The sequence below is a fragment of the Methylovorus sp. MM2 genome (assembly GCF_001648895.1).
Lineage (GTDB): Bacteria > Pseudomonadota > Gammaproteobacteria > Burkholderiales > Methylophilaceae > MM1.
Window position 1 is genome coordinate 1 of record NZ_LXUF01000011.1, and the last position, 57,671, is coordinate 57,671.

General features: G+C 46.3%; 58 protein-coding genes and 1 tRNA gene (1 of these 59 running past the window's edge). 30 read left to right on the plus strand and 29 right to left on the minus strand.

What is annotated here, in order from left to right; genetic code table 11:
• Window positions 1–153 precede the first annotated feature (153 nt).
• The 11 genes from A7981_RS07625 to A7981_RS12275 all read right to left on the minus strand — a co-directional run bounded on the left by A7981_RS07625 (window position 154) and on the right by A7981_RS12275 (window position 10,514).
• Window positions 154–230, minus strand: a tRNA-Met gene (locus A7981_RS07625).
• A 198-nt stretch (window positions 231–428) separates the two neighbouring features.
• On the minus strand, window positions 429–1,193 hold the full coding sequence (gene kdsB / locus A7981_RS07630) for a 3-deoxy-manno-octulosonate cytidylyltransferase (RefSeq protein WP_067266724.1): 765 nt from the start codon (window positions 1,191–1,193) through the stop codon (window positions 429–431).
• 3 nt (window positions 1,194–1,196) lie between these two features.
• Window positions 1,197–1,376, minus strand: coding sequence for a Trm112 family protein (locus A7981_RS07635; RefSeq protein ID WP_067266727.1), 180 nt, complete (start codon window positions 1,374–1,376; stop codon window positions 1,197–1,199).
• A complete protein-coding gene (gene lpxK / locus A7981_RS07640) occupies window positions 1,369–2,364 on the minus strand; it encodes a tetraacyldisaccharide 4'-kinase (RefSeq protein WP_067266730.1) in 996 nt (331 codons plus the stop codon). The genes A7981_RS07635 and lpxK overlap by 8 nt, the downstream gene beginning before the upstream one ends.
• A gap of 10 nt (window positions 2,365–2,374) precedes the next feature.
• On the minus strand, window positions 2,375–4,126 hold the full coding sequence (gene msbA / locus A7981_RS07645) for a lipid A export permease/ATP-binding protein MsbA (protein ID WP_067266733.1): 1,752 nt from the start codon (window positions 4,124–4,126) through the stop codon (window positions 2,375–2,377).
• A 112-nt stretch (window positions 4,127–4,238) separates the two neighbouring features.
• Entirely contained in the window at window positions 4,239–4,661 is a 423-nt protein-coding gene (locus tag A7981_RS07650) for a biopolymer transporter ExbD (protein ID WP_067266735.1), read from the minus strand.
• Window positions 4,662–4,676: 15 nt separating this feature from the next.
• Window positions 4,677–5,282 (minus strand): MotA/TolQ/ExbB proton channel family protein, encoded by a 606-nt coding sequence (locus A7981_RS07655; protein ID WP_067266737.1) that lies wholly within the window; start codon window positions 5,280–5,282, stop codon window positions 4,677–4,679.
• A gap of 81 nt (window positions 5,283–5,363) precedes the next feature.
• Window positions 5,364–7,733: a DNA internalization-related competence protein ComEC/Rec2 gene (locus A7981_RS07660; RefSeq protein ID WP_174545156.1), complete on the minus strand. Its 2,370-nt coding sequence runs from the start codon at window positions 7,731–7,733 to the stop codon at window positions 5,364–5,366.
• Between the two features lie 43 nt (window positions 7,734–7,776).
• Complete coding sequence (lolD, locus tag A7981_RS07665; protein WP_067266741.1) at window positions 7,777–8,460, minus strand: lipoprotein-releasing ABC transporter ATP-binding protein LolD; 684 nt, start codon at window positions 8,458–8,460, stop codon at window positions 7,777–7,779.
• Entirely contained in the window at window positions 8,453–9,706 is a 1,254-nt protein-coding gene (locus A7981_RS07670) for a lipoprotein-releasing ABC transporter permease subunit (protein ID WP_067266743.1), read from the minus strand. The genes lolD and A7981_RS07670 overlap by 8 nt, the downstream gene beginning before the upstream one ends.
• A gap of 103 nt (window positions 9,707–9,809) precedes the next feature.
• A complete protein-coding gene (locus A7981_RS12275; protein WP_067266746.1) occupies window positions 9,810–10,514 on the minus strand; it encodes a PEP-CTERM sorting domain-containing protein in 705 nt (234 codons plus the stop codon).
• A gap of 239 nt (window positions 10,515–10,753) precedes the next feature.
• On the opposite strand from A7981_RS12275, the gene A7981_RS07680 reads away from it, so the two are divergent.
• Genes A7981_RS07680 through A7981_RS07715 form a run of 8 tightly spaced genes read left to right on the plus strand, consistent with a single transcriptional unit; the run spans window position 10,754 to window position 16,666 of the window.
• Entirely contained in the window at window positions 10,754–11,359 is a 606-nt protein-coding gene (locus tag A7981_RS07680) for a riboflavin synthase (RefSeq protein ID WP_067266748.1), read from the plus strand.
• Window positions 11,359–12,453 (plus strand): bifunctional 3,4-dihydroxy-2-butanone-4-phosphate synthase/GTP cyclohydrolase II, encoded by a 1,095-nt coding sequence (gene ribBA / locus A7981_RS07685; protein WP_067266750.1) that lies wholly within the window; start codon window positions 11,359–11,361, stop codon window positions 12,451–12,453. The genes A7981_RS07680 and ribBA overlap by 1 nt, the downstream gene beginning before the upstream one ends.
• A gap of 54 nt (window positions 12,454–12,507) precedes the next feature.
• On the plus strand, window positions 12,508–13,068 hold the full coding sequence (locus A7981_RS07690) for a YqgE/AlgH family protein (RefSeq protein WP_067266752.1): 561 nt from the start codon (window positions 12,508–12,510) through the stop codon (window positions 13,066–13,068).
• Complete coding sequence (gene ruvX / locus A7981_RS07695) at window positions 13,061–13,603, plus strand: Holliday junction resolvase RuvX (protein WP_254258538.1); 543 nt, start codon at window positions 13,061–13,063, stop codon at window positions 13,601–13,603. The genes A7981_RS07690 and ruvX overlap by 8 nt, the downstream gene beginning before the upstream one ends.
• The gene (pyrR, locus tag A7981_RS07700; RefSeq protein ID WP_067266754.1) at window positions 13,600–14,103 is read left to right on the plus strand and encodes a bifunctional pyr operon transcriptional regulator/uracil phosphoribosyltransferase PyrR; all 504 of its coding nucleotides are present in this window, start codon (window positions 13,600–13,602) and stop codon (window positions 14,101–14,103) included. The genes ruvX and pyrR overlap by 4 nt, the downstream gene beginning before the upstream one ends.
• Entirely contained in the window at window positions 14,103–15,053 is a 951-nt protein-coding gene (locus A7981_RS07705; protein WP_067266756.1) for an aspartate carbamoyltransferase catalytic subunit, read from the plus strand. Before pyrR ends, A7981_RS07705 begins: the two co-directional genes overlap by 1 nt.
• Window positions 15,053–16,330, plus strand: coding sequence for a dihydroorotase (locus tag A7981_RS07710; RefSeq protein ID WP_067266758.1), 1,278 nt, complete (start codon window positions 15,053–15,055; stop codon window positions 16,328–16,330). The genes A7981_RS07705 and A7981_RS07710 overlap by 1 nt, the downstream gene beginning before the upstream one ends.
• Window positions 16,331–16,333: 3 nt before the next feature.
• Window positions 16,334–16,666 carry a YnfA family protein gene (locus A7981_RS07715; RefSeq protein ID WP_067266760.1) on the plus strand — a complete coding sequence of 111 codons (333 nt, stop codon included), beginning with the start codon at window positions 16,334–16,336 and terminating at the stop codon, window positions 16,664–16,666.
• Between the two features lie 3 nt (window positions 16,667–16,669).
• Here A7981_RS07715 and A7981_RS07720 read toward each other — a convergent pair whose 3' ends face one another.
• Both A7981_RS07720 and A7981_RS07725 read right to left on the minus strand, forming a co-directional pair.
• Complete coding sequence (locus A7981_RS07720; protein ID WP_067266762.1) at window positions 16,670–17,806, minus strand: PilT/PilU family type 4a pilus ATPase; 1,137 nt, start codon at window positions 17,804–17,806, stop codon at window positions 16,670–16,672.
• Between the two features lie 55 nt (window positions 17,807–17,861).
• Window positions 17,862–18,905, minus strand: a complete 1,044-nt coding sequence (locus A7981_RS07725; RefSeq protein ID WP_067266764.1) for a type IV pilus twitching motility protein PilT — start codon at window positions 18,903–18,905, stop codon at window positions 17,862–17,864.
• 56 nt (window positions 18,906–18,961) lie between these two features.
• Between A7981_RS07725 and A7981_RS07730 the strand changes: the two genes are divergently transcribed.
• The 3 genes from A7981_RS07730 to A7981_RS07740 are packed head-to-tail and all read left to right on the plus strand — an operon-like array spanning window position 18,962 to window position 21,121.
• Window positions 18,962–19,672: a YggS family pyridoxal phosphate-dependent enzyme gene (locus A7981_RS07730; RefSeq protein ID WP_067266766.1), complete on the plus strand. Its 711-nt coding sequence runs from the start codon at window positions 18,962–18,964 to the stop codon at window positions 19,670–19,672.
• A 39-nt stretch (window positions 19,673–19,711) separates the two neighbouring features.
• Entirely contained in the window at window positions 19,712–20,521 is an 810-nt protein-coding gene (proC, locus tag A7981_RS07735) for a pyrroline-5-carboxylate reductase (protein WP_067266768.1), read from the plus strand.
• Window positions 20,522–20,545: 24 nt separating this feature from the next.
• Window positions 20,546–21,121 (plus strand): YggT family protein, encoded by a 576-nt coding sequence (locus A7981_RS07740; RefSeq protein ID WP_067266770.1) that lies wholly within the window; start codon window positions 20,546–20,548, stop codon window positions 21,119–21,121.
• 12 nt (window positions 21,122–21,133) lie between these two features.
• Here the strand turns inward: A7981_RS07740 and rng are convergent, their stop codons facing one another.
• Together rng and A7981_RS07750 are read right to left on the minus strand one after the other, a co-directional pair.
• Entirely contained in the window at window positions 21,134–22,594 is a 1,461-nt protein-coding gene (gene rng, locus A7981_RS07745; RefSeq protein ID WP_067267816.1) for a ribonuclease G, read from the minus strand.
• Between the two features lie 68 nt (window positions 22,595–22,662).
• Window positions 22,663–23,250, minus strand: coding sequence for a nucleoside triphosphate pyrophosphatase (locus A7981_RS07750; protein WP_067266772.1), 588 nt, complete (start codon window positions 23,248–23,250; stop codon window positions 22,663–22,665).
• A gap of 421 nt (window positions 23,251–23,671) precedes the next feature.
• Between A7981_RS07750 and A7981_RS07755 the strand changes: the two genes are divergently transcribed.
• Window positions 23,672–24,115 carry an NUDIX hydrolase gene (locus tag A7981_RS07755; RefSeq protein ID WP_067266774.1) on the plus strand — a complete coding sequence of 148 codons (444 nt, stop codon included), beginning with the start codon at window positions 23,672–23,674 and terminating at the stop codon, window positions 24,113–24,115.
• Window positions 24,112–25,197, plus strand: coding sequence for a tRNA 2-thiouridine(34) synthase MnmA (gene mnmA / locus A7981_RS07760; protein WP_067266777.1), 1,086 nt, complete (start codon window positions 24,112–24,114; stop codon window positions 25,195–25,197). Before A7981_RS07755 ends, mnmA begins: the two co-directional genes overlap by 4 nt.
• Window positions 25,198–25,202: 5 nt before the next feature.
• Here mnmA and A7981_RS07765 read toward each other — a convergent pair whose 3' ends face one another.
• Window positions 25,203–25,814 carry a glutathione S-transferase N-terminal domain-containing protein gene (locus A7981_RS07765; RefSeq protein ID WP_067266781.1) on the minus strand — a complete coding sequence of 204 codons (612 nt, stop codon included), beginning with the start codon at window positions 25,812–25,814 and terminating at the stop codon, window positions 25,203–25,205.
• Window positions 25,815–25,875: 61 nt separating this feature from the next.
• On the opposite strand from A7981_RS07765, the gene nadC reads away from it, so the two are divergent.
• From nadC to ilvC, 5 genes are all read left to right on the plus strand, one after another.
• Window positions 25,876–26,781, plus strand: coding sequence for a carboxylating nicotinate-nucleotide diphosphorylase (gene nadC, locus A7981_RS07770; protein WP_067266783.1), 906 nt, complete (start codon window positions 25,876–25,878; stop codon window positions 26,779–26,781).
• 59 nt (window positions 26,782–26,840) lie between these two features.
• Window positions 26,841–28,625 carry a GspE/PulE family protein gene (locus tag A7981_RS07775; protein WP_067266785.1) on the plus strand — a complete coding sequence of 595 codons (1,785 nt, stop codon included), beginning with the start codon at window positions 26,841–26,843 and terminating at the stop codon, window positions 28,623–28,625.
• 125 nt (window positions 28,626–28,750) lie between these two features.
• Complete coding sequence (locus A7981_RS07780) at window positions 28,751–30,493, plus strand: acetolactate synthase 3 catalytic subunit (protein WP_067266788.1); 1,743 nt, start codon at window positions 28,751–28,753, stop codon at window positions 30,491–30,493.
• 33 nt (window positions 30,494–30,526) lie between these two features.
• Complete coding sequence (gene ilvN, locus A7981_RS07785; RefSeq protein ID WP_067266790.1) at window positions 30,527–31,018, plus strand: acetolactate synthase small subunit; 492 nt, start codon at window positions 30,527–30,529, stop codon at window positions 31,016–31,018.
• Window positions 31,019–31,050: 32 nt separating this feature from the next.
• Entirely contained in the window at window positions 31,051–32,067 is a 1,017-nt protein-coding gene (ilvC, locus tag A7981_RS07790) for a ketol-acid reductoisomerase (protein WP_067266793.1), read from the plus strand.
• 85 nt (window positions 32,068–32,152) lie between these two features.
• Here ilvC and A7981_RS07795 read toward each other — a convergent pair whose 3' ends face one another.
• On the minus strand, window positions 32,153–32,677 hold the full coding sequence (locus tag A7981_RS07795; RefSeq protein WP_067266796.1) for an RNA pyrophosphohydrolase: 525 nt from the start codon (window positions 32,675–32,677) through the stop codon (window positions 32,153–32,155).
• Window positions 32,678–32,925: 248 nt separating this feature from the next.
• On the opposite strand from A7981_RS07795, the gene A7981_RS07800 reads away from it, so the two are divergent.
• The 4 genes from A7981_RS07800 to A7981_RS07815 all read left to right on the plus strand — a co-directional run bounded on the left by A7981_RS07800 (window position 32,926) and on the right by A7981_RS07815 (window position 36,785).
• Complete coding sequence (locus A7981_RS07800; protein ID WP_088178055.1) at window positions 32,926–33,903, plus strand: beta-propeller fold lactonase family protein; 978 nt, start codon at window positions 32,926–32,928, stop codon at window positions 33,901–33,903.
• Window positions 33,904–33,963: 60 nt separating this feature from the next.
• Window positions 33,964–34,500 carry an SRPBCC family protein gene (locus A7981_RS07805; RefSeq protein WP_067266800.1) on the plus strand — a complete coding sequence of 179 codons (537 nt, stop codon included), beginning with the start codon at window positions 33,964–33,966 and terminating at the stop codon, window positions 34,498–34,500.
• Between the two features lie 165 nt (window positions 34,501–34,665).
• Entirely contained in the window at window positions 34,666–35,106 is a 441-nt protein-coding gene (locus A7981_RS12380) for a prepilin-type N-terminal cleavage/methylation domain-containing protein (protein ID WP_067266802.1), read from the plus strand.
• Window positions 35,107–35,180: 74 nt separating this feature from the next.
• On the plus strand, window positions 35,181–36,785 hold the full coding sequence (locus tag A7981_RS07815) for a tetratricopeptide repeat protein (protein ID WP_067266805.1): 1,605 nt from the start codon (window positions 35,181–35,183) through the stop codon (window positions 36,783–36,785).
• 2 nt (window positions 36,786–36,787) lie between these two features.
• On the opposite strand, the gene A7981_RS07820 is transcribed toward A7981_RS07815, so the two are convergent.
• From A7981_RS07820 to A7981_RS07830, 3 genes are read right to left on the minus strand one after another with little or no spacing between them, the layout of a single operon-like run.
• Entirely contained in the window at window positions 36,788–37,858 is a 1,071-nt protein-coding gene (locus A7981_RS07820; protein ID WP_067266807.1) for a cyclic nucleotide-binding domain-containing protein, read from the minus strand.
• A 48-nt stretch (window positions 37,859–37,906) separates the two neighbouring features.
• Window positions 37,907–38,671 (minus strand): 3',5'-cyclic-nucleotide phosphodiesterase, encoded by a 765-nt coding sequence (locus A7981_RS07825; protein ID WP_067266809.1) that lies wholly within the window; start codon window positions 38,669–38,671, stop codon window positions 37,907–37,909.
• Window positions 38,672–38,684: 13 nt separating this feature from the next.
• Entirely contained in the window at window positions 38,685–40,922 is a 2,238-nt protein-coding gene (locus A7981_RS07830) for a CHASE2 domain-containing protein (RefSeq protein WP_067266811.1), read from the minus strand.
• 140 nt (window positions 40,923–41,062) lie between these two features.
• Between A7981_RS07830 and A7981_RS07835 the strand changes: the two genes are divergently transcribed.
• The 5 genes from A7981_RS07835 (at window position 41,063) to folE2 (ending at window position 45,690) form a co-directional block, all read left to right on the plus strand.
• Window positions 41,063–41,746 carry an alpha/beta hydrolase gene (locus A7981_RS07835; protein WP_067266813.1) on the plus strand — a complete coding sequence of 228 codons (684 nt, stop codon included), beginning with the start codon at window positions 41,063–41,065 and terminating at the stop codon, window positions 41,744–41,746.
• A gap of 119 nt (window positions 41,747–41,865) precedes the next feature.
• Window positions 41,866–42,102: an exodeoxyribonuclease VII small subunit gene (locus A7981_RS07840; protein WP_067266814.1), complete on the plus strand. Its 237-nt coding sequence runs from the start codon at window positions 41,866–41,868 to the stop codon at window positions 42,100–42,102.
• Window positions 42,059–42,985: a polyprenyl synthetase family protein gene (locus A7981_RS07845; protein ID WP_371440349.1), complete on the plus strand. Its 927-nt coding sequence runs from the start codon at window positions 42,059–42,061 to the stop codon at window positions 42,983–42,985. Before A7981_RS07840 ends, A7981_RS07845 begins: the two co-directional genes overlap by 44 nt.
• 6 nt (window positions 42,986–42,991) lie before the next feature.
• Complete coding sequence (dxs, locus tag A7981_RS07850) at window positions 42,992–44,833, plus strand: 1-deoxy-D-xylulose-5-phosphate synthase (protein WP_067266816.1); 1,842 nt, start codon at window positions 42,992–42,994, stop codon at window positions 44,831–44,833.
• 50 nt (window positions 44,834–44,883) lie between these two features.
• Window positions 44,884–45,690, plus strand: a complete 807-nt coding sequence (gene folE2, locus A7981_RS07855) for a GTP cyclohydrolase FolE2 (RefSeq protein ID WP_067266817.1) — start codon at window positions 44,884–44,886, stop codon at window positions 45,688–45,690.
• 55 nt (window positions 45,691–45,745) lie between these two features.
• Here folE2 and A7981_RS07860 read toward each other — a convergent pair whose 3' ends face one another.
• The 5 genes from A7981_RS07860 to A7981_RS07880 all read right to left on the minus strand — a co-directional run bounded on the left by A7981_RS07860 (window position 45,746) and on the right by A7981_RS07880 (window position 50,038).
• Window positions 45,746–46,399 carry a TIGR02281 family clan AA aspartic protease gene (locus tag A7981_RS07860; RefSeq protein WP_067266818.1) on the minus strand — a complete coding sequence of 218 codons (654 nt, stop codon included), beginning with the start codon at window positions 46,397–46,399 and terminating at the stop codon, window positions 45,746–45,748.
• Between the two features lie 35 nt (window positions 46,400–46,434).
• Window positions 46,435–47,577 (minus strand): MFS transporter, encoded by a 1,143-nt coding sequence (locus tag A7981_RS07865; RefSeq protein WP_067266819.1) that lies wholly within the window; start codon window positions 47,575–47,577, stop codon window positions 46,435–46,437.
• A 31-nt stretch (window positions 47,578–47,608) separates the two neighbouring features.
• On the minus strand, window positions 47,609–48,694 hold the full coding sequence (gene aroC, locus A7981_RS07870) for a chorismate synthase (protein WP_067266821.1): 1,086 nt from the start codon (window positions 48,692–48,694) through the stop codon (window positions 47,609–47,611).
• 64 nt (window positions 48,695–48,758) lie between these two features.
• Window positions 48,759–49,466: a type 1 glutamine amidotransferase gene (locus tag A7981_RS07875; protein WP_067266824.1), complete on the minus strand. Its 708-nt coding sequence runs from the start codon at window positions 49,464–49,466 to the stop codon at window positions 48,759–48,761.
• Between the two features lie 41 nt (window positions 49,467–49,507).
• The gene (locus A7981_RS07880; RefSeq protein ID WP_067266826.1) at window positions 49,508–50,038 is read right to left on the minus strand and encodes a pseudouridine synthase; all 531 of its coding nucleotides are present in this window, start codon (window positions 50,036–50,038) and stop codon (window positions 49,508–49,510) included.
• Between the two features lie 41 nt (window positions 50,039–50,079).
• On the opposite strand from A7981_RS07880, the gene icd reads away from it, so the two are divergent.
• Entirely contained in the window at window positions 50,080–51,318 is a 1,239-nt protein-coding gene (gene icd, locus A7981_RS07885; protein WP_088178056.1) for an NADP-dependent isocitrate dehydrogenase, read from the plus strand.
• Between the two features lie 68 nt (window positions 51,319–51,386).
• Here the strand turns inward: icd and A7981_RS07890 are convergent, their stop codons facing one another.
• Window positions 51,387–51,590: a cold-shock protein gene (locus A7981_RS07890; protein WP_011480361.1), complete on the minus strand. Its 204-nt coding sequence runs from the start codon at window positions 51,588–51,590 to the stop codon at window positions 51,387–51,389.
• A 339-nt stretch (window positions 51,591–51,929) separates the two neighbouring features.
• Between A7981_RS07890 and pilB the strand changes: the two genes are divergently transcribed.
• Together pilB and A7981_RS07900 are read left to right on the plus strand one after the other, a co-directional pair.
• The gene (pilB, locus tag A7981_RS07895) at window positions 51,930–53,651 is read left to right on the plus strand and encodes a type IV-A pilus assembly ATPase PilB (protein ID WP_067266831.1); all 1,722 of its coding nucleotides are present in this window, start codon (window positions 51,930–51,932) and stop codon (window positions 53,649–53,651) included.
• Between the two features lie 15 nt (window positions 53,652–53,666).
• On the plus strand, window positions 53,667–54,881 hold the full coding sequence (locus A7981_RS07900) for a type II secretion system F family protein (RefSeq protein ID WP_067266834.1): 1,215 nt from the start codon (window positions 53,667–53,669) through the stop codon (window positions 54,879–54,881).
• Between the two features lie 12 nt (window positions 54,882–54,893).
• Here A7981_RS07900 and A7981_RS07905 read toward each other — a convergent pair whose 3' ends face one another.
• The 3 genes in view from A7981_RS07905 to A7981_RS07915 are tightly spaced (at most 46 nt apart) and all read right to left on the minus strand, a layout consistent with a single transcriptional unit that may run on beyond the window.
• Window positions 54,894–55,619, minus strand: coding sequence for a DsbC family protein (locus A7981_RS07905; RefSeq protein WP_067266836.1), 726 nt, complete (start codon window positions 55,617–55,619; stop codon window positions 54,894–54,896).
• Window positions 55,620–55,665: 46 nt separating this feature from the next.
• Entirely contained in the window at window positions 55,666–56,835 is a 1,170-nt protein-coding gene (locus A7981_RS07910) for an FAD-dependent oxidoreductase (protein WP_067266839.1), read from the minus strand.
• Window positions 56,832–57,671: the 3' portion of an FAD-dependent monooxygenase gene (locus A7981_RS07915; RefSeq protein WP_067266841.1), read on the minus strand. 333 nt of this gene lie beyond the right edge of the window; only the last 840 of its 1,173 coding nucleotides appear in the window; its start codon lies beyond the right edge, outside the window — the gene reads right to left on this strand; the stop codon is at window positions 56,832–56,834. The genes A7981_RS07910 and A7981_RS07915 overlap by 4 nt, the downstream gene beginning before the upstream one ends.

Consider the following 57,671-nt stretch of genomic DNA (forward strand, 5'->3'; position numbering starts at 1 on the left):
TTGAGTATCAACTTAAATCAAAGATTTCGCACATCCCAACCAAAGTCAGGCAGCTCGTCCATCTAAGCCAATTTCACCCAATCCATAAGCACTCACACCTATCGATTGTCCAGTTTGTTAAAGAGCGATTTCGTTACAACGTATTTCAGCAGTTGGTTGCGGGGACAGGATTTGAACCTGTGACCTTCGGGTTATGAGCCCGACGAGCTGCCAGACTGCTCCACCCCGCGTCCGCTTCGACCAGTGTGTTACATACGTTGCGCCGAGAAGTGAGACTATAGCAAGGTTTGAAGATTACTGTCAATCAGGATTTGAGGATATTTACAGAGGCTGGTCGCTTTTTGGAGCGAAAATATGGCGTGATTTTAGCAATCTCGCAAGTAAATCAAAGGGGTTACAGAAGCTGCGATTTATAAAAAATATTTGAATTAAATCTGAGCTTCAGCAAAATATTTTCTAACTTGCGCAAGATCATGCTCTGTATCCACCCCTCTTGCCGGTGCATGCTCAGTGATTGCGACACTGATATGGTAGCCATGCCATAACACCCTTAACTGTTCGAGCGATTCAACTTTTTCAATCATCGCGGGCTTGAGTTGAGAATAAGTGGCAAGAAAACCAACGCGGTAGGCGTAGATGCCAATGTGTCGATAAACATCAACATCTTCAGGGATATCTTGGTCAGCAGCAAAAGCATCGCGGGGGTATGGAATGGGTGCCCGACTGAAGTAGAGGGCATGCCCCTCAGCATTGATCACGACTTTCACAACATTCGGATTCAGGATGGAAGCCTTGTCATGAATAGGATGACATGCCGTGGCCATCGAGGCGCCTGCATGTTGGGCAAGATTAAGGGCGACCTCTTGGATGAGTATCGGATCAATCAGCGGCTCATCACCTTGAACATTGACGACGATAGCGCCGTCATCCCATCCCATCAGCTTTGCGACTTCGGCAATTCTATCTGTACCGGAAGGATGGTCTGCACGTGTCATGACGGCATTAAATCCATGCTGCTGAACAACCTCTAATATTTCAGCGTTATCGGTGGCAACAACGACAATATCAGCGCCACTTGCCATTGCCTGCTCCGCCACGCGAACCACCATGGGTTTGCCTGCTATATCTAACAGCGGTTTTGCTGGCAAACGACTGCTAGCATAACGTGCAGGAATGACGACCTTAAAACTCATGAATCAAATCTCTTCATCATCAGCAAGTTTACGGGCCTCTTCTTCAAGCATCACCGGGATACCATCGCGAATTGGGTAGGCAAGGCGTGCAGATTTGCTCACTAGCTCTTGTTCTGCTTTTTTATAGATGAGAGGCCCTTTTGTGACAGGGCATACAAGTATTTTAAGTAACTTATTATCCATTTTTATTTCCTAATTTATCTACGACCAAACGGATCAGCGATTCATCAACAACGGCTTCTACTGGCAGGTACCACCAGTTATCCTTGGCAAAGGCACGACATTTCACCGCATCTTTTTCGGTCATTAGTATTACGTCAGCCTGCTCAATTTGCAAATCTTCAGGCTGAAATGCATGGTGGTCAGGAAAAACATGGGATTCAAATTGAAGGCCCATCATTGACAATGTATTGAAGAATCTTGACGGGTTGCCGATGCCGGCAATCGCATGGATACGTTTTTGTGCAAAATCTTGAGATTTAGCAATGCTTGTATCAAGCAGATGATGAAAATCGGCAGTATGTAGATGCATATTAATTGCATTACTGGCTTCACTGCCGCCATTATAAACAATCGCATCAATCGATTTTAGTCTAGCCTCAGACTCACGCAGGGGGCCCGCAGGCAACAATAGCCCATTACCGAACCCCCTTGCGGCATCGACCACCACGATTTCGATATCACGCTGCAAAGCATAATGCTGCAATCCATCGTCACTAATGATGACATCGCAATCTGGGTGCACTTGCAGTAATTTACGAGCGACTGCCGCACGATCACGACCGACCCAAACCGGACAATCCAGATGACGGGCCATCAATACTGGCTCATCCCCCACGATAGCCGCAACGCTATCTTCATAGACGGGCGATATGACATTGGCAGATACTCCATACCCACGGCTAACGACTGCAGGATGGTATCCAGCGCGTATCAATTGTTTCGCCATCCATATCACCAATGGCGTTTTTCCAGTGCCGCCAACCGTAATATTGCCGACAACGATAACAGGCACGGGCAATCTGGAAGATTTGAATATATGCGTGTGATATAAAAAACGACGACAAGCAGATAAAAGCCTAAATAGCCATGAAACAGGCAGAAGAAAGAGGTGCCAGAACGTGCGGCGATACCACTGTTTTTGTAAGCAATCTGCGAACCATGTGTTCACGCTGTATGCCTCAATGAAACTGCTTGTGATACAGCTTAGCGTAATGCCCGCTTGAAGCAAGAAGCTGTGCATGGCTACCGCTTTCAACAATAGTACCTTGCTCCATCACTAAAATACGATCGGCATTCTCAATGGTGGAGAGCCGATGCGCAATAACGATGGTCGTACGATTCTTCATCAATTCATCAAGCGCGGCTTGAACATGCAATTCAGATTCCGTATCCAGCGCTGAAGTCGCTTCATCGAGCAATAAGATGGGCGCATCTTTAAGAATCGCACGTGCGATAGCTAATCTTTGCCGCTGGCCGCCGGATAACCTAACGCCACGATCACCGATCTCACTTTGCAAGCCATTCGGTAGTTGCTGGATAAATTCCCAAGCATGGGCGGCTTTAGCTGCGGCAATCACTTGCGCCTCAGTAGCGCCGCGCAATACGCCATAAGCGATATTATTAAAAACTGTGTCATTAAATAGGATGACATCCTGACTCACGAGGGCGAATTGCTGGCGCAGATTCTTTAAAGACATGTCACGTGTATCAATACCATCCAGCAACAGCATACCCTCTTGATGCTCGTAGAATCTTGGCAATAGATTCACTAGCGTGGTTTTGCCGCCGCCGGAGCGTCCAACCAATGCCAGTTTTTCGCCTGGTTGTATCGTAAAACTGAGTTCACTAAGGGCATTGCGCTTAGCGTTCTCATAACGCAGGCCAACTGATCGAAATTCGATCTCGCCTTTTGCTCGAGATACTGTCTTTTGCCCATGATCCAATTCTGGTTCGGTATCTATGAGGGTAAATACACTATGCGCAGCGGCCAAGCCGACCTGAATATCTTCATTTAATCCTGTCAGGCTTTTAATAGGTGAGATCAGCATCAATAAGGCACCGATGAATGCGGCAAACTCTCCGGCGGTGAATTTGCCGACCGCATAATAAACGACCAGCGCCAAAGCTACTGCTGCCAGCAACTCGATCACCATACTATTGATGCCGGATATTCTTGCCAGACGGATCTGCATATGCCGATTCTTGCCGACCACATCGGAGAACCGGTCATGCTCATACTCGGCACCACCGAATATCTTCACCATACGCTGACCGGAAACGGCTTCTTCCACTACCTGCGTCATATCGCCCATAGACTTTTGGACGAACTTACCTGATGCGCGCAATTTTGGCGTCATCTTATTCAAATAGAAGCCCATTAACGGTGCCATAAAGGCAAAAATCAAAGTCAGGCGCCAATCAAGATAAAGCATATAAGCCACCATACCGACAATGGTCAGTGAATCTCGGATCGCGGCAACCGCAACATTGGTAGAAGCTTTGGACATCTGCTCAGTATCATAAGTAAGCTTGGATGTGACGATCCCTGCGGAATGCGCGTCAAAAAAGCTCACAGGCAAGGTCATGAGCCTAGCAAAAGCATCTACCCGTAAATCTTCTACAACACGGCGCCCTACCCAGCGCATAGCAAACCCTGAGATGAAGCCGGCAAGCGCACGTACGGCCAGCATGCCGAATAACATTAACGGCAACAGACTCAATTTCTCACTATCTTGCCGAACGAAACCTTCATCCGTCACCAGTTTAATCGTCGCCAAAAAGCCCGTATTCGTTGCAGAGAGCACGATAAGTGAAACGATGCTGATCGCGAATACATGCCAATATTTTGCGGCGTATTTGAGCAACCGCGCATACAAGACCTTGGCTGTATCAGAGGGGACTGGAGGTAACTGGGCGGATTTTTTAGACATACATCAACTTAAAACAAAACAAACACTAGGCATTAAAGGCACTAGTGTTTGTTTTTTTGGGGATTGGATGGTCAATGAAATAATTGCACTGAACTAAATAATTTCAGTGAGATTAAGAACCAGATTTAACCTGTGTAGCAAAAGTAATATGGGTATAGCCTTCCTGACGGGAGGCTTCCATTACATTCACCACCGACTGATGGGTACTGTTTGCATCCGCATTAATCACGATGGTTGGCTCCTTGCCACCACCTACGGCACGACGTAGGGCAACGCCCAAGCCTGCGATAGTAGGATCAGAGACAGCAGCATTATTCACTACATAATGACCAGATGCATCGACATCGACCGTAATGACTAATGGCTTTTCTTGAGGAGAGTTTGCTTCCGCTGTCGGCAAGTTGATCTGCAATTCACTGACACGTGAAAACGTTGCACTCACGACCAAGAAAATAATGATCACCAAGAGCACGTCGATCAACGGCACCAGATTCATCTCTAGATCTTCATGCTTTTTACCGCGTTGAAAATTCATGATGATGCCTTTAGATTATTTACGATCGCCGTGGAGGATCTCAACCAGCTTGACAGCTTGCTGTTCCATTTCAACGATCAGGCCATCGACCTTACCGCGGAAATAACGATAGAAGATCATCGCTGGTACTGCGACGACAATACCGCCTGCGGTATTGTAGAGCGCCACTGAGATGCCTCGTGCGAATTGTGCAACATCGTGACCAGTGGCAGTGAATGCGCCGAAAAGCTCGACCATCCCGATCACTGTACCCAGCAACCCCAGCAATGGGCTGACTGTGGAAATAGTCCCGAGAGTCGTCAGGTACTTCTCTAGCTTGTGCGCGACTGAACGGCCGGTTTCTTCAATCGCTTCTTTAGTGACTTCACGTGGTGCATCAGCATTGGCTAAAGCACTGGCGAATATCTCGCCCAGCATAGAGTGTTGTTGAAGCTTTTCGATAGCATCTTTAGGAATACCCCCTTGGCTCAAGCTGTTTTGTATTTCTGGTAATAGATTTTTTGGCGCAACGACATCTTCGCGCAACGCCCATAGACGCTCACCGATAATCGCCAGCGCGACGACTGAAGCCAAGATTAGCGGCCAAATTGGCCAACCAGCCGCTTGAATGATTTCCCACACAGTGATGCTCCTAAGAATATCTAAAAAGTGCCGTTACTTTAGCGCGCAGCGCTATTTTCAGCAAGCGCGGCATGCGATTGTTTAATCGGCATGCCAATATCTTTTGTCCGCCACGCGAGAACGTGTGATGGCAATCCCCCGCTCGCTGGCAAAATCCAGCGTAATGGCGCCATCATCATCTGACCGATAAGCGCGTGCATTCATTTCAGCATATCGATTTGCAATCAGCACATTGGGATGTCCAAAACGGTTGCGATACCCCATGGCAAATACAACAATAGATGGATGCACAGCCGCGATAAAGTCCTGAGTAGAGGATGTTTTACTACCATGATGTGGCGCCACGATGACATCAGAAGCAAAAATCTCAGGGTTATTGCTTACCATATTGGCCTCAGCCTGCTTTTCAATGTCACCAGGTAACAGAATGCTGCCGAAACGACTGCTGACACGTAGTACGCAACTACGATTGTTATCGGTCACTGCAGCATCGCCATAGCTTGTGTACTCAGGGGATATCAATTCAAAGTGTACATCATCCCAAACCCATCGCTGCCCGGCAAAACAACGGATATGCTTAACGTTGATTAACTTATCAGAAGTGTCTGGCAATGAGCTTAGCACCCAAGAAACAGGCACCTGTGCCAGAACAGAGGGTGCTCCGCCGCTATGATCAAGATCGTCGTGACTGATGACGAATCCATCAAGAGATGAAACGCCAGTTGCCCGCAGGTAGGGCACAACAATTCTGCTGCCGCTATCATTTTGTGCTGAATATTTTGGCCCGGCATCATAAAGCAAAGCGTGCGAGGCGGTTTTGACTACAACAGACAGCCCCTGCCCGACATCCAGCACCGTGACACGCATTGCTCCGACAGCGGGTACAGGCGGTATAAGCAGGAACATTGGAAGCAAACCTGCCAACCCTAGCCAGCGCATTGGGAACCCCCGCGGCAGCAAAATCCAGAGAATGCCGAGTATAGCGACAGGTAGTGTCCATGCTGGCGGCGCATGTTGCTGCCATGTGCTCAATGGAAAGGCCGATAACCACCTTAAACCCTCCAAACCCCAATTCATGACCCAATGCGCAAGATGCAATGCCCAATCAAATGGCGAAAGCGCACCCAATAGTGTCAACGGCACAACGACCAGACTCACCAGCGGAATAGCAATAGCATTAGCCACGGGCGAGATTAGCGAGAATTGTTGAAACAACACCAGTAATAAAGGGATCAAGCCGAGCGTGACTGCCCACTGCGTCGAGATAGATTCGCGCAGCCAGTGCGGTCTCTGTAAACGCCCACCGAGCGCATAGGTGATGATGGCGACCGCACCAAAGGACAACCAGAAACCCGGTGCGAGTACAGCCCAGGGGTCTAGGAACACCACGAGCAACAACGCATAGGCAAGTACGCGTGCAATGGAGACATGACGACCACTCCACAACGCGATCGCAAATACTGACAACATATATAACGTGCGTTGGGTAGGCACTGAAAATCCAGCGATCAAAGCATAAAGCATCGCAACAACGGCACCGACCACGATGGCAGCTTTGCGGGCGGGCACGCGCAAAACGAGCCATTCGACCCGGCGCCAGATCATCAATACTAGTGTAAACGCCAAGCCCGATAACATGGTGATATGCAGACCAGAGATGCTAATAAGATGATTGACCCCTGTACGCAGAAATACCTGCCAATCTGCTGTCGATATGGCTTTATCGTCACCAATAGCCAGTGCTTGTAGTATCCCGGCGCATGGCGCATTACCTAGCACGTGACGCATACGCTCACGAATTCGTTCACGGGCAACCTCGACGATGTAGCCCGGGCGCATCACAAAATTTGTGATTAAACGGTTATCAGCATTTTTCCTGATATAACCAGTCGCCCGAATATTTCGCTCTAACGCCCATGATTCAAAATCGAATCCATAAGGATTCAGTATTCCATGAGGCTGGGTTAGCTTGACATGTAGTTGCCAGCGCTCGCCTGCATGAAAGGGTTGGACCGTTGCTAGCAACGCCTCAGACTTGTTACCAAAAAATGTATTATCGCGTTGCGCCAATGAGATATGCGTTGGCACGACAGCGTCAGCGGTCAGGACTTGCTCAACATCAAACTCGAACCGCGCGCCGCCATCCTGTAATTGTGGCATGCCAGCGACGACCCCGATGACTTGGATATCCTTACCTTCCAAGTCATGCGGCAATGTGTCAGATAAGCGATATTGCGCGACCCCGGTAGCCCAGAAAAAACCTGCCGCCATCGCTAGAACTACCATCAATATTCGTCGAGATAGCCACCCAGCAGGCGATCCAACGCCCCGTAAGACGAATAAAAGCAAGGCCAATGGAAGTAATGCAAACGACCAGAAAGGGCTAGGAAGTACAGCCTGCTGTTGTAACACCCAGACACCGAAAACAAAAGTGAGGGCGAAGAGGGTCATCACGCTATCAGATCTTAATAAATAGAGTAGGTAAGATCAGTTTCTAAGATACGCCATTGACCAGCAGGCCATCCTGCAATCGATACTGACGCTTCATTTTGGCGGCTAACTCAAGATCATGGGTCACGACGATCAGACTAACACCTTGCGCCTGATTAAGCTCAAGCAAAAGATCAAAAACATGATGTGCCGTATGCCGATCAAGATTTCCTGTTGGCTCATCAGCAAGAATACACTGTGGGTTGGTTACCAAAGCACGAGCGACAGCAGCACGTTGACGCTCACCGCCAGAAAGTTCACCGGGCATATGCTCAAGCCTGTGCTTCAAACCGACTTTCTCAAGCGTAACTGCGGCTTGCTCGAGCGCCTGTTTACGTGGCAATCGGCGAATCATCAAAGGCATGGCGACATTCTCTATTGCCGTGAATTCTGGCAACAGATGGTGGAACTGATACACAAAACCTAATGATTGATTACGCAACTCGCCACGTTTTGCTTCACTTAAGGTGGCCAACGGAGCGCCAAGCACACTGACCTCACCACCACTTGGTGCATCAAGACCGCCGAGCAGATGCAGCAATGTGCTTTTGCCAGAGCCTGAAGTACCGACAATAACGACTTGCTCGCCATGGTTCACCTGTAAATCGATACCGTTTAATACTGCAACTTCAAGCCCCGCATAGGTTTTCTGCAGATTTTTACAAGCAATAATAGATTGATTACTCATAGCGCAATGCCTCGGCCGGATTGATCTTCGCGGCGCGCCAGCTCGGATAGAGCGTTGCCAATAGACTTAAGATAAATGACATGCCTGTGATTACGAAGACATCCGACCACAACAAATGCGATGGCAGCTCACTAATGTAGTAGATATCTTTTGCAAGAAACTGAATACCAATCACGCGCTCGATAAAAGGTACGATGGTCTCGATATTAAGCGCGATGATGGCTCCAAGTACAGAGCCGATCACGGTACCGATCACACCGATCAAAGCGCCTTGTACGATGAATATCTGCATGATGCTGCGTGGACTTGCGCCGAATGTGCGCATGATGGCGATATCTGCCCGCTTATCCGTGACCGCCATGACAAGTGTTGAGACGATATTGAAAGCTGCAACGGCAACGATAAGCGCCAAGATGATGAACATAACGCGCTTTTCCATCTGTATCGCACGAAAAAAATTGGCATGCTGTTGCGTCCAGTCTGTCACATAGAAGTTGCCCTGAGAAGATAGCTGGTTGGCGATCTGCTGAGACACTTCGGGTGCCTTGAATAGATCATCCAGCTTCAGCCTTACGCCAGAGACATCGGTATCCATACGATATAACTTCGCGGCATCGGACATATGGATAAGCGCAAGCCCCGCATCATATTCATACATGCCGATCTGGAATAAGCCCACCACAGTAAACTGCTTGATGCGTGGTACGACACCGGTAGGTGTGAATTGCCCTTGCGGTGCCATCAACACGACTTTGTCGCCCAGAATAACGCCTAGAGATTGAGCCAACTCGGCACCAAGCACAATACCAAACTCCCCCGCACGCAAATCACTCAGCTTACCGGCACGCATATTAGCACCTAGCTCAGCCACTTTATCTTCATCAGCAGGCAATATCCCGCGGACTAATGCCCCTTGCACGGACTGTCCATAAGACAACATGCCTTGCGCCATGATATAAGGTGCCGCAGCTTCTACGTGTGGGGCATCTTTTACAGATTTAACGACACTAGGCCAATCTTGCAATACATTGCTAGCACCCGTGATTTGCATGTGCGAAGCCACGCCCAATATACGCGCGCGCAACTCTTCCTGAAAACCATTCATCACAGATAAAACGATAATCAACGCAGCAACGCCTAGGCCGATGCCCACCATGCTGGTTAATGAGATAAAAGAGATAAAATGATTGCGGCGTTTGGCGCGGGTATAACGCAGGCCAACGAATAATTCATATGGTAAATTCATGCGGCATTCTAGCTTGAATTCAAGCAATAAAGCGCATCTTGGGAGATGAAAATAAAAAGCCCATCCGGTTGCCCGAACAGGCTTTTTATCTCATGCTAATGCTTTAAGCTGATTTACGACGACGCGCCATAAAGCCTACCAGCCCTAAACCAAGCAATACCATGCCATAGGTTTCTGGTTCTGGTACGGCTGCAGTGAATATCACCAGATCCTGATAGCTAGCTGAAGTGATGTACTGGATATTGTAGCTGCCAGTATATGCCACGCCAGAATCACTCAGGCCAGTCAGCCAAGACTGTGCAAGCGTCAATGCTGCAGAATTCGCAGTACCGCCAGTTGCAGCAAAGCTACCAGAGCCTAGGTTATAAGCACCTGAGCCTTCGAACATGATCTCCCATGTTGCGATCTGGAAAGCAGCTGATGTAGTCGCATCTGAAACCAAAGCGTAATACTTGTCACCCAACACACTGAGGTCAGTGGCTTTCGTGCTACCAAATGCACTCGTCAAGTTGCCATCAGTATAAGTTTGCGAGCTACCCCATGGCGCCAGATATTGCGCGATATCCACGCAATATGCGATAAAAGCGCTTGATGATGTCGTACCTGCAAAACCACCGGCATATACAAACTCTGTCACGCTTGGACTGGTTGAAGAAATTGTCGTTGTAAGTGGGCTTGTATATGCAAAACCACCGACTGTAGCAGTAGTATCAGCAAATGCAGACTGACTTAAAACAGACATCCCGAGTAGAACGCTTCCCGCCAACAATGGTTTAATTGTTGCGGTCATCCCCTTGAAATTAACCATAACACCCCTGATAGAATAAATCTTTAATTAATGTTGAAAAACTGACAACATCGCTGATAAGTCATTCATTATTCACCAAGATATTGTTGAGATTCCCAGCAATACCGTTGGTTGACTATTGTTTTCTGGCGATGCAATCTATCTACAGCAAAACTCAGGCCAGTTTTCTGATGGTGCCTTGTAGAGATGTGTGTTGTTTTTTCAAAGAATTAAAGCATGAAGAATGTTAAAATAAGCACATGTTTACTGGCATCGTTCAGGCCCTAGGCCAAATCACTGAAATCACCCCCTTAGCTGAAGATCTACGCCTGCGAGTGGATTGCGGCACGCTTGATATGTCAGATGTCGCTATTGGCGATAGCATTTGTGTCAATGGCGTATGCCTGACAGCCATCAGCTTAGCTGAAAAACACTTTGAAGCGCATGTGTCTAAAGAGACGCTCTCTTGCACCGTTGGGCTGGATACTCCGCGCGCAGTCAACCTTGAAAAAGCATTGAGGTTCTCTGACAGGTTAGGCGGCCATATCGTCAGCGGTCATGTCGATGGCGTTGGCCAGATTGTCCGCTTTGAACCTGTTGGCGATTGCATCCTGTTGGCGGTACGTGCACCACATGCGCTATCTCGCTACGTTGCGATCAAAGGTTCAATTACCATCGATGGGGTAAGCCTCACAGTCAACACCGTGGATAAAGATAGCTTTAGCGTAAACCTCATCCCGCATACATTGTCTGTGACCTCATTAAAAAGCCTTGGTGTTGGCAGTCGTGTCAACCTTGAAGTTGACCTTATCGCCCGCTACGTGGATCGCATGACGCAATGGAATAACGAAGGAGATAGCGCCTGATGTACGAGTCAATACGTCCGACACAGGAAATCATCGAAGAAATACGCCAAGGCCGCATGGTGATCCTAGTAGATGAAGAGGACAGGGAAAATGAAGGCGACCTCGTGCTCGCTGCTCAATTCGCTACGCCAGAACATATCAATTTCATGGCAAAGCACGGGCGTGGACTGATTTGCCTGACGCTATCGGAAGCACGTTGTGAACAGCTTGACCTGCCACAGATGGTGCAGAAGAACGGCGCGCCACTTGGCACTGCATTCACTGTTTCGATAGAAGCCGCAGAAGGTGTGACGACAGGTATATCAGCGGGTGACCGAGCGCGTACCATTCAAGCCGCTGTCGCCAAAAATGCTAGCGCGAAAGACATTGTGAGCCCCGGGCATATATTTCCGCTCACCGCAGAAAATGGCGGTGTACTTGTACGTGCCGGCCATACAGAAGCAGGTTGCGACCTTGCGGCACTCGCTGGCTTCGAACCTGCATCGGTCATATGTGAGATATTAAAAGATGACGGTAGCATGGCACGCTTGCCAGATCTCATGGAATTCGCAAAACAACATGAAATCAAGATCGGTACAATCGCTGACCTGATTCGCTATCGCAACGAGACAGAATGCTTAGTAAAACGTACAGCCGAACGCACTATCGCAACCCCATATGGCAAGATGCGCCTGATCGCTTACAGTGACATCATCGCCAACGAGACACATCTTGCCTTAGTGAAGGGTACCCCAACTCCAGATGTAGAGGTGCTTGTGCGTGTGCATGAACCACTTTCCGTGTTTGACTTACTGGACAGCTCCAGCCGTTCTCATTCATGGAATGCCTTAAAAGCCATGGAAACCATACAAAAATCCGAGTGTGGTGTGATCATTCTATTACGCGGAGAGGAAGACGGCGCAGGCTTGGTAAATCGCATACAACAGGCGGATGAACCGATCAGGCCTAAACAGGATTTACGTAATTATGGCATCGGCTCGCAGATATTGCTCGACCTCGGTGTACGCAAAATGAAACTGCTGGCAACGCCGAGAAAGATGCCAAGCATGGTCGGCTTCGGTCTAGAAGTGACAGGATATCTCGAAGCACCCTAAACTCTACTTAAGAATATTGTCTATCCTAATGATTTTTATGAGATAATACGCGCCGTGGAAAATGTAAACTTTACTGGTCATTTTTTGATTGCGATGCCCGCAATGACTGACCCATATTTCGCAAAATCAGTTACCTATATCTGCGAGCATAACGCAGATGGCGCCATGGGGATTGTCATCAATCGCCCCATCGAAATGACGCATGATGCCCTATTCGGGCAAATCAATCTTAAGCTGAATGATAACCCTATCGCCAACCAGCCAGTTCATTTTGGCGGCCCTGTGCAGATAGATCGCGGCTTTGTGTTGCATCAACCTGCTGGTGAATGGCAGTCGACGATTGCCATCGCTGGGGACATCGCACTGACCACCTCAAAAGATATTTTGGAGGCAGTGGCAAATGGCAGCGGCCCAGAGAAGATATTGATCACTTTGGGCTATGCTGGGTGGGCAGCAGGCCAAATAGAAAAAGAGATGGCAGCAAACGCCTGGCTGTCAGTACAAGCAGAAGACTCCGTCATATTCGACCTGCCAAGCGCAGAAAAACTGACTGCTGCAATGGGTCTGTTGGGGCTTGATTTTGCCAGCCTTTCTGAAGAGGCTGGACATGCTTGATATGGTCAGCATAAAACCTCAGCCCTCTATCGATGCCACACTGCTCAAAACAATCAATAACGATCCATCCAAGCAATTAGCGCTTACCGCGCAAGGTACTGCCTTAGCCTTTGATTTTGGTGAAAAAAGAATCGGTATTGCTATAGGTGAGCATCTGCTCGGCATCGCACACCCGCTCACCACAATAGATACTGAAGGCAATAATGAACGCTTCGAGCTCATCAGCAAGTTGATTGCCGAATGGACACCTAGCGTGCTGATCGTTGGTTTACCACTCTCTATGGATGGGGAAGAACATGCGACTACCATGCTGTGTAAGAAATTCGCGCGCAGACTGGATGGCCGCTTTGATCTACCCGTTGTCATGATAGATGAACGATTAAGCTCCGCTGAAGCGAGCCAATCACTTAAAGAAGTCGGCATTGGCGGACGCAAACAAAAACCATTGATAGACCAAGTCGCTGCACAACATATATTGCAATCATATTTTGATATCGTCGCTAGCCACAATCCATTATCAGGAGCTTTGTCATGAAGCCCAACTTGCCGAATGCAGAAGCACTTTTGAGCGACTTGGCAATCCAGCTCAAACCACTCATCAAACCAGAAACAGCGCTCGTCGGCATCCATAGCGGTGGTGTTTGGCTACTTGACCGTTTACTGCCAATACTAGGTGCAGATATCCCGCATGGCGTACTGGATGTCTCGTTCTACCGGGATGATTTTCAACAACGTGGATTACACACTGAACCCAAGCCTTCGCAGATCAACTTTGATGTAAAAGATCGGCACATCATTCTGGTCGATGATGTCTTCTACACAGGCCGCACTATACGCGCGGCGATGAATGAGCTATTCGATTACGGCAGGCCGGCAAGCATCAGCCTAGCAGTGCTAGTCAATCGCGGCGGTCGGGAGTTACCTATCGCACCCCAGATCAGCACCTACGAGATCGACCTGCCAATAAATTCGAACCTACAACTGCTACGCAAGGAAGATGGTAGTTTTTATCTGCAACTGGAAGAAAGCGTTTAATGCGTAATCCACAACTGACAAGTGACGGCAAACTCAAACATCTATTAACGATAGACGGGCTGCCAAGAAATATCCTTAACCAGATACTGGATACAGCGGAATCTTTTGTCGGTGTAGCAGAACGGGAAGTAAAAAAAGTACCTCTGCTGCGAGGCAAGACCGTCTGTAATATATTCTTTGAAAACAGTACGCGCACCCGCACGACGTTCGAGATCGCCGCCAAACGCCTGTCAGCTGACGTCATCAACCTCAACGTCAACACCTCTTCGCAAGCCAAGGGTGAGACGATTATGGATACCATTGATAACCTGACCGCCATGCATGCAGACATGTTCGTTATCCGCCATGCCCAGTCAGGCGCGGCACACTTCATCGCCCAACATGTAGAACCACACATTCACGTCATCAATGCAGGTGATGGTCGGCACGCACATCCCACACAAGGTTTACTGGATGTCTTTACAGTACGCCGTTACAAGCCAGACATGCATAATCTACGCGTTGCCATCATTGGTGATGTGTTGCACTCCCGTGTCGCCAGATCTGAGATTCACGCACTTACCACGCTAGGCGTGCCAGAAGTCCGCGTGATTGCTCCCAAAACTTTACTACCCGCGCATGTTGAAAAACTGGGCGTTCATGTCTATCACGATATGAAAGAAGGCCTGAAAGATGTTGATGTCATCATGATGTTACGCTTACAGAACGAGCGGATGAACGGTGCCCTGCTGCCAAGCGCTCAGGAATACTTCAAATGTTTTGGCCTGACGCAGGAAAAACTCGCTTACGCAAAACCGGATGCCATTGTCATGCACCCCGGCCCAATGAATCGTGGTGTAGAGATAGACTCCGCTGTCGCAGATGGCAGCCAATCGGTCATCTTGCCGCAAGTCACCTATGGTATTGCGGTGCGCATGGCCGTGATGAGCATCTTGGCGGGAAATAGCTAATGAAAAAACTAATCAAGAATGGGCGTTTGATAGACCCGATCAACGGCATAGATGCGATAAAAGATGTTTATATCGCTGCGGGCAAGATCGTAGGGATAGGCGACGAATTACCAGAAGGATTCATTCCAAACAAGATCATCGATGCTGCTGGCCTGATCGTCTGTCCGGGCTTGGTTGACCTGTCAGCTCGCTTGCGAGAGCCAGGCTTTGAATATAAAGCCACACTCGAAAGCGAGATGCGTGCGGCGACAGCAGGTGGCATCACTAGCTTAGCCTGCCCACCAGATACAGACCCTGTTCTGGATGAGCCGGGCTTGGTAGAGATGCTGAAACATCGTGCGAAGCAGCTCAACCTGACCCATGTCTATCCGCTGGGTGCACTCACGCGCCAGCTTGCTGGTAGCCAATTGACTGAAATGAGCGAATTGACCGAGGCAGGCTGCGTTGGCTTCTCACAAGCAGACATCGCCATTACCGATACACAAGTGCTATGGCGCGCCATGCAATATGCAGCCACCTTCGGATTCACCGTCTGGTTACGTCCAGAAGAGCATTATTTGGCTAAAGGCGGCTTGGCACATGATGGTGAAGTATCTGCCCGCTTGGGATTGAAAGGCATACCTGCAACAGCAGAAACCCTAGCGATTGCAACCATCTTGAGGTTAGCAAAAGATACTGGCGCAAAAGTACATTTATGCCGCTTATCTACCGCTGAAGGCGTCGATATGGTACGTGATGCGAAGCAACAGGGCTTGGCGATCACTTGCGATATCAGTACCAACCACCTGCACTTGACCGAACATGATATTGGCTTTTTCGATGCAAACTTTCACCTTAAACCACCCCTCCGCAGCCAACGTGATAAAGATGCCCTAATTGCCGGACTGCGTGATGGCAGCATAGACGCTGCATGCTCCGACCATACACCAGTTGATGATGATGCGAAGTTACTGCCTTTTGGAGAGTCCGAAGCAGGCGCGACAGGGCTTGAGCTGATGTTGCCCCTCACCCTAAAATGGGCAAGCGAAAATAAAGTGCCATTAATCGATGCGCTCACCCGTATCACCAGCGCACCCGCAAAGATACTAGGGATTGATGCCGGGCATCTCAGCTTGAATGCTGACGCAGATATTTGCATCTTCGACCCGGAACATTACTGGAAAATAGAGCCCGCAGCACTCATCAGCCAAGGCAAGAACAGCCCTTTCCTAGGATTAGAGCTAGCTGGCAAGGTACGTTACACGCTCGTCAACGGTCACTTGGTACATCAAGCATAAACCATGGATCTGCTCAAAACACTCATCTTATTCGTCGGCACCGCATTGGCCGAGATTATCGGCTGCTACTTACCTTACCTTTGGCTGAGAGAGAATAAGCCAATCTGGCTATTGATTCCGGCAGCCATTAGTCTGGCGATTTTTGCATGGCTGCTTACATTACATCCTCAAGCCAGTGGTCGTGTGTATGCAGCGTATGGCGGAGTGTATATTACGGTTGCACTAGGCTGGCTTTGGGCGGTTGATTCGGTCAAACCCAACCTCACAGACTATATCGGTGTTGCATTCTGCCTGACAGGCATGGCGGTCATCATGCTAGGCTCCCGCAGCGCTTAAGCTTTACACAATCCCCAGCCCACCCAAGCCTGCTGCCAGATCTTTATCTTGTGCACCGTGCCCTTCAAGCTTAATCTTGAGACGTACATCATTGACTGAGTCCGCATTGCGCAATGCATCTTCGTAACTGATCTGTCCTGTTTCATGTAACTCAAACAAAGCTTGGTCAAAAGTCTGCATCCCTAGCTCTCTCGATTTAGACATGATTTCCTTGATCTCATGCACATCCCCCTTGAAGATGAGATCAGAGATTAATGGTGAATTCAGCATGATCTCCACCGCAGCAGCACGACCGACGCCATCGACTTTTGGAATCAAGCGCTGGGAGATGAATGCCTTCACGTTCAGCGATAAATCCATCAACAACTGATGGCGGCGCTCTTCGGGGAAGAAGTTGATAATACGATCCAGTGCCTGATTGGTACTATTGGCATGCAAAGTTGCCATGCATAAGTGCCCTGTTTCAGCAAAAGCAATCGCATAGTCCATCGTTTCGCGATCTCGTATCTCACCGATCAAAATCACATCCGGTGCTTGGCGCAATGTGTTTTTAAGTGCCGCAAACCAGTTATCAGTATCTACGCCGACTTCACGCTGCGTCACGATACAGTTCTTATGTTCATGTACAAATTCAACAGGGTCTTCAATAGTAATAATGTGACCGTAACTATTTTCGTTACGGTAGCCGATCATCGCAGCCAAAGAGGTTGATTTACCAGAGCCTGTACCGCCGACCAGAATCACTAAGCCACGCTTGGTCATCGCCACATCGCGTAATACTTCAGGCAGGTTCAATTCTTCAAACTTAGGGATCTTGGTTGTGATGGTACGGAAAACAAGACCTGTAGAGCCGCGCTGCACAAAAGCATTGACCCGGAAGCGGGCAACGCTTGGAATGCTGATAGCAAAGTTACATTCCCGTGTGGCATCGAACTCAGACGCCTGTTTATCATTCATGATGGCACGCGCGATCTCACGCGCATGCTGGGCAGTGAGCGCTTGGCTAGTAACTGGCGTCATCTTGCCATCGATCTTCATCGCAGGGGGGAAACCAGCCGTGATGAACAAGTCGGAAGCGTTTTTCCCTATCATCATGCGTAATAAATCAAAAACGAATTTCTCTGCCTGACCTTGATCCATGATTTAACCCTGAGTTTTTATCTATTTTTAATTAATTTGAAGTGAGGAGCGATGACTATCCGCCAAAAGTTTCTTTATTCGATGCTTTTGCGCGCGCTTCACCAATAGAGATGATGTTACGACGGACTAGATCCTGCAAATTCTGATCCAAGGTCTGCATCCCCACATTTTGGCCAGTTTGAATCGCAGAATACATCTGGGCGATCTTGTTTTCGCGAATCAGATTACGAATCGCAGGCGTACCAATCATGATCTCATGGGCAGCCACTCGGCCTTGTTCATCTTTGGTTTTACAGAGCGTCTGTGAAATAACCGCACGCAACGACTCAGAAAGCATGGACCGCACCATTTCTTTTTCAGCAGCCGGAAATACGTCCACGATACGGTCAATCGTCTTAGCTGCTGAACTGGTATGCAAGGTACCGAATACCAAGTGCCCTGTTTCGGCAGCACTCAATGCCAAACGAATCGTTTCAAGATCCCGCATTTCACCAACCAGAATCACATCAGGATCTTCACGCAATGCAGAACGTAGCGCGTTATTGAATGAGAGTGTATGTGGGCCAACTTCACGCTGGTTAATCAGGCATTTCTTGGAGGTATGAACAAATTCGATCGGGTCTTCAACAGTGAGAATATGCCCCATCTCATTTTCGTTAACATAGTCAACCATCGCAGCGAGCGTGGTTGATTTACCTGACCCAGTAGGCCCAGTCACTAGCACGATACCGCGTGGATTTTGGGCAATATCTTTAAAAATGGGTGGGCAGCCAAGCTGCTCCATGGAAAGAATCTTGGATGGAATCGTCCGGAAGACAGCACCAGAACCTCGATTCTGGTTAAAAGCATTCACACGGAAACGGGCTAGATTAGGAATCTCAAATGAGAAGTCACACTCAAGCGTCTCTTCATATACCTTGCGCTGGCCATCATTCATGATGTCATACACCATGTCATGCACTTGGCTATGATCCATCGATGGCAAGTTAATCTTACGTATATCCCCATGCACACGGATCATTGGAGGCAACCCTGCTGACAGATGCAAGTCAGATGCTTTATTTTTGACCGAAAATGCCAGTAAATCTGAAATATCCACAGAGCGCTCCTGATATAATTTTTAAGTAAATTTTTACGATAGCTAATGAAGTGATTATGACAACAATTGCAGAGCGCTTGCAAGCAGTGCGCACTAGGATTATTGCAGCAAGCAATAATATAGGAAGAAATGCAGATTCCGTAATGCTTTTAGCCGTGAGTAAAGCACAACCTGAAAAAGCACTACGCGAAGCATTCACAGCGGGGCAGCAAGCTTTTGGCGAGAACTACCTGCAAGAGGCATTAGAGAAGCAGGTTGCACTCTCAGACCTTGATATCGAATGGCACTTTATCGGCCCTATACAAAGCAACAAGACACAACTGATCGCACAGCACTTTGATTGGGTGCATGGTGTAGATAGACTCAAGATCGCCGAGCGGCTTAATGCCGCACGCCCTGCCCATATGGCACCTTTGCAGATATGCATTCAAGTAAATATCAGCGATGAAGCAAGTAAAGGCGGCGTGGCACCAGAAGAAACAGAGCCATTAGCTGCGGCTATCAGCAAGATGCCAAATCTAAGATTGCGAGGCTTGATGACGATACCGGCACCTACAGATTCCGTGGCGTTGCAACAAAAGCAGTTTAGAATGCTGCGTGAATGCAGAGATATGCTGATTGCAAAAGGCTATGCACTTGATACGCTCTCCATGGGCATGTCGGATGATTATGAAGTCGCGATTACTGAAGGTGCCACTATCGTCCGTGTGGGTTCTGCGATATTCGGTGCCCGCATTAAACCGGATAGCGAACCCATCATAGTTTAAAATCAATACCAAATAACTGAACATACTGGATAGCCTCAAATGAATATTAGCTTTATCGGCGGCGGCAACATGGCACGCGCCATGATCAGCGGACTAAAAGCGAATGGCTTTGCCATGGAGTCGATCAATGTCATCGACCCTGATTCGGAAAAACGTGCGCAATTAAAAGCTGAATTCGGTATCACAACTACAGAGCAGCTACCCAGCATCAGCAACGCGGATGTCATCGTGCTAGCGGTCAAACCGCAGCAGTTAAGAGACTTGGCGATTTTTCTCGGCAGCATGCTACAGCACCAGTTGGTCATTTCGATTGCGGCCGGCATACGTAGCCATGATCTTGCTCGCTGGTTAGGCGGCTATGCAAAGATCGTGCGTGTAATGCCCAACACCCCCGCACAGATCCAGTTAGGCATTTCAGCACTTTATGCGATGCCAGAAGTGACCTCAAAACAACATGAACAAGCTGAGATGATCTTGGCTGCCGTTGGCAAAACATTGTGGCTGGATGAAGAATCGAAGATGGACGCTGTCACCGCGATCTCCGGTAGCGGCCCTGCTTACATCTTCTATTTTATCGAAGCCATGCAGCAAGCGGCGGTCGAGCTAGGATTAAGCGAAGAAGAAGCGAGAACCTTGAGCTTGACGACATTCACAGGCGCGAGCCAGCTTGCAACATTAAGCAGCGATAGTCCCTCAGCATTGCGTGCTCAAGTCACCTCAAAAGGTGGCACAACCGAACAGGCGATTCTTGCATTAGAATCAGCAGCAGTAAAATCCACCATTATTAAAGCGGCGAAAGCCGCTGCGAATAAATCAGAAGCGCTGGGCGATCAGCTAGGCAAAGATTAGTTTCAAGTATATTCAGGATAAAAGATGATCACGACGGCATTACAATTTCTACTACAAACCATCTTGGGATTATTCGCACTGACCGCATTGCTGCGCTTCTATCTGCAACTCACCAATGCTCCTTTTCAGAATCCAGTATCGCAACTTGTAGTAGCGCTCACCAATTTCATCGTTATTCCTACAAGACGTTTTATCCCAAGCTGGCGCGGCTTTGATCTTTCGACTCTGTTATTGGCTTATGCCGCAGAGTTGTTGATTAAACTAGGATTATTATGGCTGGGCGACTTCCCACTGATGCTCGCGGGCAATTTGATTTGGGTAGCAATATTTGGATTGGCGTTAGTGGAGGTGTTAAAACTGAGCATCTACATCTTCCTCTATGCCACCATCCTGCAAGCCATTCTGAGCTGGGTAAATCCTTACTCACCGGTAGCACCAGTACTGGATGCATTGACGAGGCCATTACTTAAACCGCTACGCAAACGTATTCCATTGGCTGGTGGCTTCGATCTCACTCCTATCATCGTATTCATCGTTGCTCAGCTATTGTTGCTGGTATTTATATCGCCTTTGGAAATTTACTTCTCCAGACTCTATTAATACCCAGAACAGCTACATGAGCACGATATCGAATAACTCTTGAGGATACTGAGTCTCGGCTTTTAGAGAGATCGGTTTACCGATAAAGTCGGATAGATTGGCAAGGCTTTGCGCCTCTTCATCCATGAGTAGATCAATCACCTTTTGAGAAGCAAGCACGCGATACTCACGCGCACTGAATTGCTTCGAATGACGAAGTAATTCACGCAAGATTTCATAACAGACGGTTTGCGCTGTCTTCAAAGCCCCTGTGCCTTTACAGCATGGGCAGGACTCAGAAAGTATATGGGAGAGGCTTTCACGCGTACGCTTGCGTGTCATCTCCACCAGCCCTAACGCTGAAAAACCGTTGATGCCAATGCGTGCACGGTCATTCGCCATTACACGCTTCAGTTCATTCAACACGGTCATGCGCTGCTCATCATCTTCCATATCGATAAAATCGATGATGATGATGCCACCAAGGTTACGTAACCTGAGTTGTCGCGCAATACATTGGCAGGCCTCGAGATTGGTTTTGAAAATGGTATCAGCAAGATTTCGCCCGTTGACGAAACCACCCGTATTTACATCAACGGTGGTCAATGCTTCTGTCTGGTCGATAATAAGGTAACCACCACATTTCAACTCCACCTTACGCGACATCGCCTTTGCGATCTCCTGTTCCACATGGTGTGTATCAAATAAGGGGCGATTACCTTGATAATGCTCAAGCCGCTTGACCGCGCACTCTGCGTAATGCTCAGAGAACTCAAGCAGGCCTTCATAGGTTTCGCGCGAATCTACCAAGATACGATCTGTGGATTTATTGACGATGTCGCGCAAGATACGCATTGGCAGGTTGAGGTCTTGAAATACCAGCGAACGCGCTGCCGCTGTCTTGCTGGAAACCTGTACGTTACTCCATACTTTTTGCACATATTCGATATCAGACAACAACTCTTCATCCGTCGCTGTCTCAGACATAGTGCGAATGATATAACCACCTTCATGGTTTTCAGGCAGCAAGCTGATCAATCGCTCTTTCAAATACTCACGCTCTGCTTCGTCTTCAATACGCTGCGAGACCCCGATATGACATTGCTGTGGCAAAAAGACAAGAAAACGCCCTGCAATACTTAATTGTGTCGTCAATCGAGCACCTTTAGTACCGATAGGTTCTTTGATCACTTGGACGGTCACGCTCTGGCCTTCGCGCAAGACTTCCTGAATCTGCTTCTCATGATCCGTTTTTGTACACTCAAGCACATCTGCCACATGCAAAAATGCGGCACGTGCCAAGCCGATATCTACAAATGCAGACTGCATACCCGGAAGCACACGGCAAACGGTTCCACGGTAGACGTTACCAACCAGCCCAAGCGAAGTATTGCGCTCAATGTGCAATTCCTGCACGACACCCTGCTCTACGATAGCGACACGCGTCTCTTGCGGCGTGACATTGATCAATATCTCTTCATGCTTTTTCGGCATATCGTCTTTGCATTGTTTTTTACTTTCAGCGCTTTCCTGAATAATCGGCTCAGATCGCAATATCGTATTCACAATACATGTACTCCAACATTTTTAAGTAATGCTGCTGTTTCAAAAAATGGCAAGCCCATCACACCCGAATAACTACCATCGATTCTTTTGATAAACGTACTGGCAAGCCCTTGAATACCATAAGCGCCCGCCTTATCACGCGGCTCACCAGAAGCCACATAAGCCTGAATCAACGCTTCCGATAATTCGGACATTTCAACAAGCGTTGTCGAAAGTGCGGCCTCGACGACCCCGCCATTAATTACCGCGACTGCAGTATGAACCTCATGGCACCGCCCGGACATCATGCGCAGCATATTAGCAGCCTCTTTGTCATCAACAGGTTTACCTAAGATCAGGTGGTCAACGGCCACAGTTGTATCGGCAGCCAAAATCGGCAATATCGGTAGCCCATGCACTTCCATATACGTCACACATGCTTGCGCCTTTTGCTTGGCTAATCGCAACACATACTCCGCTGGCGACTCATTAGCTGCCACCGCTTCATCGATATCTGATGGCAACACCTCAAAATCGATGCCCATTTGTTGCAACAACTCAGCTCGGCGTGGCGAACGAGAGGCTAAATAAATCTTCTTAATCATGCATCTCTTTGTTTAATTACCAGATTACAAACAACTGTACTCGACATTTAGGCTAAGCTTAATATTTAACCAGTTAGTCAGACTATCTATTTCGTAGATTTCATATTCTCCAGCGGTTTAGGCTTTCCAACAGTCAGCACATGCAAAATACCGCTCAATCACAATAGTATTACAACTCATTAACATTTTATTAACAATTTGATTCAATACTAACTGATTCTGGCAAGATTCAACAACAAGAAAAACACAGCGTAAGGGAATAATTCCCATAAAAATATGCCATAACTTCCCACTATCATTGAAGCTATTCACACAGCCCATCACACTTACCAAGCCTAGGCAGCATAAAGCCTCAGTGATTTAAGCTGGTCTGATTGGCTGACTAGAGGTAAAATAGCCGATTTTTCAAATAGCTAAGCCAATGATTTGGAAGCCTAATGCTACGGTTGCAGCCATCGTGGAACAAGATGGTAAATTTCTGCTCGTTGAAGAAGAGACCGCAGAAGGCATCCGCCTGAATCAACCCGCAGGACATTTGGAAAATGGCGAGACACTCCTGCAAGCAGTCATTCGCGAAACTCAGGAAGAATCCGCATACAAATTCTCACCAGAATCTTTGCTGGGCATTTATCATTGGCAGCACCCGAAAAAAGACCTCACCTATCTACGGTTTGCTTTTATTGGTTCGGTATCAAACCATGCTCCTGAACAGCCGTTAGATAAGGGAATCATCCGCGCAACATGGATGTCCATAGAAGAGATTCGTGCAAACCAGCACATGCATAGAAGCCCGCAAGTATTAAAGTGCTTTGAAGATTATTTATCAGGACAGAAATTCCCACTTAACGTGGTATCGCATCTATGACAAAAAAACGTGTAGTCGTCGGGCTTTCCGGCGGCGTTGATTCATCTGTTGCCGCTTTGCTTCTTAAGGAGCAAGGCTATGATGTTGTCGGTCTCTTCATGAAGAACTGGGAAGATGACGATAACGACGAATACTGTTCGTCCAAGCAAGACCTGATTGATGCCGTCTCTGTCGCTGATCGACTGGGCATCGAGATCGAAGCCGTCAATTTTAGTAAAGAATATAAAGAACGTGTATTCCAGAATTTTCTGGATGAATACAAAGCTGGCCGTACGCCTAATCCGGATATCTTCTGCAACTCAGAGATCAAGTTCAAAGCCTTTCTCGACCATGCGATGGGCTTGGGCGCAGACATGATTGCGACTGGTCACTATGCGCAGGTTCGCGAAAAGAATGGTCTATTCCAATTACTAAAAGCCGAGGATGGCAGTAAAGACCAAAGTTATTTCCTTTATCGCTTGAATCAGGCTCAGCTTTCAAAGACATTATTTCCATTGGGCCACCTGCTAAAACGCGAAGTACGCGACATCGCACGCAACGCTCAATTAGCCACCAGCGAGAAAAAAGACTCCACTGGTATCTGTTTCATTGGTGAGCGCCCATTCCGTGAATTCCTAAATCGTTACCTGCCTCGCGAACCAGGCGAGATGCAAACACCTGAAGGGACAGTGGTCGGACAACACGACGGGCTGATGTATTACACACTAGGACAACGACAAGGCCTGAAGATTGGCGGCTCTCGTGAAAGCAACGGCGAGCCATGGTTCGTTGCAGCTAAAGATATGGATCGCAATGTATTGGTGGTTGTACAAGGCCATGAACACCCGATGCTGCTCAATGATGGCTTGGTGGCTAATCAACTCCATTGGATCGCAGGTCATGAGCCTGAAACACATTGGGTCTATGCAGCAAAGACACGTTATCGCCAGCCAGACGCGCCATGCGAAATTGATAGGTTAGATAGCGAAAGCACAGATATTCGATTTGGCCAGCGCCAATGGGCGATCACGCCTGGACAATCTGCTGTGGTTTATGAGAGCCAAGTATGCTTGGGTGGCGGCATCATCACCGCCACGGTCTAAAGCGATTAATTTGCAGGTGGGACGCTTTGCTTAAATGAAGGGCGTTTCATCAATTCAGCATATAGATCAGCAAGATTAGGATATTGTGCTTTCCAGTCGATGTGCTGGCAACGTAATTCCAAATAGCCAAGCGCACACCCAAGTGCGATATCTGCAAGGCTAAATGCATCATCCACACACCACTTGGCGTCACCAAGGTCATCACTCAACGCTTTTAATCCCCGCTCCACTTTTCCATACTGCTTAGCTATCACCGCGGCATCCTGCATACCCGCAACACGACGAGATTCATTCACTGCCATCACCGCTGCATCACATACACCGTCGGCCAATGCTTCCCAGCGCTTTACCTTTATTTTGAGGCTATGATCTTGCGGAATCAAATGGGCAACAGGAGTGCGATGATCCAAAAACTCAGCGATCACACGTGAATCAAATAAGCTATCGCCATCATCCAGAATCAGCACAGGTATCTTGCCTAGTGGATTATGATTAGCGACAGGGGAGTCTGGAGAAGCAAGAACGACTTGTACCATGTCAATATCGATACGTTTTTCTGCAGCGACAATCCTGATTTTTCGCGCGTAAGGGCTGGTGAGGGAATACAAAAGCTTCATAAATTGTAGTGTTTTCTAGATTAGCACTGCGAGGTGCAAGGGCTGCATTATAATAGAAATCATGAATGCACATTTACTCCAACATCTATCGCCATCTCTGCAAAAAGCCGTACTAAAAAACGTGCAAGATGCAATTGATGAAGACTTGGGTACTGAAGGCTTTGCCAACGAAAGTCTGAGTACTGAGGGTATAGCCAGTGGAGACTTAACGGCCCAGTTAGTTCCGCAAAATCAAACCATCAACGCAACGATCATTAGCCGCGAAGCGGCTGTCATCTGCGGCATTCCTTGGGTGGATACCTGTTTTGATAAAATCGATTCCGGCACCCTGATTACGTGGAACGTCAAGGAAGGCGAGTCAGTAAAGCCCAACCAAGTGTTATGTCAGATCAAAGGCAATGCCCGCAGTATATTAACTGCCGAACGTTGCGCACTTAATTTTTTACAGTCCTTGTCGGCAACAGCGACCATAACGAAACATTTCGTTGATGCGATCAAAGGTACAAATGCCAAGATTCTTGATACGCGGAAAACCATCCCAGGCATGCGCCTCGCGCAGAAATATGCTGTCACTATTGGTGGCGGATGCAATCAGCGTCTCGGCTTATATGATGGCATCTTGATAAAAGAGAACCATATCGCAGCGGCAGGCAGCATAGCGCAAGTGCTAAAAGAGGCTGGGAAGATCAATGCCAACACAAGCATCCAGATCGAGGTAGAGAATCTGCAAGAGCTATCAGAAGCGCTCGAAGCCGGGGCCAAATTGATTCTTTTGGATAACTTTGATTGTAAAACACTCATGGAATCCGTGAAATTAAATGCCGGGCGCGCTATATTAGAGGCATCAGGCGGCATTTCCATAGAAAATGTCCGTGAGATCGCATTGACAGGGGTTGACCGCATCTCGATAGGTAGCCTGACAAAAAATATCGCCGCAATAGATTTATCTTTAAGATTTAACTATTAACACCAAAATTCAGCAGCGTTTTATCATGTTGAATCAAAACAAGGCTTGAAAGACCAGACATGAGCAAATCAGCAACGATAGCCAAGACGATTCAAGGAAAACTTATTCTGGGGGATGTCCTTCGCTTATTAGTCAATGATGGCCTGGTCAACAAAGAACAAGCAGAACAACTATACAAAGACCGCAAGATGGATACCTCCAACTTGCACCCGCTCATCATTGTCGGCGAACAAAAATGGATCAATAAATCGGCGCCTGACAAAACACTGACGATAGAGAATCTGACTAAGTGGCTGGCAGTACAGGCAGGATTAGACTACTACAACATTGACCCGTTAAAACTTGACTTTGGCCCCATCGCGCAGGTGATTTCCAAAGGGTATGCAGAGCGGCTCAAGATCATGCCGATCAAAGTCGCGGGCACAGAAGCCACCATCGCCACAGCGGAACCATTTCAGACGGACTGGGTAAAGGATATCGAACATATCCTGAAGATGAAGGTAAAGCTTGTCGTTGCCAACCCCATCGAGATCAGCCGCTATCTGCCAGAAGTCTACAATCTGGCAAACTCCATCCAGCATACTAAAACGGCCAAAGCTGGGCAAAGCATCGGCGTACAAAACTTCGAGCAATTAGTCGAGCTAGGCAAAAACAAAAATCTGGATGCTAATGAACAGCATGTGGTCAATATCGTAGACTGGCTATTCAAATATGCATTTGAACAGCGCGCAAGTGACATTCACTTAGAACCGCGCCGCACCATGGGCGTATTACGTTTCCGTATCGATGGCGTATTGCATCAGGTTTATCAGCTACCTTCTACCATCATGAATGTGATCACCAGCCGCATCAAACTGCTGGGACGTATGGACATGGTGGAAAAACGTCGACCACAAGATGGCCGAATCAAAACGCTGACTCCAGAAGGGGTAGAAGTTGAATTGCGCCTCTCGACTATGCCTACAGCCTTCGGCGAAAAGTTGGTCATGCGGGTATTCTCGCCTGAAATCATCATGAAAGATTTCCTGCAACTTGGTTTTTCTAAATCGCAAGCAGACCAATGGAATACTTGGACAAAACAACCAAACGGCATCATTTTGGTTACAGGTCCAACAGGCTCTGGTAAAACGACGACGCTCTACTCGACACTCAAACACTTGGCAACTTCTGAAGTGAATGTCTGTACCGTTGAAGACCCGATAGAAATGGTCGAGCCCGCTTTCAACCAGATGCAAGTACAGCACAATATCGGCCTTACCTTCTCAGGCGGAATCCGCACCCTTTTGCGACAAGACCCTGACATTATCATGGTTGGTGAGATCCGCGATGTAGAGACGGCAGAAATGGCGATTCAAGCAGCACTTACAGGCCACTTGGTTTTATCTACGCTACACACGAATGATGCCCCATCCGCCATTACGCGGCTACTCGATTTGGGTGTGCCCTCCTACCTTATCCAGTCTGCACTTCTGGGCGTCATGGCACAGCGACTAGTACGCACACTTTGTCCAAGTTGCAAAAAACCGGGTACGATTGAGGACACCGAGTGGTCATCACTTGTAGGCAAATGGAAACTTAACAAACCGTCCCAACCCAACACGACCGAAGGCTGCTTAGAGTGCCGCATGACTGGCTATAGAGGCCGTAACGGCATCTATGAGATGCTATCTATCAGTAAAAATATCCAAAAGCTCATCACCCCGGATACCGATCTCTCTAAAGTCAAAGCCCAAGCCTATCGTGAAGGCATGAAACCCCTCATGATTAATGGCGCTGAAAAAATCGCCGCAGGTCTTACGACAATAGAAGAACTATATAAAGTAACACCTCCTTTAGACGATTAAACCGACTCAAATCACTCGGAATATTGCCTATCTCATCATAATAATCTCTGACTTTCATTCTTGACCAAACACTGACAAACGGTTACTGTATAGGGTTACCCAATCACCAGTAATCAATAAGAATCATGGAAGACCGTACCAATCAGATCACGGGCGCAGAAATCGTCATCCGATGCTTGCAAGAGGAGAATGTTAAATTCCTTTTTGGCTATCCAGGTGGCGCAGTTCTCAATATCTACGACGCGATTTTCAAGCAAGATAAATTCAAACATGTCTTAGTACGCCATGAACAAGCGGCTGTGCACGCGGCCGATGCATTCTCGCGCGCGACCGGTGATGTAGGTGTCGCACTCGTTACTTCCGGCCCTGGCGCTACCAATGCGATCACAGGCATCGCCACTGCATACATGGACTCCATCCCGCTGGTTGTAATCAGCGGGCAGGTTCCGACACCAGCCATAGGCATGGATGCTTTTCAGGAAGTCGACATGGTTGGCGTTACCCGCCCATGCGTAAAACATAATTTCTTGATCAAAGATATCAAGGATATCGCCACGACCATGAAGAAGGCATTTTATATTGCCTCGACTGGCCGCCCTGGTCCTGTTGTTGTAGATATCCCGAAAGACATCACCGCACAATTTGCAGAGTTTGAGTATCCAAAATCTGTTGAGATGCGCTCGTACAACCCGATACTTAAAGGGCATTCTGGGCAGATCAAAAAAGCACTCAAACTGATGCTCGAAGCCAAACGCCCGATGATATATAGCGGCGGCGGTGCAGTGCTGGGTGACTGTTCTGATGAATTGGTAAAACTGACGCGTCGCCTAGGCTTCCCTATCACCAACACATTGATGGGCTTGGGCGGCTACCCCGCGACTGACAAGCAGTTTGTTGGCATGCCTGGCATGCACGGCACCTATGAAGCCAACATGTCCATGCAGAATTGCGATGTACTGATCGCCATCGGATCGCGTTTTGATGACCGCGTGATCGGCAATACAGAGCACTTCTATAATAAAGACCGCACCATCATTCACATTGATATTGACCCTTCTTCGATATCAAAACGCGTTAAGGTTGATGTGCCTATCGTAGGCCACGTTCAATCGGTATTAACTGAAATGAACGAGCTCCTTGATGGCGAATTTAAAGCCTTAACAGAAAACAAACCAGATGCCGGTGCTTTAAAAGCTTGGTGGAAACAGATTGAAGAGTGGCGTAGTAAAGACTGTCTAAGCTATACACAGAGCGACGAAGTCATTAAGCCGCAATTTGTGATTGAGAAGCTTTGGGAAGTCACCAAAGGCGAAGCATTTGTAACGTCTGACGTAGGTCAACATCAAATGTGGGCTGCTCAATACTATAAATTCGACAAACCACGTCGCTGGTTGAATTCGGGCGGCTTAGGCACGATGGGCGTTGGTTTACCTTATGCAATGGGCGCTCAATTAGCATTCCCTGATGCACAGGTTGCGTGCGTCACTGGCGAAGGTAGCATCCAGATGAATATTCAGGAACTTTCCACCTGCAAGCAGTTCCATCTGCCGATCAAAGTGATTCTACTGAATAACCGCTATCTGGGCATGGTCCGCCAATGGCAACAGTTCTTCTATGGCAATCGTTATTCAGAATCTTATATGGATAGCCTGCCTGACTTTGTAAAACTGGCAGAGTCTTATGGCCATGTGGGCATGCTGATCGAAAAGCCATCGGATGTTGAAAGCGCATTGAAGCATGCATTCAGCCCGGAATTGAAAGAGCGTTTCGTGTTCATGAATTTCCTGACAGACCCTAAGGAAAATGTTTTCCCGATGGTGCCGAACGGAAAAGGTTTGTCTGAAATGATCCTGTCTGAAGAACTATAAAAACTAGATATCACTGAGAAGAAGAGCGATTAGATGAAACATATTATCTCCCTGCTCATGGAAAACGAAGCTGGTGCATTATCCCGCGTTGCCGGGCTATTCTCAGCACGTGCCTACAATATTGAATCGCTGACTGTGGCTCCTACCGAAGATGCCACATTGTCACGCATGACCATAGTCACCTCCGGATCGGAAGAAGTGATCGAACAAATCATCAAGCAACTCAACAAGTTGGTTGATGTGGTCAAAGTGCTGGATCTTAACGATGGTCGCTTTATAGAACGCGAACTGATGTTAGTTAAAGTCAAGGCTACTGGTGTTTTCCGTGATGAAATGAAAAGAATGTGCGATATCTTCCGAGGCCGCATCATCGATGTTGCCGATGGAAGCTACACCATTGAACTCACTGGATCTGGCAGCAAACTGGATGCATTCCTAGAAGCTCTGGACAACACCGCCATCCTCGAGACTGTACGTACAGGCGCTTCCGGCATTGGCCGTGGCGACCGTATCCTTAAAGTTTAATTAGATAAAAAGAATTTGTTGAAAGGTAGAAAATGAAAGTTTATTACGATAAAGATGCTGACTTATCCATCATCAAGAAATTAAAAGTCACTATCGTTGGCTATGGTTCACAAGGCCATGCACATGCTCAGAACCTTAAAGATTCTGGCGTTAAAGTCACCATCGGTGCACGTAAAGATGGTAGCTCTTTCGCGAAAGCCGAAAAAGCTGGCCACGATGTGCAAGAGATCAGCAAAGCAGTTAAAGGCGCTGACCTTGTCATGATTCTTTTGCCTGATGAAAATATGGCTGAGATCTACGATGCTGAAGTTGCACCAAACCTGAAAAAAGGCACTGCAATCGCTTTTGCTCACGGCTTTAACATCCACTACAACCAAATCGTTCCACGTAAAGACATGGATGTCATCATGATCGCGCCTAAAGGCCCAGGCCATACAGTGCGCTCTGAATACCTTAAAGGCGGCGGCGTTCCATCATTGATCGCTGTTTACCAAGATGCATCCGGCAAAGCAAAAGAGATCGCTTTATCTTATGCAGCAGCTAACGGCGGCACTAAGGGCGGCGTAATTGAGACAAACTTCCGCGAAGAAACTGAAACCGACTTATTCGGTGAGCAAGCAGTACTTTGTGGTGGCGCAGTTGAATTGGTAAAAGCGGGCTTCGAAACGCTGGTTGATGCGGGCTATGCGCCGGAGATGGCTTACTTTGAGTGTTTACATGAACTCAAGTTGATCGTTGACTTGATGTATGAAGGCGGTATAGCCAACATGAACTACTCAATCTCCAACAATGCAGAATACGGCGAGTATGTCACTGGCCCACGCGTGATTGCTGACCAAGCACGTGCTGCAATGAAAGAATGCTTAACTAACATCCAGAATGGTGACTATGCCAAGAAATTCATTTTGGAAGGTCGCACCAAATACCCAGAAATGACAGCACGTCGTCGCCTGAATGCTGAACACCAGATCGAACAAGTCGGTGGCAAGCTACGCGCGATGATGCCTTGGATCAGCAAGAATAAGTTGGTTGACCAATCCAAGAACTAATACAGTCTCAACGTATTAAGCTTTAGTAAAAATAAAGGCAAGGATTTGATCCTTGCCTTTATCATTTTCAGCTAACCTTGCTCCGTTAACCTTGCGTAGTCACAGGGCCTAGATTAGTACGTTTCTTAGGACGCGCCTCTCCTAGCAGATGCGGTGATAGCTCATTCAATGCCATCTTGTAGACCTCTCGTTTGAACTCGATGACATTATCCAGCGGTACCCAGTACTCGCTCCATCGCCATGCATCAAACTCAGGATGAGAGCTTGCGCGCAATGAGACATCACTATCCCTCCCAGTTAGTCGCAGCAGAAACCATATCTGCTTTTGTCCTTTATAACTACCACGCCACTCACGCTTGACCCAGTTAGTCGGCACATCGTACCTTAACCAGTCACGTGTACGACCCAGTATTTTTACATGCTCGGCACGCAAACCGACCTCTTCCATCAATTCCCGATACATCGCCTGCTCAGGGGATTCGCCCTGCTTAATACCGCCCTGCGGGAACTGCCAAGAGTGTTCACGAATGCGCTTACCCCAAAACACCTGATTGCTGGCATTACATAAAATAATACCTACATTCGGGCGATATCCGTCGCGATCTATCATGACAAAAAACCCCGTTAATTTTGTGTAATTTTTTCACACTTCCGGTCGTATTGAAAGCAAGCGATGAAAACAATCTGTTTTTATATGGCTTTAACTATTATGTCGTGCTATTCCTTGACGCTTTTTACAACCGCACTTTATACTGCAAAAGCTTAATAACCATAGTTAACCTAATTTAGTAAACCAAAAATCAATCCAATCGTTTTATTCCATATCGACCTCACAAATCTTTACGATTACAAAGCATTTTGCAACCAACTCTAAAATATTTTATCCGGCAAATCAGTGCATGCGCGGCGCTATGCGTAGCATTGACTACACCAGCACTTGCTGCAGGTTATGCATACATCACCAACCAAGCGAGTAATAATGTATCGGTCATTGATATTAGCAAGCAGCAAGTAATTGCAACAATTCCGGTAGGTAAAGCGCCAGTGGGTGTTGCGGTCTCGGCAAAACTTGCAAAAGTCTATATTTCCAATGTTGAGGGGCAATCCATCTCTATCATTGACGCCAATAAGTTTGAGCATCTTGAAGATTTCCCTATAAAAGGCTCACCCGTAGGCCTAGCAATCGCCCCCAATAGTAATGTGCTATATGTAGCAGACTGGTATGAAGATCGAATCCTTGAAATTAACCTTAGCGACATGCAGCAACAGCGTGAAATCCATATTGGCAAAGCACCAGCAGGCATCATCGTTAGTCCTGATGGCAAAAAGTTATATGTAGCCAATCGCGACAGCAATGACATTGCCATCATTGATACTGAAAAATTAGTTGTGTTATCTCGCATCAATGTGGGCGAACACCCTTATGGGTTGACACTCAGCCCTGATGGTCAAAAACTATATGTGGTTAACGTCTATTCAAATACGGTTTCTCTAGTTGATACTGAGACTGGTCAAATAGATACAGTGCGCGTTGGCGAACACCCTTATTGCGTCGCAGTAAACCCTAACGGACAATATATCTACGTCACCAATACACAAGGCGATACTGTTTCAGTCGTAGATATCGCACTTAAGAAAACAATTGCATCTATCCATGTGGGAGGCTTTCCTGAAGGCATTGCATTTCAAGCCGCCACACAACAGATTTTTGTCGCCAACTGGTTCGACAACACCGTTTCAGTGATTGACGCTTCAACTAATAAAGTGACCGCAAGCATTCTGACAGGCAATCAAAGTCGGGCTTTCGGCCAGTTTATTCTTGAACCCGTGCATTGAATTTAGAGTCATAGTGATGATTCTTACCCGTACTAACTACTAATAAATGGAGAAAGACGAATGAAAAAGTTACTCACACTCATCGCAATGGCCGCATTACCACTCACCGCAGCAGCGCATGGCCCATCACCACAAAAAGTTGAGAAAGAAATCATCATCAAAGCTGAACCCGCAAAGGTGTGGGCTTTAGTCAAAGATTTTGGTGGTTGGCAAAAATGGCATCCAGCTGTTGCCAGTACTAAAATCGAAGTGAAGAAAGACGACAACGGCGATGATGCAACTTTCCGCACATTAACACTCAAAGATGGCGGAACGATTGTTGAAAAACTTCGCTCCAGCGACGACACATCCATGGTCATCAAATATGAGATTGAATCAGGTGTGCTACCAGTCTCAGATTACTACTCCGTCTTCAGTGTAAAGCCTGGCGAAAATGCTGGTGAAACCAAAGTGACCTGGATGGGCCGCTTCTATAGAGTGTATAAACTGAACCCACCTATTCCAGAAGGTCAAGATGATGAATCTGCAATCAAAGCAGTGACAGGCATGTATGACTCTGGCCTTGCAGCACTAAAGAAAATCGCTGAAGGAAAATAAGCTTACGTGACATTTTTTGTCAGTAAATTGTAAAGAGATAGGTAATTACCCGCCTCTTTGTTTTTTTGCGATAGTATTTGAATCATAGAGACATGTAATACTTATTTCTCAATAAGTATGGCGTGTTATCTAAATAGAATTAATCAAACTTCAAGGAGCTAGACAATGAAAAAAGTTCAACAAGGTTTTACCCTAATCGAACTGATGATCGTAGTTGCGATTATCGGTATCTTGGCAGCAGTTGCGATTCCCCAATATAGCAATTACACATCCCGCTCTAAAGCAGCTGCAACTCTTGCAGAATTAGGATCATATCAAACAGCTGTTGCTTTGTGTTCTCAAGAAACAGGCGCATTAACTGACTGTAGCGCTGGCTCAAATGGCATTCCTGTAGTGGCTAATACAAACAGCACAACTATAACTAGCGTAACAGCGGGTACAATCACTGGTACATCAAGTGCCACTGATACAGCTGGAGCTAGGTTGACATTCACATTTACTCCATCACTAACTACTGATACATCGGCGAATCAAGTTTGGACATTGGCAGGTACTATCTGCAATGCGACTCGCGGTATTAAACCAGGTGTTGCTGGTTGCGTTTAAACTGATTCAGTAATATAAACAAAGCCTCTTCATTAATTGAAGAGGCTTTTTTTATCTATATATTTAGGTAATCGATGAAGATAGCTAAGTGGATTTATCCGTTAATTATTCTAGGGCTTACTAGCCTAGTGTATGGAAAGTTTCTTTGGAATCCTATTGTATTTGATGACATCTATTTTTTTCTTACCCCTGAAGCAACTTTAGAAAAGTTCACTAGCTCTTTCAACCTACTCTCTGTACGCTGGCTAGCTTATGCCACGCTTGCATTCCCTCTCAAATTCTTTGGGACGGATCTTATCAACTTCAGATTACCCGCTTTATTGCTTCATGCGGCAACTGGAGTTGCTTTATTCTTAACCTTAAAAGAAGTGTATGCCCTACCTACATTTTCCTTAGCAAAGAACAACTCTAAACAAACATTATCGTTATTAGCGTTATTATCAGCATGTATTTTTGTAACTCACCCTATAGCTGCTTATGCTGCGGGATACTTAATACAGCGTACGATTGTTTTAGCCACACTCTTTAGCTTGCTTTCATTATTGACTTATTTACGTTACTTATCCACCAAGTCGACTTGGTTGTTATTCTGTAGCTTATGTATGTATTTATTGGCGGTATTGAGCAAAGAACACGCCATTATGTTACCTGCATTTATTTTGGTCATCAGCATGATGCTGGACAAAAACTTATTCAAGCAGAAATTGATCATTAGCTTCTTTATTATGTGCGGGATAATTGGATTGTATGTTGTGCTACAAAAAGCAGGGTTAATTGGTCATGTATATGAACCAGATGCCTCCCCCATGCTAATAGCGGAAGGTACTACCTATTCTCACCCTCTATTATTAAGCATAATAGGGCAATGTTGTTTGTATTTTAAGTACTTAGCTCTTTTAGTATTTCCTAATCCAGCATGGCTTTCGATAGACATGCGCGAGACATTCCCTACAAACATCTGGTCGTTGCAACTTGTTGGGATGATAGGGTTTTTTAGCTACGGATTTATAGCATTTAAGTTAGTTTTCAAACGTAATAGCTATAGTCTTTTGGGTTTGGCACTATTATTTCCATGGATATTATTCTTTACAGAACTATCTGTTGTTAGGATTCAAGAATCTTTTGTACTTTATAGATGCTATTTATGGATGCCAGGTATTTTTATAGCTATTCCACTATTGCTGACAAAGATAAATATCAAATCTCTATATGCATTACTTATCTTTATCGTTTTATGTTTTTCTGGGCTCACTATAAATCGATTAACAACATTCTCACACCCACTTCTATTGTGGGACGATGCAAGAATATTATTAGGGGATAATCTTAATTATCCTGGAGCAGATAGAATATTTTACAACTGTGGTATTGAGTTCAAAAACTTATATCAATATCAAGATGCTATAACGAATCTAAAAGTAGCCATTCAAATACGCCCCAATTATTCGCCATACCTTACAGCGCTTGGCAACACATATGCGCTTAGTATGGATTACTACAACGCAATTTACAGCTATCAACAGGCAATTAAGGTTGATCCAAATCAAGCACGAACATATCAATTGCTAGGTTTGGCATATAGTAAAACAAATCAAAACGAGTTAGCGAAAGATAGCTATCTAAAAGCGTGTACTCTAGGAAGGAAAGATGTATGCGAATCGTCAGGCAATACCCCTTAGACCTAAAAGTGTCCTTTTATACCATCTTGTAGAACCATTACATTAAAACCCAAATTAATCAAAATGAATGCGGCCGCGCTACTCCTTCGACCACTGTGGCAATAAACAATATATTGCTTATGCCTATCTAATTTATACGCTTCTGTACGAATAAGATTTAATGGTAAATTCACTGCATTAGATTGATGATAAAAATCAAACTCTGATGAAAGGCGAACATCTAACCAAATTGCCCCATTAGCGACCTGAGAAGTAGCATCTTGTAATGAGATCTGATTAATTAGCGGTGCTTTTAATAGCTCAACAAAATCTTTCTTATTAAGTCTTAATAGCACACCATCTGTGTTCATGGTAATACTGGCATTCCTTTTATTCTCTGAGACCAAAGCTTCTTCGCCGAAAGTATCGCCTGATTCTAGCTGCGCTAAGACTAACGGAGGCTGACCAGCTTCAATAATACGGCTGACAACTGCTATACCACTTTCAATCAGGTAATAATAATCCCCTTCAGCGCCTTGCTTAATAATAACTTGACCCGCTTTTACATTGACTGAAGTCATACGACGAAACATCTCATCAATATTGGCTGTCGGTAGTCGGCTAAACACACCGCTTTGGAGCTTGGAAGCACTGAAGGCGCCTGTATTATTCATCCATGCGCTTGCACCACGGCCCTGAGCATATTGCTCCGTTTTTTCCAGAGGCTTTTCAAAATCAGCAAGCTGATCCCAAGTCATCATGATGTCCAATAGATCCAAGTCAATCCGGATGATTTCAATATCAGTCAGCGCTATGGTGTTTTGCAAACCATTTCGATTAGCGTCAATTGGATGCTTTGCAGCTTCTCCACCGCCTCGCATGACTTTTTTTGTGCCATCGGCAAACTGCAATCCAAGCTCACCTTGGATAAGATAAATTGATTGGGCACTTTTAGTGATGTTCATCCTTAAGGGATCAATATCCTTACTGACTTTTTCAACGAAGCATAATCCGGCTAACTCTTTAAGTCGGCCTGCGGATAGTGTAGATATAGGCTCTAATTGAGCAATGAGGGAGGTTTCAACTGATGCCATGTGAATGTTTATCTTCCGGACTTGAGTCAGCCATTATCGTAACCTATTTTAAAGCTCAAAAATCTGCATATTTTTTATAGCATCTGGTTTGATTGCAAGCTGACTTTGCTCGAACTCACGCATAATGACTTCGCCTTCACCAGGTTTGAGGTGGGTAATGTAAATTTCTGCTGGTCGTTTGAGTTTTTTAAGTTCTTCGATCAGCAACGATGGTGATAAATGCTTGGATAATCTAGCTAATGCGATCTCACCGTCACCGAATGCAGTTTCAATAATCACATACTTCAGGTTTTCAATCTTATTTACATGCTCCCACAGGGCATCGCATGTGGTGGTGTCTCCACTAAATACGAGACTATTTTGACCACTATCCAGACGATATCCTACGGCAGGCACCGTATGATTTGCAGGGAGTGCAGTAATTGTACGGTCACCAAGCGTGACTGATTGACCAATGGCAATTTCCTGATATTGAAGAAAAGGCGTTTTGGCATCAGGAATCACATTAAAGTCAGGCCATATTTTCCAATTGAATATATGCTCACGAAGCGTATTGATGGTCTCAATCGTCGCATGGAGTGTCACTGGGTTAGGACGCAAGCCCATGACGGTATCAAGCAAAAATGGAATGGACGCGATATGATCAAGATGTGAATGTGTCACGAAGATGTGGTCGATCTTGCATAATTCATCAATAGACAAATCACCAACACCAGTGCCTGCGTCAATCAGAACATCGTCATCAAGCAAGATGGATGTCGTACGCAATCCGTTGCCTATACCACCGCTACAACCTAGAATTTTTACCTGCATTAATTACAGCCCATTATTTGCTCTCATGCGTAAATACACCATCCCAATTACTCGCTACAGGGTTTTGTCTGAAGTAAGTGATGCGCTCAAGATATATTTGGTATAAATAACGCTGCGGATTAAGTTTTTGTAAATTTAGAAATTGGATTTCCGCCAGATCCCAATTTTGGGCGCGATATAGCTTGAGAGCCTCACGGTAGAACTTGAGTTCATCCTTAATCGCTTTATCTTCTGTCCCGGCTTCGCAAATAGGCTCATAAATCGTGACTGGCTTGTCTTTACCCTTAACACGCACTAAATCGAGTTCTCGATAGATATATTCAGGTACTTGGTCTTTGGTATATTCACTAACAATAATGTAGACGCCATAATTTTTCGTGAGACTCTCAAGTCTGGACCCCAGATTCACGGCATCGCCCATCACGGTATATGCCATACGAAATTCAGAGCCCATGTTGCCGACGGTCATTTCGCCAGTATTAAGCCCAACACCGATCTTGATCTCTGGCCACCCTCTTGCTTTGAACTCCACCTGTAGCTTACTCAAGCTTTCCATCATGCCCATCGCAGCATCAAGTGCGTGTTTCGCATGTTTTGCATCGTGCAAAGGTGCCCCCCAGAAAGCCATGATGGCATCACCCATATATTTATCGATGGTGCCACGACTGTGGTGAATCACATGCGTCATCGGCGTCAGGAATTCATTCATCAATTGAGTGAGTTGTTTAGGATCAAGGCCCTCGGATATCGTCGTAAATCCACGGACATCAGAGAAAAGCACGGTCAATTCACGGCTCTCGCCTTCCAGACTGAATGCTTCCGGATTTTTAGACATTTCATCAACCAATTCAGGAGGCACATATTGCCCGAACAAACCCGCCAGTTGCCGTTTTCCACGTGACTCAACAAAGAACCCGTATGACATATTGAGAACGTAAATCAACCCAATCATGATTAAGAGCGATGCTAGTGGTAGTACTAGATTGCCAAACTGCCATACAGCCAGATTAAATAAAACCGTGAGAATGAAAACACCAGCAGTTAATGCAGTTGCCTGTAACGGATTAAGAATAGGTAGCAAGATTGCTAACAACAAACCAATAAGTAACAGCAAAATGAATTCGGCCCCCATCGTATACGCAGGGCGCTCTTTGATATTGTTATCCAAAATACCGGCAATCATATTGGCGTGAATCTCTACCCCGGGATAGATGTTCTGCACAGGGGTGGCGCGCAAATCCATTAAGCCGGGTGCTGTCGTACCTAACAAGATGATTTTATCTGCCAACACCTCTGGGGGAACCTTGCCGTTAAGTACATCACTTGCCGAGACATAAGGGAAACTATTTTGTGGGCCACGATATGGGATAAGCGCTGCTACTTGGGCATCGACAGGGATTCGTCTATCCGCAAGCTTTAACCACTCAAGCCCTGCATACCGGCTACCGACTCCAAAACCCTCGGCAAACTGTGCCTGTAATTTGGGCTGTCCCAATGCAACACGAGCGACAGCAACCGATAATGCTTCATACAGGTCACCTTTGTGACTCATTAACATAGGTACTTTACGCGAAATACCGTCAGCATCCGGGTCAGGGTTAAAGTGCCCTGCGGTTAAGGCATTTTCTTGCAGAATCGGCAGGTTGGCACCAAAGCTTGTGACTTCTGTGAAATTGATACTCTTGCCTTTGAAGCTACCATCGACGAATGATGGTGAAGGAAGCGCACCAACACCTTCATTGCCATCTATATCCTGCCTAAAATAATACCCTAGGACAACATTACGCCCCTTTAAGCTATCAGCGAAAACCTGATCATAATCAAGCTGTGGTTTGATATCGGAAAGTACCTGATTAAAACGCTCATCTGTACTTAAATATTTTTTCTGCAGAGTCTCAAGGTTTTTTAGGCCAGAACTATCATCCGTCTCGGCAAAGACCACGTCAAAGCCCATGACTTTTACTTTGTACTGATCAAAAAGCCGATTGACCAGATCCGCCAGCTTATTTCTACCCCAAGGCCAGCGGCCTTGCTCTTGCAAGCTCTTTTCATCAATATCGACAATGACGATACGGCTATCTTGCCCACGTGGCATCAATAGATTCAAACGGACATCATAAGTAAAGTTTTCTAGGCGGGGAATAAACCCCAGATGAAAGACTTCAGCAGTATTCAGCAACAACAGAATAACGACGATCAGGCTTAAGCCGATACGAACAGCATGACGAGTAAATATTTCGGAAAAGTGCATAGGTAATTGTTATAGTGGTTATAATTCCCTGATTTATTTCAAGAGCATATAGCAAAATTACAGCGTTTAACAGCATTGTGTTTATGGATATTTCACTTCTGTGAAGTAGCTCACAGAAACACGAAACATTTGAGACATTAATGACACAAACCCTCGAAAAAATAGAAATTGAAACATCAAGCCATGTGCGTTCAAGCGTGATTTGGCTACACGGATTAGGGGCTGATGGTCATGACTTTGAAGCTGTAGTCAGGCAACTAGAAATACCAAATACGCGTTTTATACTTCCCCATGCACCTTATCGAGCGATTACCCTCAACAATGGTTATGAAATGCGAGCTTGGTATGATCTATTCGGGCTAGAGCTTGGGAGCCCGCAAGATGAAACTGGCATCCGCGCGACAGAAACAGTGATTGCTGAGTTAATCAATCAGGAAATCGTGCGTGGGATAAAAGCAGATCAAATTATCCTCGCTGGTTTTTCGCAAGGCGGCGCGATTGCCTTGCATACGGCGCTGCGTTATCCAGAAAAACTAGCAGGTGTATTAGCGCTCTCTACGTATCTACCGCTTCAGCCAACACTTGAAAAAGAAATGCATGCAGCAAATGCCGATACTCCGATATTCATGGCACATGGCACATTTGACTCGGTCATCACGCTGGATCGATGTAAGGTCTCTAAACACGCACTTGAAGCGCATGGTTACACACTCGAATGGCATGAGTATCCGATGGCACACTCAGTATGTATAGAAGAGCTTGCTGACATTCGTCACTTTCTTTTAAAAACCCTAGCTCTTAAAAACACTGACATGATCGATTAAAACTAAAGCGTATTTCTCGTTACGCAACTTACAGCGTAAAATAGCTAGATATTTGAGAAACTGTTAATTTCAAAGTCATGTTGATAAAAGCATGACTCCACCCCCAAACTGCCTGATTCATGAGCAAAAATAAGCAAAATAGCGCGCCAGATTTTGAAACTGCTGTTGCAGAGCTAGAAGCGCTGGTGCAGCAAATGGAGTCTGACCAATTGCCCCTTGAGCAATCTCTGCAAGCATTCAAGCGCGGCACTGAGCTATTACAATTCTGCCAAAAAGCACTGGCTGATGTTGAGCAGCAAGTTCGCATACTCAATGAATCCAACCAGCTTCAACCATATACCGATATTGATGACTGATTTTAAAGCGTGGGCTTTCACTATCCAGGATCGTACTGAGAAGGTTCTGGATCATTTACTCCCTAAGCCAGATATTGCACCTCAACGCTTGCATGAGGCGATGCGCTACTCAGCACTTGGCGGAGGAAAACGTGTACGCGCGCTGCTTGTACATGCAGCAGGTGAGTTTTGTCAGGCGAATATGCATACAGTGGATATAGCAGCTGCGGCAGTCGAGCTGATTCACGCTTATTCGTTGGTTCACGATGATATGCCATGCATGGACGATGATGATCTACGCCGTGGCAAACCCTCATGCCATAAACAATATGATGATGCGACAGCGCTATTGGTAGGCGATGCCTTGCAGACGCTCGCATTTCAGATTCTTGCGCAAAATGAGGCGATCACAAATCCAAAACAACAACTGGATATGATCAATCAGCTTGCCGTAGCCAGCGGCTCCCGAGGTATGGCGGGCGGGCAGGCAATCGATTTGGCAAGCGTAGGCAAGGCGCTATCCCAAACTGAGCTCGAGCATATGCACATCCATAAGACTGGTGCATTGATTCGCGCGGCTGCATTACTAGGCGCAAAAAGTAGCGATTCAGTTGACCCAGCGCGCATACATGCGGTTGACCAATACGCACAATCCATCGGGCTGGCTTTTCAAGTAGTCGATGACATCTTGGATACGGAAGCGGATACGGCGACCTTAGGGAAAACCGCTGGCAAAGATGCTGAATCCAACAAACCAACGTATGTCACTATATTAGGGCTTGAGCGCGCAAAGTCGTTGGCTCAAGAACTGTATGAAAGTGCATTGGCCCCGCTAGCCACTTTTAGCGATGAAGCGACCCGCCTGAAACAGTTAGCTCAATTTATTACACAACGTGGCTTCTGAAATAATATGTATCCCTTACTAGACACGATCAACTCCCCTGAGCAGCTACGTTTACTGGATCGTAAAGAATTACCAGAGCTGGCTGCGCAACTGCGTACCTTTCTGATTGATAGCGTATCGCAGACGGGTGGGCATCTATCCTCGAATCTGGGTGTGGTCGAACTGACAATCGCCTTGCATTATGTCTTTAATACCCCAGATGATCGGTTGGTTTGGGATGTAGGCCACCAAACCTACCCGCACAAGATATTAACTGGGCGTCGCAATGCAATGAGCGGATTGCGTAAACCCAACGGTATCGCCGGTTTCCCAAGACGCACTGAAAGTAAATACGACACGTTTGGCACAGGCCACTCAAGCACCTCGATCTCTGCTGCATTAGGCATGGCCATTGCAGCCCAGCAGACAGGGTCGGAAAGGCGTGCGGTTGCAATCATTGGCGATGGCGCAATGACCGCTGGCATGGCATTTGAGGCATTGAATAACGCAGGGGCGATGGATGCAAACCTGCTAGTGATATTGAATGACAACGATATGTCGATATCGCCAAACGTAGGTGCTTTGCAAAACTACTTAGCCAAACTGCTTTCGGGGCGTTTATATAGCACCGTGCGCAACTCTAGCAAAAAAGTGCTTGGCGTCATGCCACCAGTACTTGAGTTTGCAAAACATGCTGAAGAACACGTGAAAGGCATGGTGACGCCGGGCACACTATTCGAAGAGTTCGGCTTTAACTACATCGGCCCAATCGATGGGCATGACATCGATGTGTTGATTGCCACATTGACCAATATTCGCCAACTTAAAGGGCCTCAGTTTCTGCATATCGTGACACAAAAAGGTCATGGCTATGGCCCAGCGGAAGACAACCCTGGAAAATATCATGGGGTAAGTAAGTTCGATCCAAAAAACGGCTGTGCTGTTGCGACAGGTGGCAAAAAAACCTACACGCAAGTATTCAGTGACTGGTTAGTGGATATGGCGGCAAAAGACACTAGACTGATTGGCATCACACCCGCCATGTGTGATGGTTCAGGACTGAATGCATTTTCAGAAAAATACCCAAAACGTTTTTTTGATGTAGGGATCGCAGAGCAACACGCACTTACTTTTGCTGCGGGTATGGCCTGTGATGGCATGAAGCCTGTCGTCGCTATCTACTCTACATTTTTGCAGCGTGCCTATGACCAGTTTATTCATGACATTGCATTGCAGAACCTGCCTGTCATGTTCGCGATTGACCGGGCTGGCTTAGTAGGCGCTGATGGCCCGACACATGCAGGTAGTTTCGACATCAGTTATCTACGCTGTATCCCGAACATCATCATCATGACACCTAGCGATGAGAATGAGTGCAGACAGATGCTCTATACCGCCTATCAACATGACGGCCCTAGCGCCGTAAGATATCCACGAGGCGGCGGCCCCGGGGCAGCGATTAATGACACTATGTCAGCATTACCAATCGGGCAAGGTGAAATCCGGCGCAAAGGTAATAAGGTTGCGATTCTCGCATTTGGTAGCATGCTAACCCCCGCTTTGGCAGCCGGTGAACAACTTGATGCCACCGTGGCCAATATGCGTTTTGTAAAACCACTAGATATCACTTTAATATCAGCGCTAGCTAATTCTCATGAGGTGATTGTCACGGTTGAAGAAAATGCAATTATGGGTGGCGCGGGGGCTGCCGTTATGGAAGCATTGCAGGGCTTGAATAAACCCATCACCGTCCTTACATTAGGTTTACCAGACGAATTTATTGAACACGGCACCCATGAAACTATGCTTGAAGACTGTGGTCTCAGTGCTAACGGCATCGTGGCTTCGATTGAGAAAATAATAACCTAGTAGTATACTAAGGTATTGTTGCACAAGCATTTTAACTATTGAGAATTCAGATGAATCAACCCATCATCCCCACCATTGAAGATGTCCAAAATACGCCAGATGTCAGGCATTTGGCAATTGATAAAGTCGGCATCAAGTCTATCCGCCATCCGGTAAAAGTCAAAGACAAGACCGGCGGAGAACAGCATACAGTCGCTATGTTCGACATGTATGTGCATTTGCCGCACAACTTCAAGGGCACCCATATGTCTCGTTTTGTTGAGATTCTCAACATGAATGAGCGTGCTATTTCGATAGAATCTTTTGAGGGTATGTTGCGCGAGATGGTCAAGCGCTTGGAGGCTGAATCCGGCTATATCCAAATGACATTCCCTTATTTCATCAATAAAGCAGCGCCGGTTTCTGGCGTACAAAGCTTGCTTGATTATGAAGTGACCTTCATCGGTGAAATCAAGAATGGCAAGATCGATACGACAGTGAAAGTATTAGTCCCTGTCACCAGTCTCTGCCCATGCTCAAAGAAGATTTCTAATTATGGTGCCCACAATCAACGCTCTCATGTCACGATCACAGCGCTGATCAATGATTTTATCTGGGTCGAAGACTTGATTCGTGTAGTTGAAACACAGGCATCTTCAGAATTATTTGGCTTGCTAAAACGTCCTGATGAAAAATATGTCACAGAGCATGCTTATGATAATCCCAAGTTCGTTGAAGATATGGTGCGCGATGTAGCTGCCCAACTAAATGCAGAAAAGCGCATTGATAAGTACATCGTAGAATCAGAGAACTTTGAGTCTATCCATAACCATTCTGCTTATGCATTGATTGAGAATGACAAACGTAAAGCAGCGTAACAAAGAAATTTAATGCTATAAATAAAAAAGCGGCTTGTTATAAGCCGCTTTTTTATTAGTATTTCTTGGTCAATGTTAACGCTATACCGTCTCGTTTCATATCAACTCGGTTCAAAGCACTCATGCCTAACAAGACAATCGATGGAGAGCCCCCTTCAAGTACTGTACCATCTACTTGATTAAGCGTTAAGCCGCCTATTTTCAGCGTATTAATCACTACGTGATAGGCAACCACATTACCATTTGCAGTCTGCACCACGCCACGCTCCCCACTTCTATACTCAATTCCGGCATATCTAGCATCACCACTATTCATAGCAACCATCGTCGCACCCGTATCTACTAAAAATTTAAGCGGCACTCCATTAATAGATCCATCAGCCATATGGTGCCCAGATGGGTCAGCATACAAAGTAACGCTACTCGCCTGAGAGGAAGCACCTCCGCCAACAGATGCTGCCTGCCCCATACCAAGCTCCTGGCGTTTACCCGCCACTTCAAATACAGCTTTAGTACTATCTGCTGACAGTAACTTCACACCGTCTGGCGACTGTTGCCCCACGGATAATATTTGCGTCTTACCATTATTGATGATGACAACGGCTTTACCGTTGAATAAGCCAACTACATTAATCTGGGTATCGGCATATGCAGCTAAAGACGTGCAACTTAGAAAAAAAACAAATGCGCTTTGGATGAGATATTTCACAAGCTTTTTACTTTCCTTAATTAAAATTAACGGATTTATCGCACCTTTGGCATCATCCAGAAGAACAATATAAAGCCGAGCATAGCGCAGCTGCCTGAAATGGTAAATGTCCAAGTTGGTCCTATCGACTCCCAAGCGAACCCACTCATCATGGCGCCACATGTTCCGCCCAATCCATAAGAAACACTTGTGTATAAGCCCTGCCCCTTAGATTGATGCTTTCCCTTGAAGTATCGGTGAGTCAACGCAACTGCTGTTGCGTGATAAGTGCCAAAAGTAGCGGCATGTAATGTCTGGGCTATCAAGATCAATACCCAGCAGTCAACGGCCCAGCCAATCACAACGAATCGAATAAAAGCCAAAACCAGGCTACCGAGCATGATATTGCGCAAACCGAATAAAGCCGTCAGCTTAGGCATGGCTAGGAAAATCAATATCTCGCAAAAAACACCGATACCCCAAAGCCAACCAATCTGACCGGTTGTATAGCCATGATCAACAAGATAGATGGAGTAGAAGGTGTAATAGACGCCATGCGACGCCGCCATGGTAAAGCATGCAGCCATCAATGCAATCACCGCTGGCTGCCGCATGATATCCGCAAGCGATTTATCTTCAAGTTGCAGCTTCGGGATTTGAGGTTCTGGAAGCCTGTATGAGAAAGCAAATACCCCAACAAGTAAGGCCAGAATGACCCACAACAAAGACTTGATATCGGTTACATCCAGCAAATAACCCAGACCGATTACCGCACCGATAAAACCGACCGAGCCCCATAAGCGAATACGCCCGTAACGATCAAACCGTTCACCCAAGTGACCTAAAGTCACCGCTTCAATCAAGGGTAAAGAGGCGCTCCAGAAAAAACTCAAGGTGAGCATGACTGCAAACAACCAGCCAAAGCTGGTACCTAGAAAAACGCCAATATAAGAAACAAGGCTTAGCCCCGCCAACCATTGGATGATATGTACACGGCGACCGGTATGGTCAGCGACCCAGCCCCAGATACTCGGGGCAAATATGCGTGCCACTTGAAAGAGGGAAAGCAAGGTGGCGATTTGAAATGCACTAAAAGCAAGTGACTTGAGGTAAAGCCCCCAAAAAGGAGTGAATGCGCCAACGAAGCCGAAATAGGCGAAATAAAATCCGGATAATCGCCAGTAAGGTATTTGCTTCATCAATTTAAATGCCGCGAACTGCGGCAATCACTCATAGTTTTGGGGTAGTGGTCACGACATCAGCACATTGCGCTCGATGGCGAAGCGCATGATCGACCAGCACAAGCGCTAGCATGGCTTCAGCGATAGGCGTTGCGCGAACGCCGACACATGGGTCATGACGGCCATTAGTTTGCATTGTCACAGCATGGCCATCTTTATCGATGGATTGTCGCCCCTGCGGAATACTCGAAGTTGGCTTGAGCGCGATATGTACTTCAAGGTTTTGCCCGGTTGAGATGCCACCTAGAACGCCACCCGCATGATTAGTTGCGAAACCACTCGGTGTCAGCTCATCGCTATGGACTGACCCGCGTTGAGCGACACTTGCGAAACCTGCGCCGACTTCAACACCTTTCACGGCATTTATACTCATCATCGCATAGGCGATCTCAGCATCGAGCCTATCGTAGACAGGTTCACCCCAGCCAACAGGGACGCCTTCAGCAACAATCGATATACGTGCCCCGACTGAGTCACGCTCAGCGCGGATTTTATCGAGATACGCTTCCAGCTCCGGGACGATAGCCTGATTGGGTGAGAAAAATGGATTCTCCCCCACGCCACTCCAGCTTTCAAAAGGTATCTTGATCTCTCCCAACTGGCTCATATATCCGCGAATCACAACGCCATAACGGGCTTTGAGCCATTTTTTCGCAATTGCCCCAGCCGCCACGCGCACAGCAGTTTCACGTGCACTTGAACGACCACCTCCACGGTAATCGCGAATACCGTATTTTTGCCAATAGGTATAGTCAGCATGGCCAGGACGGAACGTATCCGCAATATTGCCATAGTCCTGACTGCGCTGATCCTCATTACGAATCAACAAACCAATAGGCGCACCAGTCGTCTTACCTTCAAATACACCTGATAATATTTCTACTGTATCGGACTCTTTACGCTGCGTCACATGGCGCGATGTACCGGGTTTACGACGATCAAGCTCGATTTGGATGTCCGCTTCAGAGAGCTCCAATCCTGGCGGACAACCATCAACAACGCCCCCAATTGCAGGGCCATGCGACTCGCCAAATGAAGTCAGTGTGAATAAAGTACCAATGGTGTTACCAGACATGGGGAACTCTTAAATTATTGTGGGCATTAAAATTACAGCAAGTTTACCATATTCAAATGAAGCCTTAGCGCACCAGCCCTTGTATCCAGCGTTCATATATCGGATGGGCAATCGAACTCAACGTGGAGATGCGCGCTTGTAGATCATGCTTAATCTCTTCTGGCTGATAAACCGAAGGGCTGTCGCTAGAAGCCCTGATCTCATCCAATCCAATTTCGCACCACGTTTGCACCATTTTTTCTGTCATTTCGATATGACACTGAAACGCAATGTGCTTGCCAAGCGCATAAGCCTGATTTTTGCAGTATTGACTCGCAAGCAAATGTACTGCCTGATCAGGCAAGCTAAAGGTCTCGCCATGCCAGTGAAACCCCTGAAATTTATCCAGCGTACCAAACCATTCACTTGCAGTCGGATTATCGCTCACAGTCACTTCGCCCCAGCCAATTTCTTTCACCGGGTTCTTGGTAACCTCAGCCCCCAAAGCTTTGCTGATTAACTGCCCACCAAGGCAATGCCCCAATACGGGGATATTCAAACTGACCGCCTCACGAATCAAGTCAAGCAAAGGAGGTATCCAAGGCAATGGGTCATTCACACTCATCGGCCCGCCCATGAAGACTAGGCCGCTAAAATCCCTAGCAGAGGTAGGAATCGCATCATTTCGATCGATGCGTACCACCTCCCAGACAATCTCTTTCTGGTCTAAGAACTGCCCTAGATAGCCAGCCCCCTCACTGGCAGCATGGCGAAAAACAACAACAGGTTTCATAGCATTTCCAATATTACTAAATCAAATTGAATCCGGCTGGGTTATGAAGCTCTCCATTCACCCAATGGTATATTATCCAAGGTATATTCCCCAATCGCATACCGAATCAACCGGAGTGTGGGAAAACCAATCTTAGCGGTCATCCTCCGCACTTGGCGATTCTTACCTTCACTGATCTTTATTTCCAACCAAGTCGTGGGGATCGCTTTACGTTCACGGATCGGCGGCGTACGTATCCAAAGATCTTTAGGTTCATCAATCACACGTATTTGCGCCGACTGCGTAATGAAATCGCCAAGATCAACCCCTTTTTTCAAGGGTGCTAAATCAACATCACTAGGCGTGCCCTCAACCTGCGCCCAATATATCTTTAATTCTTTATGCTTAGGATGCGCAATTCGATGTTGTAGCGCCCCATCATCGGTTAAAATAAGCAAACCTTCACTGTCAGTATCAAGACGTCCTGCTGCATAAACGTCTGGCACGGTTATATAGTCCTTAAGCGTAGGATGTATTTCATGCGCACTGAACTGACAGACAACGCCATATGGCTTGTTAAATAGAATGATCATATTAATACAACTGGCAGATTACTAAATATTGGATGATGCAAATGTCGACAAAAATTGTTGTTCCTAGTCACGGCGAAAAGATTACCGTTAATGCAGATAATTCACTGAATGTTCCCAATCATCCCATTATCCCATTTATTGAGGGAGATGGTATTGGTGTAGATATCACGCCCCCCATGATTAAAGTGATTGATGCCGCCGTCAATAAAGCTTATGCAGGCGAACGTGCAATTGCCTGGATGGAGGTATTCGCGGGCGAAAAAGCAACAACGGTTTATGGCAGCGACGCTTGGTTACCTGATGAGACCATGAAAGCAGTAAAAGATTATGTCATCTCCATTAAAGGGCCTTTAACAACCCCGGTAGGTGGTGGCATTCGTTCGTTAAACGTCACATTGCGCCAAGAGCTGGATTTATATGTATGTCTACGCCCAATCCAATACTTTACTGGCGTACCTAGCCCGGTAAAAGCGCCCGAAAAAACCAATATGGTCATCTTCCGTGAAAATACTGAAGATATCTACGCAGGCATCGAATGGGCTGCAGGCACGGATGAAGTTAAAAAAGTCATCGCATTTTTAAGTGATATGGGCGCCCGCAAGAAAATCCGCTTCCCGGATTCATCTGCAATCGGCATTAAACCCGTTTCAGTTGATGGCAGCAAACGCCTCGTTCGCAAAGCAATTCAATACGCAATCGACAATAATCGCAAATCTGTCACGATCGCCCACAAAGGCAACATCATGAAATTCACCGAAGGTGGATTCAAGAACTGGGGCTATGAAGTCGCTAAGGAAGAGTTTGGCGCAATCGAGATCGACGGTGGACCTTGGTGTAAACTGCCAAATGGTATGATTATCAAGGACTGTATTGCAGATGCATTCCTGCAAGAGATTCTGTTGCACCCACAAGATTATGATGTTGTTGCAACACTGAATCTGAATGGCGATTACATCTCCGATGCATTAGCTGCACAAGTCGGTGGGATTGGGATTGCTCCAGGAGCCAATCTATCTGACACAACTGCCATGTTTGAAGCGACCCACGGCACAGCACCCAAAATTGCGGGTAAAGATATCGCAAACCCGAGCTCCTTAATCTTATCTGCCGAAATGATGTTACGTCACCTAGGCTGGGTAGAAGCTGCAGATCTCGTTATTAACGGTGTTGGCAAAGCAATCAGTGCGAAACGTGTCACCTACGATTTTTCTTCACAGATGGAAGGTGCTACCAACCTTTCAAGTTCGGAATTTGGCGAAGAGATCATCAAACACATGTAACAAAAATCAAAACGGCCCGATAAACGGGCCGTTTTAATGAAGACTGTACTAGCTTGTATTCAGAATGCTTACGCCTTCTGAATATTGGAAGCCTGTTTGCCCTTAGGGCCTTCGGTAACGTCAAAACTTACACGTTGACCTTCTTTAAGACTTTTGTAGCCAGCTTCTACAATTGCAGAAAAGTGAGCGAACAAATCATCGCCACCATCATCAGGTGTAATGAAACCAAAACCTTTGGAGTCATTAAACCACTTTACGGTACCTGTTGCCATTTCATACTTCCTTGCAAAAACATTAAGGGGAGGCGCCCCCAAAAGTTTGTACTTCAAGAATTTAAGTCGGTAGTCGCCGGCTACAATGCACTCGAAATTCCAAACGCCTATAGCTTTTTTACTTGCGTTATAAAAATAAGTCAAGTTTTTTATGGGTAATTTCGTAAAATATTTTAAAAGGCTATAAAATCAGATACATCACTGCATTTTCTCTAAAAATTAAGATTGCAGACTCGAAACTTATTTTTCAAAGATTCAACACCTTACCTTTACAAACAAAAGGCTAGCGTGCATTATTAATGCACGCTTACTTTCAATGAATAATAAACAGTATAGATAATGGCTGCGACGACTTTACCAAGCAAACTCGGCGGACTTGCAAGAATGTTAATGCAGGAAAAGCTATTAACCGAAGATGAGGCGAATGCAATACAAGCCTCAGCCGCAACCCAACAATCTACATTCATCTCACAGTTAGTAAAAAGCAAAAAACTACCCGCTTTACAAATTGCAGAGCTTGCGGCCAACGCATTCGGATTCCCTGTATTTGATCTTGATACCCTTGACATAGACTATATATCCACAAAGGTGATTGAACCTAAGTTGATGCAAAGTAGCCGTGTATTACCAATGCGTAGCCGCGGTAATACACTGTTTGTCGCATTATCCGATCCTACGAATTTACACGCCTTGGATGATGTTCAGTTCCAAGTAGGTATGGCGTTATCGCCAGTCGTCGTCGAAGATGACAAACTAAGCAAATGGATTGATAAGATTGCAGAAGCAAGTGACACCAGCTTGCAATCAATAGATGTTGGTGATGATGAATTCGATCTCGATATAGAGACTGGCGATACAGCGGCACAAGAAGCAGCCGCCACCGAGATCGATGACGCGCCTGTCGTCAAATATCTCCAGAAAATCCTGCTGGATGCCATCAATATGGGCGCATCTGACTTACATTTCGAACCTTACGAAAAATTTTACCGTATCCGATACCGCGTTGATGGCATTCTCCGAGAGATTGCCCAACCGCCTTTAGCCATCAAAGATAAACTATCGTCACGGATAAAAGTCATATCCAGTCTGGATATTTCTGAGAAGCGCATCCCTCAAGATGGGCGCATGAAGCTCGTGCTGTCAAAAACACGTACGATTGATTTTCGCGTGAGCACGCTACCCATGATCAATGGTGAAAAGATCGTGATGCGGATTCTAGACCCAAGTAGTGCCACACTGGGGATTGAAGCGCTAGGTTATGAGCCGGCTCAAAAAGAAGCATTACTTTACGCCGTAGGAAGACCCTACGGATTAGTACTGGTTACAGGACCGACTGGTTCAGGAAAAACCGTTTCACTTTATACGTGCTTAAACATCCTGAACAATCCAGGCATCAATATCTCTACCGCAGAAGATCCCGCAGAAATCCCTTTACCGGGTGTCAATCAGGTAAACGTGAATGATAAGCAAGGGCTGACTTTTGCTGCCGCACTCAAGTCCTTTTTACGCCAAGATCCCGACGTCATCATGATTGGTGAGATTCGCGATCTTGAGACCGCAGACATGGCAATCAAGGCAGCCTCGACTGGTCACATGGTACTATCAACACTACATACCAATGACGCCCCCTCAACCCTGACTCGCTTGATGAACATGGGTGTTGCACCATTTAATATAGCATCAGCAGTTTCACTGATTACAGCCCAACGTTTAGCCCGTCGCCTATGCAAGAGTTGCAAGCAGCCTGTTGAAGTGCCTAAAGAAGCATTGCTGAGCGTTGGCTTTACTGAGAGCGACTTGACTGGAGACTTTCAGATATATGGCCCCAAAGAAGGCGGGTGTGAAATGTGCAACGGTGGTTATAAAGGTCGCGTTGGCATTTACCAAGTGATGCCAATCTCAGATGCCATGAGCCGTATCATCATGACCAATGGCACCGCACACGACATTGCAGATCAAGCGAAAAAAGAAGGTATCAAAGACTTAAGGCAATCTGGTTTGTTAAAAGTAAAACAAGGACTTACCTCTATTGCAGAAGTTGAGTCTTGTACAAATGAATAATATCGGGGAACCATAATGGCTGCACAAGCTGGTAAAGAAGTTACTTACGCCTGGGAAGGTACGGACAAAAAAGGCAAGCGCATCAAGGGTGAAATGAAAGCCTCTGGTGAAGCCTTTGTGAATGCCACTTTACGTCGGCAAGGTATTACAGTGCTTAAAGTCAAAAAACAAAGTGGCTTAGCAAGCTCCGGAAAAGTCACAGAAAAAGATGTAACGTTGTTCACTCGCCAATTAGCGACAATGATGAAAGCTGGCGTCCCTCTTCTGCAAGCATTCGATATCGTAGGTAAAGGTCATAGTAACCCAGCCGTTTCAAAGCTTTTAGGCAGCATTAAATCTGAAGTTGAGACTGGTAGCAGTCTAAGTCAGGCATTCCGCAAATACCCACTTTACTTTGATGCACTTTATTGCAATTTGGTTGGCGCTGGCGAACAGGCTGGTATCCTAGACTCACTTCTAGATCGCCTAGCCACATATAAAGAAAAAATTATTGCTATCAAAGGCAAGATTAAATCCGCCCTATTCTATCCCATATCAATTCTTGTCGTTGCTTTTGTAATTACAGCAGTCATTATGATATTCGTTATACCTGCATTTAAAGAATTATTTAGCAGTTTCGGTGCAAATCTTCCAGCCCCAACAGTGATAGTTATGGCTATGTCAGACTTTTTTGTCTCCTATTGGTGGGCAATATTTGGCTCTATCGGGGGTAGTTTATGGTTTTTCCTTTATACGTGGAAACGTTCAGAAAAGCTACAAGGGACAATGGATCGGATTATGCTCAAGTTGCCATTGTTTGGAGATTTGATTAGAAAAGCGACTATAGCGAGGTTTGCAAGAACGTTGGCAACGATGTTCGCTGCAGGAGTTCCCCTAGTAGAAGCTTTAGACTCAGTGGCTGGGGCTTCTGGGAACAAAGTGTATTTTGATGCAACCAAAAAGATTCAAGGCGAAATAAGCACAGGCACAAGTCTAACTGTTGCCATGCAAAATGTTGAGATTTTTCCTAACATGGTGTTACAGATGGTGGCGATTGGCGAAGAGTCCGGCGCGTTAGACTCTATGTTAAGTAAAGTTGCAGACTTCTATGAAGCTGAGGTAGATGATGCCGTAGAAGCATTATCAAGCCTAATGGAACCAATCATAATGGTGATTCTAGGCACATTAATTGGTGGTTTAGTTGTTGCAATGTATTTACCTATTTTCAAAATGGGCGAAGCGGTGGGATAAAGTATATCAAAGTCATTTCTTATTAGACGATGCATTGCTTATAGCCTTCTCAATATCCTTTGCAGGATATGCGCCTAACATACGCTTACCATCGGCAAAAATAAGCGTTGGTGTACTTGTAATACCGAGTTTTTTAGCGAGCTCTGCAGTTTTCTCTACTGGCGTATCACAAGTCACAGCAACTTTAGGCAATTGTCCATTCAGTATCCAGTCTTGCCAAGCTACAGAACGATCTGCTGAGCACCAGATAGCACGCGACTTGTTAGCCGAATCAGGATGCAACTGTTCCAAAGGATATAAGAAAGTATAAATCGTCACATCAGTCATACCGACCAGTTCTTTTTGCTCGAGTCGTTTGCAATATGGGCAGTCTGGATCAGAGAAGACTACCAACTTTCTAGCGCCACTGCCTTTAACGACTTTGATTGCTTGATCAAGCGGCAATGAGGAAAAATCGACTTTAGTTAACTCGTCCATGCGCTCCCCTGTAAGGTCACGCTTGCTTTTTGTATCGATTAACTTTCCCTCTGCTATTAAGAAATTGAATTTATCATCGGTATAAAGAATCTGACCATCCAGAAATACTTCGTATAGACCGGCATAGGGTGTTTTTGTGATACTTTCGATGCGCACTTTAGGATAGGTAGCCTCGATTGCCTTACGCAATCCCGCTTCATCTGCAAAAGCACTGCTTGTTAACAATGCGGTGAGTAATATACCTAAAGTTTTTCTTAACATAATTTGCCCTAAAATTAATTCGGTTTTACTAAATACTGTATGTTGACTAGCTAATAGCTTGCTGAACTAAACGCTTTTTCCATATTGCTTGATTATCTAGCCACTGTAAACCCAAGTTTCTAAGCTTCTGTATGGCGGAATGATCGCTTTCAAATAATATATTCAAACCATGCGTCAATTGTGTTAACCCAAGTATATCGGTTTGCCTTGCGCGTTCATATTTACGAAGCAGGGCAAGATCGCCAATATCTTGATATTTACTCTTTTGTTTTAATATATGGCTCAACGCAATAGCGTCGCGAAAACCTAAGTTAACGCCCTGCCCTGCCAATGCATGAATTTGGTGGGCAGCATCCCCAATCAGAACCAGTCTGGAATTGACCAAAGAAGCGGCTGATCGTTTCACTAAGGGAAAAACCTTTGGGTTCGTGATCACAGACAATCCCCCTAATTGATTGTCTCCGGCATCAGCAATGCGTTCAGCAAGACTTTTCAGATCACGACTTAATAGCGCATGGGCATTTCGCGTTGACCACACAATCGATATACGCTTTCCTGGCAATGGCAACCATGCCAATACCCCATCGGCATTAAACCATTGCCGGGCAATATTCCCATGATGAAACTCCACCTCGAAATTAGCGACGACAGCAGATTGCTCGTATTCATATAAATTACTCGCAATACCAGCCTGATTGCGTACCCAAGAATTACCACCATCGGCTGCAACAATTAAGCGCGCTTGGATTTTTTGATGCTGACCAAGTTGCACGATGGCTCCATCATCATGGATATGCATTTCAATACATTCCACCTCACTGATTATAGTGACGCCAGCGCTGCTCAATTGTTTCCATATGGCTTGCTGTAATTGCTTATTTTCAATGATTTCCCCAAGATTAGCAGCACTTGTACCAGAGCTGTCAAAGGTCAACTCCGCACCCCTATCACCCCATATCTGCATACGATCAATAGGGCAAATCCGGCGATCATCCAGTGCACCCCATACTCTGAGCTCCTTCAGCCAAGAAATGTTGCCGGGGCTAATTGCGTAGATTCGGCTATCCCACAATGATTCCGACTCTGGCTTCTCATCAATTTCAAGCGATTGGCGATCGATTAATACGACTTGATACCCTTGCTTAGCTAAAGCTAACGCCGCTGAAGATCCGACAAGGCCTGCACCGACAACAATAATGTCAAATACATCACTCATCCACGGCTACCAAAACTCATTTTATTCACAATATGCTGCTTAACGGGATGTAGCACATCAAGAAGTCCGATCCCTATGCCGCGCGCTTTATTTAGGCCGAGGATTTCATTTGAAAATGTATTGACGAGAAAATCAGTAAAGAACATGCCACGCTTAGTATCAGTCACTCTGCCCTGTTGATACTTATCCATCATGGCAACACCTCCGATTTCAGAGGGTTTTGCAGAGGCAATTTGCCCAGCGAGCTCCCATGCATCACGTAGGCCAACATTGAAACCTTGGCCTGCCACGGGATGCATGGTCTGCGCCGCATTACCAATGACAACAAGATGTGGCGCTGTCACTGGGGAAAGATAAGAGAGTTTTAACGGAAAAGTTAAGCGCTTACCAACCGAGAGAAATTCGCCGACACGATCTCCAAAATGACGGTGTAGCTCACTTAAAAAATCACTATCGCCTAAAGCCAATAAAGGTTGAATCTCTTCTTCTTTACCTGTCCAGACTAAAGAGAAATCACGAGGTCCGTTAGGGAGTAATGCAACTGGACCTGCTGGTGTAAATCGCTCATAAGCGATATTTTGATGGGGTAACTCGCATTTCACTTTGCTGACTAAAGCGTCATGCCCATAGCGTTTTGTTTCACGTTTTAGACCTGGGATCTCGGCCAAACTCTTACCGCCATCGGCAAGCACTGCCAGCCTACTATTGATACCTTGCTCAGTGCCATCCAAATTAAATATTACAGCAGCATGGTGAGTTTGGGGCTGAATTGATAATGCTTCAGCGCTATACAAGATATTTGCTTTAGGATAGTTTGCAAGCGCCATATCCAGCGC

Excerpts from the sequence above, each read along its gene's own strand:
- A7981_RS07900 (WP_067266834.1), top strand. The coding sequence starts at position 53,667 with ATGGCTGCACAAGCTGGTAAAGAAGTTACTTACGCCTGGGAAGGTACG.
- dxs (WP_067266816.1), top strand. The coding sequence starts at position 42,992 with ATGTATCCCTTACTAGACACGATCAACTCCCCTGAGCAGCTACGTTTA.
- A7981_RS07775 (WP_067266785.1), top strand. The coding sequence starts at position 26,841 with ATGAGCAAATCAGCAACGATAGCCAAGACGATTCAAGGAAAACTTATT.
- A7981_RS07750 (WP_067266772.1), bottom strand. The coding sequence starts at position 23,250 with ATGATTAAGAAGATTTATTTAGCCTCTCGTTCGCCACGCCGAGCTGAG.
- nadC (WP_067266783.1), top strand. The coding sequence starts at position 25,876 with ATGAATGCACATTTACTCCAACATCTATCGCCATCTCTGCAAAAAGCC.
- A7981_RS07765 (WP_067266781.1), bottom strand. The coding sequence starts at position 25,814 with ATGAAGCTTTTGTATTCCCTCACCAGCCCTTACGCGCGAAAAATCAGG.
- ilvN (WP_067266790.1), top strand. The coding sequence starts at position 30,527 with ATGAAACATATTATCTCCCTGCTCATGGAAAACGAAGCTGGTGCATTA.
- aroC (WP_067266821.1), bottom strand. The coding sequence starts at position 48,694 with ATGTCTGGTAACACCATTGGTACTTTATTCACACTGACTTCATTTGGC.
- ribBA (WP_067266750.1), top strand. The coding sequence starts at position 11,359 with ATGTACGAGTCAATACGTCCGACACAGGAAATCATCGAAGAAATACGC.
- A7981_RS07815 (WP_067266805.1), top strand. The coding sequence starts at position 35,181 with ATGAAGATAGCTAAGTGGATTTATCCGTTAATTATTCTAGGGCTTACT.
- A7981_RS07720 (WP_067266762.1), bottom strand. The coding sequence starts at position 17,806 with ATGGATCAAGGTCAGGCAGAGAAATTCGTTTTTGATTTATTACGCATG.
- A7981_RS07795 (WP_067266796.1), bottom strand. The coding sequence starts at position 32,677 with ATGATAGATCGCGACGGATATCGCCCGAATGTAGGTATTATTTTATGT.
- msbA (WP_067266733.1), bottom strand. The coding sequence starts at position 4,126 with ATGTCTAAAAAATCCGCCCAGTTACCTCCAGTCCCCTCTGATACAGCC.
- A7981_RS07865 (WP_067266819.1), bottom strand. The coding sequence starts at position 47,577 with ATGAAGCAAATACCTTACTGGCGATTATCCGGATTTTATTTCGCCTAT.
- A7981_RS07905 (WP_067266836.1), bottom strand. The coding sequence starts at position 55,619 with ATGTTAAGAAAAACTTTAGGTATATTACTCACCGCATTGTTAACAAGC.
- A7981_RS07835 (WP_067266813.1), top strand. The coding sequence starts at position 41,063 with ATGACACAAACCCTCGAAAAAATAGAAATTGAAACATCAAGCCATGTG.
- A7981_RS07780 (WP_067266788.1), top strand. The coding sequence starts at position 28,751 with ATGGAAGACCGTACCAATCAGATCACGGGCGCAGAAATCGTCATCCGA.
- A7981_RS07755 (WP_067266774.1), top strand. The coding sequence starts at position 23,672 with ATGATTTGGAAGCCTAATGCTACGGTTGCAGCCATCGTGGAACAAGAT.
- A7981_RS07825 (WP_067266809.1), bottom strand. The coding sequence starts at position 38,671 with ATGCAGGTAAAAATTCTAGGTTGTAGCGGTGGTATAGGCAACGGATTG.
- pyrR (WP_067266754.1), top strand. The coding sequence starts at position 13,600 with ATGAAGCCCAACTTGCCGAATGCAGAAGCACTTTTGAGCGACTTGGCA.
- ruvX (WP_254258538.1), top strand. The coding sequence starts at position 13,061 with ATGCTTGATATGGTCAGCATAAAACCTCAGCCCTCTATCGATGCCACA.
- A7981_RS07680 (WP_067266748.1), top strand. The coding sequence starts at position 10,754 with ATGTTTACTGGCATCGTTCAGGCCCTAGGCCAAATCACTGAAATCACC.
- mnmA (WP_067266777.1), top strand. The coding sequence starts at position 24,112 with ATGACAAAAAAACGTGTAGTCGTCGGGCTTTCCGGCGGCGTTGATTCA.
- A7981_RS07845 (WP_371440349.1), top strand. The coding sequence starts at position 42,059 with ATGAATCCAACCAGCTTCAACCATATACCGATATTGATGACTGATTTT.
- A7981_RS07830 (WP_067266811.1), bottom strand. The coding sequence starts at position 40,922 with ATGCACTTTTCCGAAATATTTACTCGTCATGCTGTTCGTATCGGCTTA.
- A7981_RS07840 (WP_067266814.1), top strand. The coding sequence starts at position 41,866 with ATGAGCAAAAATAAGCAAAATAGCGCGCCAGATTTTGAAACTGCTGTT.
- A7981_RS07890 (WP_011480361.1), bottom strand. The coding sequence starts at position 51,590 with ATGGCAACAGGTACCGTAAAGTGGTTTAATGACTCCAAAGGTTTTGGT.
- A7981_RS07660 (WP_174545156.1), bottom strand. The coding sequence starts at position 7,733 with ATGACCCTCTTCGCCCTCACTTTTGTTTTCGGTGTCTGGGTGTTACAA.
- A7981_RS07670 (WP_067266743.1), bottom strand. The coding sequence starts at position 9,706 with ATGAATTTACCATATGAATTATTCGTTGGCCTGCGTTATACCCGCGCC.
- A7981_RS07805 (WP_067266800.1), top strand. The coding sequence starts at position 33,964 with ATGAAAAAGTTACTCACACTCATCGCAATGGCCGCATTACCACTCACC.
- folE2 (WP_067266817.1), top strand. The coding sequence starts at position 44,884 with ATGAATCAACCCATCATCCCCACCATTGAAGATGTCCAAAATACGCCA.
- proC (WP_067266768.1), top strand. The coding sequence starts at position 19,712 with ATGAATATTAGCTTTATCGGCGGCGGCAACATGGCACGCGCCATGATC.
- A7981_RS07710 (WP_067266758.1), top strand. The coding sequence starts at position 15,053 with ATGAAAAAACTAATCAAGAATGGGCGTTTGATAGACCCGATCAACGGC.
- A7981_RS07650 (WP_067266735.1), bottom strand. The coding sequence starts at position 4,661 with ATGAATTTTCAACGCGGTAAAAAGCATGAAGATCTAGAGATGAATCTG.
- icd (WP_088178056.1), top strand. The coding sequence starts at position 50,080 with ATGTCGACAAAAATTGTTGTTCCTAGTCACGGCGAAAAGATTACCGTT.
- ilvC (WP_067266793.1), top strand. The coding sequence starts at position 31,051 with ATGAAAGTTTATTACGATAAAGATGCTGACTTATCCATCATCAAGAAA.
- A7981_RS07635 (WP_067266727.1), bottom strand. The coding sequence starts at position 1,376 with ATGGATAATAAGTTACTTAAAATACTTGTATGCCCTGTCACAAAAGGG.
- kdsB (WP_067266724.1), bottom strand. The coding sequence starts at position 1,193 with ATGAGTTTTAAGGTCGTCATTCCTGCACGTTATGCTAGCAGTCGTTTG.
- A7981_RS07705 (WP_067266756.1), top strand. The coding sequence starts at position 14,103 with ATGCGTAATCCACAACTGACAAGTGACGGCAAACTCAAACATCTATTA.
- A7981_RS12275 (WP_067266746.1), bottom strand. The coding sequence starts at position 10,514 with ATGGTTAATTTCAAGGGGATGACCGCAACAATTAAACCATTGTTGGCG.
- rng (WP_067267816.1), bottom strand. The coding sequence starts at position 22,594 with ATGCCGAAAAAGCATGAAGAGATATTGATCAATGTCACGCCGCAAGAG.
- pilB (WP_067266831.1), top strand. The coding sequence starts at position 51,930 with ATGGCTGCGACGACTTTACCAAGCAAACTCGGCGGACTTGCAAGAATG.
- A7981_RS12380 (WP_067266802.1), top strand. The coding sequence starts at position 34,666 with ATGAAAAAAGTTCAACAAGGTTTTACCCTAATCGAACTGATGATCGTA.
- A7981_RS07715 (WP_067266760.1), top strand. The coding sequence starts at position 16,334 with ATGGATCTGCTCAAAACACTCATCTTATTCGTCGGCACCGCATTGGCC.
- A7981_RS07730 (WP_067266766.1), top strand. The coding sequence starts at position 18,962 with ATGACAACAATTGCAGAGCGCTTGCAAGCAGTGCGCACTAGGATTATT.
- A7981_RS07910 (WP_067266839.1), bottom strand. The coding sequence starts at position 56,835 with ATGAGTGATGTATTTGACATTATTGTTGTCGGTGCAGGCCTTGTCGGA.
- A7981_RS07880 (WP_067266826.1), bottom strand. The coding sequence starts at position 50,038 with ATGATCATTCTATTTAACAAGCCATATGGCGTTGTCTGTCAGTTCAGT.
- A7981_RS07820 (WP_067266807.1), bottom strand. The coding sequence starts at position 37,858 with ATGGCATCAGTTGAAACCTCCCTCATTGCTCAATTAGAGCCTATATCT.
- A7981_RS07740 (WP_067266770.1), top strand. The coding sequence starts at position 20,546 with ATGATCACGACGGCATTACAATTTCTACTACAAACCATCTTGGGATTA.
- A7981_RS07875 (WP_067266824.1), bottom strand. The coding sequence starts at position 49,466 with ATGAAACCTGTTGTTGTTTTTCGCCATGCTGCCAGTGAGGGGGCTGGC.
- lolD (WP_067266741.1), bottom strand. The coding sequence starts at position 8,460 with ATGAGTAATCAATCTATTATTGCTTGTAAAAATCTGCAGAAAACCTAT.